Raw genomic sequence first — 55943 nt, forward strand, 5'->3', positions numbered from 1 at the left:
CGCGGTGGGGGTGCCAGGGGGTGCCCTTCGGCTCGCCCGGCGCGTACTCCACCTCGCCCATCTGGTCCATCATGATGAACGGGTCGAGGTGCTTGTAGTTGATCCCGGCGAACGCGCGGCGGACCGGGAAACCCTCGCCCTCGAAGCCACTGGGCGCGGTCGTCACGGTCAGCACGGGACGGTCCACGGCGTCGGCCGGCGCAGCCACTCGGGGCAGGGCCAGCGGGTTCTCGACGGTCACTGCAGGCATGTCGGTACCTCCTTGTGCTTCGAGTTTAGTTGAGCGTTGAACTTTCTGCCACCCGTAACGACGAACGCCCGGAGGGCATTCCCTCCGGGCGTCCCTGTTCGCACGTCAGCCGTGTCAGCCGTACATACGGCGCATCGCGAAGTCCACCATCTGCTCCACGGCCTTCGCGTCGAAGACCATCCGGTGCTCGCCCTCCATGTCGATCACGAAGCCGTAGCCGGTGGGCAGCAGGTCGATGACCTCGGCGCCGGTGATCACGAAGTACTTGGACTCCTTGCCGGCGTAGCGGCGCAGCTCCTTGAGCGAGGTGAACATGGGGATGACCGGCTGCTGCGTGTTGTGCAGCGCCAGGAAGCCCGGGTTGTCGCCGCGCGGGCAGTACACCTTGGAGGTCGCGAAGACCTGCTGGAAGTCCTCGGCGGCCATCGAGCCCGTGGTGAACGCGCGGACCGCGTCCGCGAGGGAGGGCGGGGACGGCTCGGGATACAGCGGCGGCTGCTGTCCGTACCCGCCGGGCATCTGCCCGCCCGGCATCTGCCCGGGCATCTGCTGCTGCGGCGGGACGTACCCCTGCTGGGCGCCTGCGCTCTGCTCGTAGCCGTACATGCGTCAAAGAGTAGTGGGCCACATATGGCCCATCCGGGGTTGCTTCTTATTACTGACGGGTAGCATCATCGTAGCTACTTGCTGGTACGTGAATCTAGGCGCGAGGAGTCAGTGCCTCGCCGATCCCTTAACGGAGCCGTCGCCATGGGGCACTACAAGTCGAATCTCCGCGACATCGAGTTCAACCTCTTCGAGGTACTCGGGCGCGACAAGCTGTACGGCACCGGCCCGTTCGCGGAGATGGACACGGACACCGCCAAGAGCATCCTGGAGGAGCTGACGCGCCTCTCGGAGAACGAGCTGGCCGAGTCCTTCACGGACGCCGACCGCAACCCTCCCGTCTTCGACCCCGAGACCAACACCGCGCCGGTCCCGGCCTCCTTCAAGAAGTCGTACCAGGCGTTCATGGACTCCGAGTACTGGCGCCTGGGCCTGCCGGAGGAGATCGGCGGCTCCACCGCCCCCCGCTCCCTCATCTGGGCCTACGCGGAGCTGGTGCTCGGCGCCAACCCGGCCGTGTGGATGTACTCCTCGGGTCCGGCGTTCGCCGGCATCCTCTTCGAGGAGGGCAACGACGTCCAGAAGCACATCGCGAAGATCGCCGTCGACCGGCAGTGGGGCTCCACCATGGTCCTCACCGAGCCCGACGCGGGCTCGGACGTCGGCGCCGGCCGCACCAAGGCCGTCCAGCAGGACGACGGCTCCTGGCACATCGAGGGCGTGAAGCGCTTCATCACGTCCGGTGAGCACGACATGTCGGAGAACATCCTCCACTACGTGCTCGCCCGCCCCGAGGGCGCCGGACCGGGCACCAAGGGCCTGTCCCTCTTCCTCGTCCCGAAGTACGAGTTCGACTTCGAGACCGGCGAGCTGGGCGCGCGCAACGGCGCGTACGCCACGAACGTCGAGCACAAGATGGGTCTCAAGGCGTCCAACACGTGCGAGATGACCTTCGGTGACCGCCACCCCGCCAAGGGCTGGCTGATCGGCGACAAGCACGACGGCATCCGCCAGATGTTCCGCATCATCGAGTTCGCCCGCATGATGGTCGGCACGAAGGCGATCTCCACCCTGTCGACGGGCTACCTGAACGCCCTGGAGTACGCCAAGGAGCGCGTCCAGGGCCCCGACCTGGCGAACTTCATGGACAAGACCGCGCCCAAGGTCACCATCACGCACCACCCCGACGTGCGCCGCTCGCTGATGACGCAGAAGGCCTACGCCGAGGGCATGCGCGCCCTGGTCCTGCACACCGCCGCGATCCAGGACGAGATCCAGGTCAAGGAGACCACCGGCGAGGACACCGCCGCGCTGGAGGCCCTCAACGACCTGCTCCTGCCGATCGTGAAGGGCTACGGCTCCGAGAAGGGCTACGAGCAGCTCGCCCAGTCGCTCCAGACGTTCGGCGGCTCCGGCTTCCTGCAGGAGTACCCGATCGAGCAGTACATCCGCGACGCCAAGATCGACACCCTGTACGAGGGCACCACCGCGATCCAGGGCCAGGACTTCTTCTTCCGGAAGATCGTCCGCAACCAGGGCGCCGCGCTGAACTCCCTCGCCGAGGACATCAAGAAGTTCCTGGCGCTCGGCACCGGCGGCGAGGACCTCTCCGTCGCGCGTGAGCAGCTCGCCAAGGCCGCCGTCGAGCTGGAGGCCATCGTCGGCCTGATGCTCACCGACCTCGCGGCCACCGAGCAGGACGTCAAGAACATCTACAAGGTGGGCCTCAACACGACCCGCCTGCTGCTGGCCTCCGGCGACGTCGTCGTCGGGTACCTGCTGCTGCGCGGTGCCGCCGTCGCCGCCGAGAAGCTGGAGACGGCCGCCGCCAAGGACAAGGCCTTCTACACCGGCAAGATCGCGGCCGCGAAGTTCTTCGCCGCCAACGTCCTGCCGGGCGTCACCGGCGCCCGCAAGCTCGCCGAGGGCGTCGACCTGGACCTGATGCAGCTGGACGAGGCCGCCTTCTAGAAGCGCCGGCCCCTCGGGCGCCGGGCGGCCCACCGAACCGGAACCTGTCCATCCAGTCAGGTGTCCCAAGGTGTCCGCCCTTCACATCCCCCTTACGAGGGCCCGCTCCCATCCCCGGGAGCGGGCCCTCGTGCGTCGTTAAGGTGAACCCATGAGTGCACCCACCCGCTTCGACCGCGGCCACACCGACGACCTCATGTCCTTCCTCGCGGCCGGCCCGACGCCGTACCACGCCGTGGCGACCGCCGCCGAGCGGCTCGAGAAGGCCGGATTCCGTCAGGTCGCCGAGACCGACGCGTGGGACGCCACCAGCGGCGGCAAGTACGTGCTGCGCGGCGGCGCGATCGTCGCCTGGTACGTGCCGGAGGGCGCCGAGCCCCACACGCCGTTCCGGATCGTGGGTGCGCACACCGACTCCCCCAACCTGCGCGTCAAGCCGCTGCCGGACACCGGCGCCCACGGCTGGCGCCAGGTCGCCGTCGAGATCTACGGCGGCCCCCTGCTGAACTCCTGGCTCGACCGCGACCTGGGCCTCGCCGGACGCCTCTCCCTGCGCGACGGCTCCACCCGCCTGGTCAACATCGACCGGCCCCTGCTGCGCGTACCGCAGCTCGCCATCCACCTCGACCGGTCGGTCAGCACCGACGGCCTCAAGCTCGACAAGCAGCGCCACCTCCAGCCCGTCTGGGGCCTCGGCGACCCCCGCGAGGGCGACCTGATCGCCTTCCTGGAGGACGAGGCGGGGCTGCCCGCCGGCGAGGTCACCGGCTGGGACCTGATGACCCACTCCGTCGAAAGACCGGCCTACCTCGGCCGCGACAAGGAACTGCTCGCGGGCCCGCGGATGGACAACCTGATGTCCGTGCACGCCGGCACCGCCGCCCTGGCCGCCGTCGCCGCCGCCGACACCGGACTGTCGTACATCCCCGTCCTCGCCGCCTTCGACCACGAGGAGAACGGCTCGCAGAGCGACACCGGCGCCGACGGACCGCTGCTCGGCGGCGTGCTGGAACGTTCGGTCTTCGCCCGCGGCGGTTCCTACGAGGACCGGGCACGCGCCTTCGCCGGCACCGTCTGCCTGTCCTCCGACACCGGTCACGCCGTGCACCCCAACTACGCCGAACGGCACGACCCGACGCACCACCCGCGCGTCAACGGCGGGCCCATCCTCAAGGTGAACGTCAACAACCGTTACGCCACCGACGGTTCGGGCCGCGCCCTGTTCGCCGCCGCCTGCGAGAAGGCCGGCGTGCCCTTCCAGTCCTTCGTGTCCAACAACTCCATGCCCTGCGGCACCACGATCGGTCCCATCACGGCCGCCCGGCACGGCATCACGACGGTCGACATCGGCGTGGCCATCCTCTCCATGCACAGCGCCCGCGAACTCTGCGGCGCCGACGACCCGTTCCTCCTGACGAACGCGCTGGTGGCGTTCCTGGAGGGATAGCCCCCGCCCCCGTGTCACAGGCCGCCGCCCCGCGTTCGGGACCGGCGGCCTGTGACGTGAGCGCTCGCCTCCGCATGTCTCGCGGGGTCCCGGGTACCCGGAACACGCCCCGAATGACTCCGAGTTGCTACTTCAAGGAGGCGGACACCCATGGGCCTGGGCGGATGCATCATTCTGATCGCCGTAGGCGCGATCCTCACGTTCGCGACCGACTGGCACATGGCGGGGGTCAACCTCCACGTGGTCGGCGTGATCCTCATGATCGTCGGTCTGATCGGCGTGGCCACCATGAGCAGCGTCGCCCGCCGGCGCCGCGTGGTCATGGAGCCCACCACCACCGTGGTGGAGGAGCGTCACCACCGCGGCGACGGCTACCACGACGGCTACGGCGTCTGACCGCGACCGGACGCCCGCGGGCGTCCGCACCGGTCAGACTCCCACGGGCGGCTGCCGGTCCCGACCGGCCACGCCATCCGCTCCGGTCCGGTCGACCCGGCCCGGACGGCCACGGCGATCCGGCTGGGACGGCCACCGCGCCGATCCCGACCGGACGCCTGTGGCGAACTCTGCGGCGGGCTCACCGAACCGGACGGCTCCGACGGACCGACACCGCACCGCGCGGTTCCGTCGAGCCGATCCGAAACCGTCCGAGGACGACGGCCGGGGCGGACACTCCGAACCCGCCGAACCCGCCCCGGACGGACGACCGCACCTGACCCGGACCGCTCCCGGTCCGGGTCAGCCCCGGCCGGACACCGTCCGCCGTCCCCCTCCGTCAGCTGTCCCCCGGCCGCCCTCAGCCGTCCATACCGGCGAGCACCAGAGGCAGCCGGTCCGCACCGCCTTCGACGAGCCGGACCGGAACACCCCAGTCCTGCTGGTGCACATGGCAGGCGGGGTACTCGTTCGCCGGGTCGTCGTCGCAGGACGCGGCCATCGCCGAGACATGCAGCACCCCCTCCTCGACGGCCGGGTTCAACTCGACCGACCGCGCGAGATCCGTCCCCGCGCCCTCACCCGCGAGCAGCAGCTCCGGCGGCGTCGCGGACACCAGCAGCCGCGTGGACGGCCCGTACCGGGTGTCCAGCTTCTGCCCGGCCGGAGCCTGGAAGATGACGTCCAGCCGGACCGCACCCGGAGTGACCTCGGTCGCCGCGCGCTGGGTGCGGTGGGCGACCGACTCCACCCGCACCGCCTCCTCGGGGAGCCGCAGCCGGGTCAGCCGGTGCCGGGCCGACTCCACCACCACGATGTCGTCCCCGACCAGCACGGCGTCGCTCGGCTCCCGCAGATCCGTGGCCAGCGTCGTCACCTCACCCGTCGCCGGGTCGTACCGGCGCAGCGCGTGGTTGTACGTGTCGCTGACCGCCACCGAGCCGTCCGGCAGCGCGGTCACACCCAGCGGATGCTGGAGCAGGGCCTGCTCCGCGGCACCGTCACGGTGCCCGAAGTCGAAGAGCCCCGTGCCGACGGCCGTGTGCACCGCGCCGTCCCGGTCGACCCAGCGCAGGGCCGAGGTCTCGGAGTCCGCCAGCCACAACCGCTCCTCGGTGGCGGCGAGGCCGGACGGCTGCGCGAACCACGCCTCGGGGCCCGGCCCGTCCACCAGACCCTCGTTCGTCGTGCCCGCGACGACCCCCACCGTCTCCGTCGCCGGGTCGTACGCCCACAGCTGGTGGACGCCGGCCATGGCGATCCAGACCCTGCCGCCGAAGAGGGCGACGTCCCACGGCGAGGACAGGTCGACCTCGCGCGCGGGTCCGGAGGTCGGCGACCCCTGCCACCACTGGCGGCCCGTGCCCGCGAGCGTGCCGACCTCGCCGGAGGCCAGATCGACCCGGCGCAGGGCGTGGTTCACCGTGTCCGCGACGACGACCGTGCCCTCGTCGAGCAGCGCCAGCCCCTGCGGCTCACTGAATCCGGCCGTGTCCGCCGCTCCGTCCACGAAGCCCCGGACGCCGGATCCGATGCGCCGCACGACCGTCTCGCCGTCCTCCGCCAACTCCACCAGCTGGTGCCGGGTGGTGTCGCTGACCAGCAGGTTCCCGCTCGGCAGGGCCAGCGCCTTACCGGGGAAGCGCAGCACGGTCGGCTCGGGCTCCGGCGCCACGTACGGCCCGTCACCGCGCCGCAGCGTGCCCTTCGCCCCGTGCTCGGCCTCCAGCTCCTCCACCAGGCGCGCGATCGCGTGGGCGTGCCCCTCACCGGCGTGCTGCGCGACGACGTACCCCTCGGGGTCGATCACGACGAGCGTCGGCCAGGCCCGCACGGCGTACTGCTTCCACGTCGCGAGCTCCGGGTCGTCGAGCACCGGGTGCTCCACCCCGTACCGCTCCACGGCGTCGACGACCGCCTGGTGCTCCGCCTCGTGCACGAACTTCGGCGAGTGCACCCCGATGATCACCACCGTGTCCCGGTGCTTCTCCTCCAGCTCCCGCAGCTCGTCCAGGACGTGCAGACAGTTGATACAGCAGAAGGTCCAAAAATCCAGTACGACAATCCGACCACGCAGGTCGGCGAGGGTGTACTGCTGACCGCCCGTGTTCAGCCAGCCACCCTTGCCGATCAGTTCGGGGGCACGGACACGGGCACGGCGGGGGGTGGGCGTCGAGGCGGACGCCGGGGCGGAGTCGTTCATGGATCAAGGGTGCCACCTGCCGCGGACATCCCGTCGAGCGCCCGGCTCCGGCCCGCCCCGACCTCGCCCTCCGGCCCCGTGAGGGCCCCGCCCGCACCCGCCCCCTCAGCCCGTCGGCCTACCGACGGCGTTGCGCGGGGGTCGTCGGGGAACCGGTGAGGGCATGAGATATCTCGTGCGCGACCGGCTGCTCGGCTTCGGTGACGACTACTGGATCGAGGACGACCACGGCAACAAGGTCTTCCTCGTCGACGGCAAGGCGATGCGGGTGCGGGACACCTTCGAGCTGAAGGACACCCGCGGACGCGTCCTGATCGACATCCACCAGAAGATGCTCGCGCTGCGCGACACGATGATCATCGAGCGGGACGGCGAACCGCTGGCGACCATCAAGCGCAAGCGTCTGTCCCTGCTCCGCAACCACTACCGGGTCTCCCTGGTCGACGACACCGAACTCGACGTCAGCGGCAAGATCCTCGACCGCGAGTTCGCCATCGACTACGACAACGAGCTGCTGGCGCAGATCTCGCGGCGCTGGCTGCACCTCCGCGACACGTACGGCGTGGACGTCGTCCGGGAGGACGCCGACCAGGCGCTGCTCATCGCGGTGGCGGTGTGCGTGATCCACCTGGCGGAGAAGGAGCGCGGGGACGACTGACGGCGGCGGACGGCGGCGGACGACGGAACGGCCCCGGGCGCCCGGGTCAGCGGCGGGGAGGTTCCAGACCCAGCATCCGGTCCTTGAGCGCCGGGAACTGTTCCCGGGTCGTCGCGACCTTCGCGGGGTCGAACTCCACCGTGAGGATCTCCTCGCCGGAGCCCGCCTCGGCGAGGACCTCTCCCCACGGGTCGACGACGATCGAGTGTCCGGCCTGGGGAACTCCCGCGTGCGTACCGGCCGTTCCACAGGCGAGGACGTACGACTGGTTCTCGACGGCGCGCGCCCGGGCGAGCAGGGTCCAGTGGGCGCGGCGCCGTTCGGGCCAGCCGGCCGGGACGACGAGGATCTCCGCCCCCGCGTCGACCAGGCCGCGGAACAGCTCGGGGAAGCGGAGGTCGTAGCAGGTGGCGACGCCGATGACGGTCTGCGCAAGGGCGACCGTCACCAGTTCGTCGCCGGCCGCCATGAGGACGGCTTCGCCCTTGTCGAAGCCGAAGCGATGGATCTTCCGGTAGGACGCGACACGTTCTCCGGAGGGGGAGTAGACGAGGGAGGTGTTGTAGAGGGAGACCTCGGAGGGGGAGCCGTCGGAGGGCGCCCGCTCGGGGATCGAGCCCGCGTGCAGCCAGACGCCCGCGTCGCTCGCCGCCTTGGCCATCGCCTCGTGGGTCGGACCGTCGAGCGGTTCGGCCTCGGCCGCGAACTCCTCGTAGGCGAAGGCCCCGGTGGTCCACAGCTCGGGCAGCACCACGAGATCGACTCCGGCCTGATCTCGTACCAGATCCGCCACACGGCGCCGGCGCGCGGCGACCGATTCGTCGTCGTTTACGTCGATCTGGAGGAGAGAGGCGCGCACACTACCACCGTCCTGGCATTCGAGCCGTCGATACGGGCCTACGATCGTCACACGAAAGCACTGCCGGGGTGCCTCACAGCAGCGTAACTTAGCGTCCCAAGACACCCGCTGCCTGTGCACTGCCCGCGCCCAACCGCCCGAGGGGTCCCGTTCCGTGAGTCTGCATCCCAGCCTTCAGTCCTACGCCGACGCCTGGACCCACTCGATCGAAGCGATATCCGAGCTGGTGCAGCCGCTGGTGGAGGGTGAGTGGAACCGGCGGACCCCCTGCCCGGGATGGTCGGTCCGTGACATCGTCTCGCATGTCATCGGCCTGGACTGCGAGATGCTCGGCGACCCGCGGCCGATCCACACGCTCCCCCGCGACCTCTACCACGTGTCGAACGAGCACCAGCGGTACATGGAGATGCAGGTCGACGTGCGCCGTCACCACACGGCGCCGGAGATGACCTCCGAGCTGGAGTACACGGTCATCCGCCGCAACCGCCAGCTGCGGAACGAGACGCGGCAGCCCGACGCCAAGGTGCGCGGCCCTCTCGGCACCGAGGTCACCCTCGAACAGGCCATGCGCAACCGCGCGTTCGACGTGTGGGTGCACGAGCAGGATCTGCGCGTCACCTTGGGACAGCCGGGGAATCTCGACTCCCCCGGTTCACTCATCGTGCGGGACGACCTGCTGTCCGCCCTGCCGAAGGTGGTCGCGAAGGACGCGGGGGCGCCGGCGAACTCCGCGGTCGTCTTCGACGTGCACGGTCCCGTGGAGTTCCTCCGCACGGTCCGGATCGACGCGGACGGGCGCGGTTCGATAGACGGTGCGCCCTCGCTCGGTCCCGCCGCGAGCCTGTCGCTGGACTGGGAGACCTACGTCCGTCTCGCCTGCGGCCGGGTGACCGCGGATTCCGTGGCCGACCGGATCAAGACCGAGGGCGACCCGGAGCTGACGGCGGCGATCCTGCGCAACTTCACCGTCACGCCGTAGCCCTTCGGTCCACGAGGCCGTCCGTCCGGGTGGGCGGGCAGGACGGCACAGGCGGGCCCCGCGCCGGGAGCAGCACAGGGCCCGGAGGCGTCCGGCGGTCACGCGGGGACGTGCACCGTCTCCACCCTGCTCGCCACCAGCCGTTCCCGCTCGCGGCGGTCCGCCTGACCGCGCAGCCGGAAGATCTGGCTGAGGCCGAGCGCCTGGAGGACGAACACCGCGGCGAAGGCGATGCGGTAGTTGTCGCCGGTGGCGTCGAGCAGGACGCCGATGGCCAGCAGCGTGGTCATCGAGGCGACGAAACCGCCCATGTTGGTGATCCCGGAGGCGGTTCCCTGACGTTCCGGCGGGTTCGCGGGGCGGGCGAAGTCGAAGCCGAGCATCGAGGCGGGTCCGCAGGCACCGAGGACGGCGCAGAGCACGATCAGGGCCCACATGGGCGCGTGTTCGCCGGGGTACACCAGCATCGTCGCCCACACGACCGCCGTCGCCGCGACGGTGCCGAGGGCCAGCGGGAGCCGCGCCTGGTGGTGCCGGGCGACGATCTGGCCGTAGACGAGTCCGACGACCATGTTGGACAGGACGACGAGGGTGAGCAGTTCACCGGCCGTGGCCCGGGAGAGGCCCTGTGCCTGGACGAGGAACGGCAGCCCCCACAGCAGCAGGAACACCATCGCGGGGAACTGCGTGGTGAAGTGCACCCACATACCGAGCCGGGTGCCGGGTTCCCGCCAGGACGCGGCGATCTGCCGGCGGACGTAGGCGGCGCCGCGGTGCGGGAAGGGCTCGGGCTCGTGCCCCTCGGGGTGGTCCTTCAGGAAGAGCAGCAGCAGGACGAGGACGACGACACCGGCGGCCGCGCTGCCGGCGAACGCGGCGGTCCAGCCCACTCCGTGCAGCAGGCGGGCGATGACGAGCGTCGACACGAGGTTGCCGGCCATGCCGACCAGGCCCGCGAGCTGTGCGACGAGGGGCCCGCGGCGGGCGGGGAACCAGCGGGTGCCGAGGCGCAGCACGCTGATGAAGGTCATCGCGTCACCGCAGCCGAGCAGCGCGCGCGAGGCGAGCGCCATGCCGTACGAGGAGGAGAACGCGAAGCCCAGCTGTCCGGCCGTGAACAGCACGACGCCGATGGTCAGCACCTTCTTGGTGCCGAGCCGGTCGACGAGGAGCCCGACCGGTATCTGCATGCCCGCGTAGACGAGCAGTTGGAGGATGGAGAAGGTGGACAGGGCGGAGGCGCCCACGTGGAAGCGGTCCGCCGCGTCGAGCCCGGCCACGCCGAGGGACGTACGGAAGATGACGGCGACGAAGTAGACCGCGACGCCGATGCCCCACACGGCGATGGCGCGCCGGCCGCCGGGCGGGTCGCCGGGCAGCGTGGCCGAGGAGCTCATCGGACCTCGCCCCGGGCCAGGTTGGAGAACCAGCTGACGTGTCCGTGGATGAGGCCGACGACCGCGTCGGCGTCGCCGGAGCGCAGTGCCTGAAGGATCTGCTCGTGCTCGGTGAGGGTCTTGGTGATCCGGTCGGGGTGCGCGTGCATCACGGCGACTCCCATCCTCAACTGGCGGTCGCGGAGCTGGTCGTAGAGCCGGGAGAGGATCTCGTTGCCGCCGCTGCGGACGATCTCGGCGTGGAAGCAGCGGTCGGTGACCGCGGCGGCGGCCAGGTCCCCGGCGGCGGCCTGCTCCTTCTGCTGGTCGAGCAGTTCCTCGAGGCGGGCGATGAGCCGCGGCGACGCCGGTACGGCCTTGCGGGCGGCGTGCTCCTCGACGAGCTGTCGGGTCTCGACCACGTCCGCGATCTCCTGGGCGGAGACGGGCAGGACGAGCGCGCCCTTCTTCGGGTAGAGCCTGATGAGGCCTTCGACCTCGAGGCGCAGCAGTGCCTCGCGGACCGGGGTGCGTGAGACGCCCACCGCGTCGGCGAGTTCGCCCTCGGTGAGCAGCGTCCCGCCCTCGTAACGGCGTTCCAGGACACCCTGCTTGACGTGTGCGTAGACGCGGTCGGCGGCGGGCGGCTGCTTCACGGGCTGTCGCGCCGGGGCAGGTGGGGCTGAAGGCATGCGCACATCATAGATACAACACGTACGCATCCTGGGCGGAGTTCCAGCATGCGGACCCCGGCCGACCGGGATGTAACGCAGGTCACATAAACTTCACCGTTTCGCCGTACATCCCTTTGCCGTTCTGGGGAGTCGGTACACCAGACGGCATTGTCATGTGCCGTTCTCCCAGGGGCATTTCGCGCATACGGAGCGTTCATTTTGATTACCGGCATTAAGGGCACGCGTTTCCGCAGGGCCGCCGCTGTGACCGTCACCACCGGCGCCGTTCTGGCCGCCGGAGCCTTCGGCGCCGCACCCGCCGGCGCCGTCGCCACCCCCACGATCGCCGCCAAGGGCGGCTACGTGATGAACAACGGCACCGGCTCGACCCTCTACACCAAGGCCGCGGACACCCGGCGTTCCACGGGCTCCACGACCAAGATCATGACGGCCAAGGTGGTACTGGCCCAGCCGAACCTGAACCTGGACGCCAAGGTCACCATCCAGAAGGCCTACAGCGACTACGTCGTCGCCAACAACGCCTCGCAGGCGCACCTGATCGTCGGCGACAAGGTCACCGTCCGCCAGCTCCTTTACGGGCTGATGCTGCCGTCGGGCTGCGACGCGGCCTACGCGCTGGCCGACAAGTTCGGATCGGGTTCGACCCGTGCCGCCCGCGTGAAGTCGTTCATCGGCAAGATGAACTCCGCCGCGACGAGCCTGCACCTGACGAACACGCACTTCGATTCGTTCGACGGCATCGGCAACGGCTCCAACTACTCGACGCCGCGCGACCTGACGAAGATCGCCAGCAGCGCGATGAAGAGCTCCACGTTCAAGTCGATCGTGAAGACGAAGTCGTACTCCGCGAAGACCGTCACGAAGACCGGCACCACCCGCAACATGGCCGCGTGGACCAACACCAACGGTCTGCTCAGCAGCTACAGCGGCACCATCGGCGTGAAGACCGGCTCCGGCCCCGAGGCGAAGTACTGCCTCGTCTTCGCCGCCACCCGGAACGGCAAGACCGTCATCGGTACGGTCCTCGCCTCGACGTCCATCCCGGCTCGTGAGTCGGACGCGAAGAAGCTCATGAGCTACGCCTTCGCCAAGTAGTCACGCGTGCGGGGGCCGATGAGCCCCGCGCACGGGAAGGGGCCTGCCACGCGATCGCGCGGCAGGCCCCTTCCGTTCGTCCCTGCGGGCCTACGCCCAGGTGATCAGCCGCTTGGGCTGCTCCAGGATCGCGGCCGTGTCGGCCAGCACCCGGGAGCCCAGCTCGCCGTCGACCAGGCGGTGGTCGAACGACAGCGCCAGCGTGGTGACCTGACGGGGCTTCACCTTGCCCTTGTGCACCCAGGGCTGCGGCTTGATCGCGCCGACCGCGAGGATCGCGGACTCGCCGGGGTTCAGGATCGGCGTGCCCGTGTCGACGCCGAAGACGCCGACGTTGGTGATCGTCACGGTGCCGCCCTGCATCGCGGCGGGAGACGTCTTGCCCTCGCGGGCGGTCGCCACCAGCGCGCCCAGCTCCTCCGCCAGCTGCGGCAGCGTCTTGTCGTGCGCGTCCTTGATGTTCGGCACGATCAGGCCGCGGGGTGTGGCGGCGGCGATGCCCAGGTTCACGTAGTGCTTCTGGACGATCTCGGCCTTTCCGTCGTGCCCCTCGTCCCAGGACGCGTTGATCCCGGGGTTGCGCTTGATCGCGACCAGCAGGGCCTTGGCGATGAGCAGCAGCGGGTTCACCCGCAGCCCCTGCATCTCCTTGTCCTGCTTGAGCTCCTCGACCAGACGCATCGTGCGCGTCACGTCGAGCGTCACGAACTCGGTGACGTGCGGCGCGGTGAACGCCGAGCCGACCATCGCGGTGGCCGTCGCCTTGCGGACGCCCTTGACCGGGACACGGGTCTCCCGCGCGCCGTCGTACGACGCGGCCGGAGCGGGGGCCTGGACGCGGGCCGGGGCCTCCTGCGGAGCCTGCGGAGCCGGCACGGCGGCCGGCGCCGGTGCCTGCGCCGGGGCCACCGCCGCGTGCACGTCCTCCCGCGTGATGATGCCGTCCGGGCCGGACGGGGTGATCGTCGCCAGGTCGACACCGAGGTCCTTGGCGAGCTTGCGGACCGGGGGCTTGGCCAGGGGACGCTGCGCGGGGGCGACGCCGTGGCCGTTCAGCTCGGCCTGGAGGGCGGTGGCCGCGTAGAGCGTCTCGCCCTGCTGGGCCGGAACCTCTACGCCCTTGCGGGCACGGCGCTTGGTGGAGGCCTCCGCCACGCCGTACCCGACGAGGACGGGCTTGCGCCCCTCGGGCTTGGCCTCCTCGATGGGAGCGGGCTCGGCGGCCGGCACGGCCACGGCTTCCGCGACGGGGGCCGCGGGTGCGGCGGCTCCGCCGGACACGGCCACCGCGATGATCACCTGGCCGACGTCCACCGTGGTGCCCTCGGGGAAGTGCAGTGCGTGCACCACACCGTCGAACGGGATCGGCAGTTCGACCGCGGCCTTCGCCGTCTCGACCTCGCAGACGACCTGGCCGTCGGTGACGGTGTCACCCGGCTGGACGTACCACTTGAGGATCTCCGCCTCGGTGAGTCCCTCGCCCACATCGGGCATCTTGAACTCGCGGAGTCCCGACGCGTTCTCAGTCATCGTCGTCACGACCCTCTCCTCAGTACGCCAGCGAGCGGTCGACGGCGTCGAGCACCCGGTCCAGGCCCGGAAGGTACTCCTCTTCCAGGCGTGCCGGCGGGTACGGGACGTGATAGCCGCCGACGCGCAGGACGGGCGCCTCCAAGTGGTAGAAGCACCGCTCGGTGATGCGGGCCGCGATCTCCGCGCCCGTACCGAGGAACACCGGGGCCTCGTGCACCACGACCAGGTGACGGGTCTTCTCGACCGAGGCCTGGACGGAGTCGAAGTCGATGGGGGACATCGAGCGCAGGTCCAGGACCTCGATCGACTTGCCCTCCTCCTGGGCGGCCGCGGCGGCCTCCAGGCAGACCTTCACCATCGGGCCGTACGCCACGAGGGTCAGGTCGCTGCCCTCACGCACCACGGTTGCCTTGTGGAGCGGGCCGGGGATGGCGTCGTCCGCGTCGGAACCGCTGGTGGACCAGGTGACCTCGCCCTTGTCCCAGTAGCGCCGCTTCGGCTCGAAGAAGATCACCGGGTCGTCGCTCTGGATGGCCTGCTGCATCATCCAGAAGGAGTCCGAGGCGTTCGACGGCGAGACGACCTTGAGGCCGGCCACGTGCGCGAACAGCGCCTCGGGGGACTCCGAGTGGTGCTCGACGGCGCCGATGCCGCCGCCGTACGGGATGCGGACGACGACGGGGAGCTTGATCTTGCCGAGCGCCCGCGCGTGCATCTTGGCGAGCTGCGTGACGATCTGGTCGTAGGCCGGGAAGACGAAGCCGTCGAACTGGATCTCCACGACCGGGCGGTACCCGCGCAGGGCCAGGCCGATCGCGGTGCCGACGATGCCCGACTCGGCGAGCGGCGTGTCGATGACCCGCTCCTCGCCGAAGTCCTTCTGGAGCCCGTCGGTGACACGGAAGACGCCACCGAGCTTGCCGACGTCCTCGCCCATGATCAGGACCTTGGGGTCGGACTCCATGGCCCTGCGCAACGACTCGTTGATCGCCTTGGCGAGCGCAACCTTTTCCGCGGCCATGTCACTTACCCCCTTCGTCCACGAACGACGCCTGGTAGGCGGCGAACTGGGCTCGCTCCTCGTCGACGAGCGCGTGCCCGTCCGCGTACGCGTGCTCGAAGATGGCGAGACTGTCCGGGTCGGGCATGGCCCGCACGGCTTCGCGTACTCGTTTGCCCAACGTCTCGCTCTCGGCCTCGAGTTCCGCGAAGAATCCCTCGTCCGCGTGGTTTGCGGCCTCCAGGTACGTGCGCAGGCGCAGGATCGGGTCCTTCGCCTCCCATGCCTCGCGCTCCTCGTCGGCCCGGTACTTGGTCGGGTCGTCGGAGGTGGTGTGCGCGCCCATGCGGTAGGTGAAGGCCTCGACGAGGGTGGGGCCCTCGCCGGTACGGGCCCGCTCCAGCGCCCAGCGGGTCACGGCGAGGCTGGCGAGCACGTCGTTGCCGTCCACGCGCACGCCGGGGAAACCGAAGCCCTGCGCGCGCTGGTAGAGCGGCACGCGCATCTGGCGCTCGGTCGGCTCGGAGATCGCCCACTGGTTGTTCTGGCAGAAGAACACGACGGGCGCGTTGTAGACCGCCCCGAAGTTGAAGGCCTCCAGGACGTCGCCCTGGCTGGAGGCGCCGTCACCGAAGTACGCGATCACGGCCGAGTCCGCGCCGTCCTTGGCGACGCCCATGGCGTAGCCGGTGGCGTGCAACGTCTGCGAGCCGATGACGATCGTGTACAGGTGGAAGTTGTTGCTGTTGGGGTCCCAGCCGCCGTTGTTCACGCCGCGGAACATGCCGAGCAGGTTCGTCGGGTCGACCCCGCGGCACCAGGCGACGCCGTGCTCGCGGTAGGTCGGGAAGACGTAGTCGTCGTCGCGCGTGGCGCGTCCCGAACCGATCTGGGCGGCCTCCTGGCCGAGCATCGAGGCCCACAGGCCCAGCTCGCCCTGACGCTGCAGGGACGTCGCCTCCGCGTCGAAGCGGCGGCTCAGGACCATGTCCCGGTACAGGCCGCGCAGCTCCTCGGAGGTGATGTCGGCGACGTACGGGTCGTACGTGGCGTCGGGGACGCGCTCGCCCTCCGGGGTCAGCAGCTGAACGAGCTCCGGCTCGCCGCCCGTCTCCGGGGCCTTCTTGGCGGCCGCGCCGGCCCGCTTGCTCGCGGCGCTCTTGGTGCCGGTCGTACTGGCGCTCGCGGCGCTCTTCGTACCGGCGCTGCGTCGCGGCTTGCGCGCGGCAGTGCTCTCCACGGTCACGTGTGCTCCTCCGTCGGTCCGGCCCCCGGGATTGCCGGAAGGCTGGGGTCCCCCTCGCCCGCTTTTTGGGCTCGGGGAATCGGCTCACCTGTTCCGGCACCCGTGCACGGGGTGGGTGCCACTCGGCCGGGAACAGGCGTGACAGGTGCCCCGGCGAGCGCCCTGCACAAGTCACGTTACCCAGTGCTTCACAATTCTGTGAAACCTATCCTGACCTGCGATTTTGATTGGAAATCCAAGTACTTCGAAACGTGGATTTCCTAGTAAACCGAGCCGGTCGGGAACAGTCGCTGGTCACAGCACTGGTTACAGCCTTGCAGGGGGCCGGAACACCGGCACGTTATCCCGGCCACCCCGGGCACGGGAAGAGTTCACCCGAGGGCAATGGCCATGATCGTGTGTGACACTGACACCGTGCCGGAAAACGGGAAAATCAGGGTATTTCTCCTCGATGACCATGAGGTCGTCCGCCGCGGGGTCCACGAACTGCTCTCCGTCGAGGACGACATCGAGGTGGTCGGCGAGGCGGGAACGGCGGCCGACGCACTGGCCCGTATCCCGGCGACCCGCCCGGACGTCGCCGTCCTGGACGTCCGTCTTCCCGACGGCAGCGGCGTGGAGGTCTGCCGCGAGATCCGCTCCGCGCACGAGGACATCAAGTGCCTGATGCTGACCTCGTTCTCCGACGACGAGGCCCTGTTCGACGCGATCATGGCGGGTGCCTCGGGCTATGTCCTCAAGGACATCCGCGGCAACGAGCTGCTCACCGCGGTCCGGGACGTGGCGGCCGGAAAGTCCCTGCTCGACCCGGTGGCCACGGCCCGCGTCCTGGAGCGGCTGCGGGACGGAGGCGCTCCCAAGGGCGACGGGAAACTCGAGCGGCTCACGGACCAGGAACGCAGGATCCTCGACCTGATCGGCGAGGGGCTCACCAATCGCGCGATCGGCGAGCGACTGCACCTCGCCGAGAAAACGATCAAGAATTACGTGTCCAGCCTGCTGTCCAAGCTGGGAATGGAACGCCGGTCCCAGGCGGCCGCCTATGTGGCGCGCCTACAGGCGGAACAACAGCACCGCTGATCGATGGGGATTCCCGGCCTGCCAGGGACTTAAGGCCCCTCTTCGGAGGGCGGGTGCCCCTTTTCCCCGCCGCGCCGGTCCCGGACATTGGGGGCATGCCCACCGACGAACGTCCGGCCGCCCGGCGGCCCGCCGACGAGCAGCTCGCCCTGGGGCTGATCGCCCGCACGGACTACGGCCGGGTGGCCACCAGCCTGCGCGCGATGCCTTTCCTCGCGCTCGCCCGCCACATCGTCGTGGACGGCCGCGTCCTGCTGCGCATGCCCCTGAGCTGCGGCTATCACCTCGCGTGCGCCGGCAGTGTCGTCGCGTACGGCACCGACAACCTGAGCCGCGCGCGGCGCGGCGAGAACCTGTGGTCCGTACAGATCGTGGGCCGGTGCGAGCCGGTCGAGCCGACGGCCGCCGAACTGGAGCTGTTCGGCCCCGCGCCGCCGCTCGTGGACGGCGTCCCCTACGAGCCCGTCTACCTCGGCATCGAGCCCCAGTTCGCCGACGTGAACTCGACGGACGGCGACGGCCCGGAGGGGCGCCTCGACCGGGTCCCGTGACGGGTCGGCCGGTTCCCGTGACGGGCGGCTGCCCGGTCCTGTGACGCGGTGCCCCTGTAGTGCTCCACAACCGCGGTGAAACAGACACGCGCGCGTGGAGCCCTTCTCGGGCTCACACGCGCGCGTGATGTCGTCTCAGGGCCGTCCGGAGACCGTCCGGCCGTCGCGGGCTCCGGTCAGAGCCCGCCCACTCCGTCCGTCGTCACTCCGCCGTCACCGCTGTCGCCGGGGTCCACCGACTCGGACGCGGGCGGGGTGGGCGTCACCGGGTCCTCCGACGGCTTCTCGGTCGGCTTGGTCGGCTTCTCGGTCGGCTTCTCCGTCGGCTTCTCCGTCGGCTGGTCGGTCGGCTGGTCGCTCGAGGACGGCGTCTCCGAGGGCGTGTAGTCCGGGGTGTCGCCCGTGCCCGTCGAGTTGTCGCCCGAGGTGTCGTCCGTCGACTGGTCCGTCGTGTCGTCGCTGGGCGTCTGGTCGGACTCGTTGTCCTTGGTGGAGTGCGTGCTGGTCGGCTTCTCCGACGTGCCCGTCCCTCCGCCTCCGCCGCCGCCGGTGTTGTTGAGCGCCAGCGCGACACCCGCCACGATCGCGATCACGGCGAACACCGCGAGGATCCACAGCTTTCCGCGGCCGCCGCCCTTGTTGCCGCGTCCCTCGAAGCCGCCGTCGTCACCGCCGCCGTAGGGCGGGATCATCGGCGTCTGGATCTGCGCGGTCCCGGAGTCGCCGGGGTGCGGCATCGCGGCCGTCCCCGCGAAGCCGGCCGCGGGGGTGTTCAGCCCGTCGTGGACGGTGACCGGGCCGGTGTTCCAGGTGCCGGTGTGGCTGCCCTGGTCGTACAGCATCTGCAGCCCGTACTGGACGAGGCCGCGCATCTCCTCGGCGGTCTGGAACCGGTCGTCCGGGTCCTTCGCGAGGGCGCGCATGACGAGCCCGTCGAGCTCCGGCGGGGCCGCGTTCGACACCTGGGACGGGGGTACCGGGGTGTCCTGGACGTGCTGGTAGACCACCGAGAGCGGCGTCTCGCCGGTGAACGGGGGCCGCAGCGCGAGGAGTTCGTACAGCAGACAGCCGGTCGCGTACAGGTCGGAGCGGTGGTCGACGGCCTTGCCGAGCGCCTGCTCCGGGGAGAGGTACTGCGGCGTACCCATGACCATGCCGGTCTGGGTCATCGTCGACTGGGCGCCGTGCAGGGCACGCGCGATACCGAAGTCCATCACCTTGACCGCGCCGGTCTCCGTGATGATCACGTTCGCCGGCTTGATGTCGCGGTGCACGATGCCGTGCTGATGCGAGTAGGCGAGCGCCTCCAGGACACCGGACACGATGATCAGCGCCTGCTCGGGCCCGGGGGCCTCGGCGTTGATCAGCAGGTCGCGGATCGTGTGACCCTCGACGATCTCCATCACGATGTACGGGACGACGCCGTGGCCGACCACGTCCTCGCCGGAGTCGTACACGGCGACGACGGCGTGGTGGTTGAGCCCCGCGACCGACTGGGCCTCGCGCGTGAAGCGCGCCTTGGACACGGGATCCTCGGCCAGATCGGACCGGAGCAGCTTGACAGCGACAGTCCGCCCGAGGCGCACGTCCTCGGCGGCGAACACCTCGGCCATGCCGCCCCGGCCGAGTCTGCGTGTCAGCCGATATCGGCCGTCGCCGACCAGCCCGCCGTTACCCCACAACTCCGGCGCATCTGACATACCGCCGCCAGTCGCCTCGGGGTCGGACGGGCCCTGAGCGCGCTGCTGCTGTGCCATCAGTCCTCGCCGTCGTTTCTGCCCGCGGTCTGCGCGGTGGTTGTTACGGTCTCCGTCGGGCCACGCTACAGGCTCCGCGCAAGGCGACGGCCCGAGATGAAAGTGAGATGGACGGGCCATCCAACCCGCCCCAGGTCGGTGCGTGCAAATTCTGTGTACCGGCCGCGCGGCACCTGTAACGCTTCCGCGACGCTTCTTTCGCAGACGGTCACGGAACGGGCACCGCGCTTGACGTGTCAGTGCCCTCGGGCAGACTTGGCCCGGAATAAGCCAATCGATCACGGCCGCGGGGGACGCAGAAGATGAGCCAGGACGGTGCACAGGGCCGGTATGCGGGGCGTGCGGTCGCCGGCGGCCGCTACCAGCTGCGCGATCTGCTCGGCGAGGGCGGCATGGCCTCGGTGCACCTCGCGTACGACTCGGTGCTCGACCGGCAGGTCGCGATCAAGACGCTGCACACCGAACTCGGCCGTGAGCAGGCGTTCCGCGAGCGCTTCCGCCGCGAGGCCCAGTCGGTGGCCAAGCTCACGCACACGAACATCGTCTCGGTCTTCGACACCGGCGAGGACGACCTCGACGGCATGACGACGCCGTACATCGTCATGGAGTACATCGAGGGCCAGCCGCTCGGCTCGGTCCTCGAGGCGGACATCCGGCAGTACGGCGCGATGCCCGCCGACAAGGCCCTGAAGATCACCGCGGACGTGCTGGCCGCGCTGGAGATCAGCCACGAGATGGGCCTGGTCCACCGGGACATCAAGCCGGGCAACGTGATGATGACCAAGCGCAACGTCGTCAAGGTCATGGACTTCGGCATCGCCCGCGCCATGCAGTCCGGCGTCACCTCCATGACCCAGACCGGGATGGTCGTCGGCACCCCGCAGTACCTCTCCCCCGAGCAGGCGCTCGGCCGGGGCGTCGACGCCCGGTCCGACCTGTACTCGGTCGGCATCATGCTGTTCCAACTGGTCACCGGGCGGCTGCCGTTCGAGGCGGACTCCCCGCTGGCCATCGCGTACGCGCACGTCCAGGAGGCTCCGGTCGCGCCCTCCTCGGTGAACCGCTCGCTGCCCCCCGGGGTGGACGCGCTGGTCGCCCGCGCGCTGAAGAAGAACCCGAACGAGCGTTTCCCGAGCGCCGAGGCCATGCGGGACGAGTGCCTGCGGGTCGCCCAGTCCTTCCAGGCGGCCCCGCCGAGCATCGTGCCGGGCGCCCAGACGCCGAGCGGCGCGGGCGTCGCCTCCGCGGTCTTCCCGCCGGTCGAGCAGGGCACCCCGGCACCGGGCCCCGTCCAGACCCCGTACCAGCCGGGCCCGTACGGCACACCCGCCCCCGCCTACGGCTACCCGCAGCAGGGCGGCTACCAGACGCCGGCGCAGCAGACCTCCGGCTACGCCCCGCAGCACGGCACGTCGACGCCGCCGCCGTACAACCTCACTCCGCAGCACCCGGCGCCCGCGTCGGGCGGCTCGGGCGGCGGGAAGAGCAACAAGAGTGTGGTGATCGGCGCGATCGTCGTCGCGCTCCTCGCGATCGGCGGCCTGGTCGTCGCGCTCACCCTGAGCGGCGGCGGCAGCGGCGACGACACCAAGGGCGGTGACGACACGACCAGCTCGTCGCCCGCCGTGGTCGCCGGCCACAAGGGTCCCGACACGTCGAAGACCGTCGACACCGACGCGTGCACCGACGCGCAGGAGTCCTACGACGACCCCGACAAGATCCAGGTCCCGGACTTCCACTTCAAGAACCTCACCTCGGTGAAGTCCTGCTTCCAGGCCGCCGGCTGGCAGATGAAGGTCACCCGGGTCGACGAGAACACGTACGGCGAGGACACGATCATGGATCAGTTCCCGTCGGCCGGCACGGACGTCGACCCCAGGAAGATGCCGGAGATCGAGCTCAAGGTGTCCTCGGGCGACCCGTCCTGAACCACCCCGCACCCGCACCCACGTGAACGGGCCCGGCACCTCGGTGCCGGGCCCGTTCCGTTCGGGTGACTGGGCGAATCAGGTGTCCGGGAGTACCCGGTGATCCGTGTGGTTACAGGTACGGTCCGCCCGAGCGGCCCCCTGTGCGGGGGTCCTCGTCGCCCTCCGCGCCGCCGACTCCCGGCGGGAGCGCACGGCGCATCTGCTCCAGCTGAGCCCTCGCCGCCATCTGCTGGGCGAAGAGGGTCGTCTGGATCCCGTGGAAGAGTCCCTCGAGCCAGCCCACCAACTGGGCCTGCGCGATCCGCAGTTCCGCGTCACTGGGCGTCGTCTCGTCGGCGAAGGGCAGGGAGAGCCGCTCCAGTTCGTCGACGAGCTCGGGGGCCAGACCATCCTCCAGCTCCTTCACGGAACTGGCGTGGATCTCCTTGAGCCGGGCCCTGCTCGCCTCGTCCAGAGGTGCCGCGCGCACCTCCTCCAGCAGCTGCTTGATCATGCTGCCGATACGCATCACCTTGGCGGGCTGAGCCACCATCTCCGTGACCGGGACCTCGCGGGAGTCCTCGTCTCCGGTGCCACCCAGAGCCATACCGTCCTGGCCGACAACCAGGATCTGAGGGTTCTCCGGCGACCTTTCGTTCCTCGGCATCTCCATAGCGCCATTGTCTCGCACCCGTGCACTCCATCACGGTGGCGCCCCCTCCCTACGGTGATCCACCAGGTACGGGGGCGGCTGTGCGTCCCCGGGGGCCGCGCGGACGGTCCCCGGGCGCTCGCGGAGCGTCACTTTCCGCCGAGATGCCGGGACCGTCCGGTCATGTGAGGCTTGTCCCGTCGATCACGGCACTCGTCTTGGCGAACCGCACCGGGAGGGGGTCACCGGCGTGACTCCATGGCTCCGCGTCCTGCCCACGGCAGGGCTCCTGGCGGCCGCGCTGCTGTGCGGCACCGGCCCCTCGGCGAGCGCCGCCCCGCCGGCCGCCCGGACCCTCGCGTCCGCCGGGTCCCCGGGACAGCCCGGACCCGGCGCCCCCGAACCCGGACGCGCCATTCCGACGCCGGACTCCTCGCGCGCAGGCAGCATCGCCGGCGAGGGCCGCGTGCGTCCGGGGCGCGCCGACGAGGACTCCCCGGAACCCGAGGACTCGGACCCCGGCACGGACATCGGCAGCGACATCGGCGCCGGACTCAGCCAGGTGGGTGACGTCCCCGACGCGTCGCGGGAGGACACGGCTCCCGTGCAGCAGAGCGTCGTGGGCCCCCGGTCCAGCACCGAGCCGGTATGGCAGGTACTGCCGCTGGGCGGCGGCCTGATCCTCGTCGGCCTCGGTCTCGGTCTGGCCTTCGTGGGCCTGCGGGTCCGCCGCGGCTGAGGCGCGCCGCGAGGGACACGGCGCACCTCTGAGCCGGGCAGGTCAGCTCTGCGGCGCGACCAGCAGGACCTTGCCGATGTGGCCGCTCTCCTCCAGCACCCGGTGCGCCTCGGCCGCCTCGCTCATGGGCAGCTCCCGGTCGACGACCGGACGGACGTGGCCGCCGTCGATCAACGGCCACACGTGCTCCCGTACGGCCGCGACGATCGCCGTCTTCTCTTCGAGCGGCCGGGCGCGCAGCGAGGTGGCGGTGACGGCGGCGCGCTTGTTCAGGAGGGTGGCGATGTTCAGTTCGCCCTTGATCCCGCCCTGCATGCCGATGATGGCGAGCCGTCCGTTCACCGCGAGAGCACGCACGTTGCGGTCGAGGTACTTGGCGCCCATGTTGTCGAGGATGACGTCGGCGCCCGCGCCGTCGGTGGCCCGCTCGATCTCCTCGACGAAGTCCTGCTCGCGGTAGTTGATCAGGATGTCCGCGCCCAGCCCGGCGCAGAAGTCGAGCTTCTCCTTGGTGCCGGCCGTGACGGCGACCTTCGCGCCGACGGCCTTGGCCAGCTGGACCGCCATGGTGCCGATTCCGCTGGAGCCGCCGTGCACGAGCAGCGTCTCGCCGGGGAGGAGGTGGGCGACCATGAAGACGTTCGACCAGACGGTGCACGTCACCTCGGGCAGGGCCGCCGCCTGCAGCAGGGTCAGGCCCTTGGGCACCGGCAGCAGCTGTCCGGCCGGCACGGCGACCTTCTGGGCGTATCCGCCGCCCGCGAGCAGCGCGCACACCTCGTCGCCGACAGCCCAGCCCGAGACGCCGGTGCCGACCTCGACGACGCGTCCCGAGCATTCGAGTCCGGGGTAGGCGGAGGCTCCGGGCGGCGGGTTGTACATGCCCTGCCGCTGGAGCAGATCGGCACGGTTGACGGCGCTGGCCACCACCTCGACCAGCACTTCGCCCTCGCCCGGCACGGGATCGGGGACCTCGTCCCACACCAGCGCCTCGGGCCCACCAGGTTCAGGAATCGTGATCGCGTACATGAGGACGACGCTACTCCTGGGCGGTGGCTCCCTAGTCCGGCGGGCGGAGCCGGTTCCCCGGTGTCACCTGGGTGCCCGGGGTGGCCCGCGCGATCGTGATGAGCCGGTCCGTCAGCTGGAGCGTGCCGACGGCCGGATCGTCGTACCCGAGGACGCGATGCCCGCGGACGACGCTGACCACCAGGTCGGAGGTCTCCCGGACGCCCTTGCCCACCTCGGCCTTTATGACGGGCCGTTCGACCATGTCCAGCCCGCTGCCCTGATGGATCAGGTCCTCCATCACCATGCCGGCGGCGGGGCTGAGGACGGAGAGGCCGAGCAGCCGTCCGGCCGCGCTCGCACTGGTGATGACCGCGTCGGCGCCGGACTGCTTGAGCAGCGGCGCGTTCTCCTCCTCGCGCACGGCGGCGACGATCTTCGCCCCGCGGTTGAGCTGCCGGGCCGTCAGGGTCACGAGCACGGCCGTGTCGTCGCGCTGGGTGGCGATGATGATCTGGCGTGCCCGGTGGAGCTCGGCACGCATCAGGACATCGCTGCGCGTGGCGTCGCCGATCACTCCCGCGTATCCCTCGGCGGTCGCCGCGTCGACCACCCGGGGGCTCGGGTCGACGACCACGACCTGCTCCTTCTTCAGCCCGGTCGCGCAGACGGTCTCGACGGCCGAGCGGCCCTTGGTCCCGAAGCCGACAACCACGGTGTGATCCCTCAAAGCCGCCCTCCAGCGGTTCAGGCGCCATTCCTCACGGGTGCGCTCCGTGAGGACCTCCAGGGTGGTGCCGACCAGGATGATCAGGAACAGCACCCGCAGCGGCGTGATGAGCAGGATGTTGATGAGCCGGGCGCCGTCGCTGGTCGGGGTGACGTCGCCGTAGCCGGTGGTCGAGAGGGTCACCGTCGCGTAGTAGAAGGAGTCGAGCAGGTCGACGCTTCCGTCCGAGTTGTCGGTGTAGCCGTCCCGGTCGAACCAGACGATCAGCGCCGTGGCGACCAGCACCAGCAAGGCCATCGCCAGCCGCTTGCCGACCTGCCGGATCGGACGCTCGACGACCTTCCGCGGCAGTTTCACCTGGTGGGTCACGAGATGCTCGCCCGCCTGGCGGGCGATCGCATCATGGCCCGGAAGTTTCACGTGAAACACACCCCGTTCGGATTCATGCCGCTCCCACCCTGGACGTCACGCCGCCACCGCCCCGCCGTCACGCCGCTTCCACCGTCGTCCCGCTCCCGGCACCGCCCGGCTCCGCCCGTCTCCGTCTCAGACGAAGCACGCGTCGATCCCCGCGGTCGCCCACGGCAGGTCGATGAGTTCGAGCTCCTGGCCCGCCCGCGCGCCGGCCGGCGGTACGACGGCGAGTGCGTCGGACGCGGCGATGCCCCGGAGCATCGCCGGGCCGTTGTAGTGCAGCGGCACGGCACGCTCGCCGCGCAACGAGACGGGGACGAGCCGGGTGTCGTACGGATGTCCCTGCACGGCCTCCCTGCAGGGCAGCGTGTACGGCTCCGGGGCCGCGCGGCCGGCCAACGTGCGCAGCAGCGGCTCGGCGAGCGTCAGGAGGCCGGACACGGCCGCGAGCGGGTTGCCGGGCAGGCCGACGAGGTGCCGGCCTTCCTGGAGGCGGGCCAGCAGCATCGGATGCCCCGGCCGCACCTTGACGCCGTCCACCAGCAGCTCGGCGCCTAGCCGGAGCAGTATCGGGTGGACGTGGTCGACGGGTCCGGACGCGGTGCCGCCGGTGGTGACGATCAGGTCGGCCCGGGATCCGGTGATCGCCTTGTGCAGCGCGGCGGCGTCGTCGCCGAGGCGGCGCACCGCGACGACCTCGGCGCCGAGCGCCCGCAGCCACGGCGGCAGCATCGGGCCGAGCGCGTCCCGGATGAGGCCTTCGCGGGGCAGTCCCTCGGTGAGCAACTCGTCGCCGAGGACGAGTACTTCGACGCGCGGGCGGGGGATCACCGTGAGGGTGTCGTAGCCGGCCGCGGCGGCGAGGCCAAGGACGGCGGGGGTGACCAGGGCGCCGAGCGGCAGCAGTTGGTCCCCGCTGCGGCACTCCTGTCCGCGTGGACGGATGTCCTGTCCGTGCGCCACGTCCAGGGTTCCGGCCTGTCGGTCGGGGCCGTGGCCCTGTGCGTGACGGGCGTACAGACGTCCCTTGTCGTCGATGCGTCCGTGCTCGCTGCGCAGGACGGCGGTCGCGTCGCGCGGGACGCGGGCGCCGGTGGCGATGCGGACGGCTTCGCCGTCGGTGAGCCGCTCGGGCGCCGCGTTTCCGGCGAGCACACCGTCTCCCCGCACCTCCCAGGGCCCGGGGCCCGCGACGGCCCAGCCGTCCATCGCCGAGGTGTCGAAGGACGGGAGGTCGGTGAGCGCGGTCAGCGGGGCGGCGAGGACGAGGCCGAGGGCCGCGTCGAGGGGGACGGAGATCGGGGCCCTGCGGGGCACGGACCGGGCGGCCCGCTCGGCGACGACGCGGGCCTCGGGCCAGGGGGTGGCCTTGTGCTGGGCCTGCTTGCCCGGGTTCCCTTCGCGCGCCGCGGTGCCCGGGGCCGGGGGGCGGTCGCTCGCGTGGGGTTCCCCCGCGGGGGCGCTCTCCGCGCGGAGCCGCTCGGCCGACGGGCGCGGTCCGGGGTCCTTGACCAGGGCGAGCGCCTCCTCGACGTCGAACTCGTCGGCGTCCTGGCCGTCCCGGGTGGAGCGGGCGGCGGTCATCCGGCGTCCGGTTCGGTGGCAGCCGTGGGCGAGGTGCCCTCGACGGCCTCCGGAGCGGCGTCGGGGGCGGTGGCCTGGGCGTCCTCGTCGGCCCAGCGGAGCGCGAGCGCCGTGGCCCTGCGGGACGCCTCGGCGACCGCTTCGGGTCCGCCGCCCGCCCGGGCGGCCGCGTACCCGACGAGGAACGTGGTCAGCGGCGCGGCCGGCCTGGCGACTCCGTGCGCGGCGTCACGGGCCAGGTCGAGCAGTACGCCGGTGTCGACGTCCAGGTCGATGCCCAGCTCGTCCTTGACTGCGGTCATCCATTCATCCAACACGTGCCCATGCTCCCTGATGCGTGCCCGAGCGGCGGCGATGTCGTCCCAGGTGTCGCAGTCGAAGGACGCGACGGGGTCGGAGAGGCGAAGAAGATCGAGTGCGGCGACGAGCCGTCGCAGCGGCAGGCCGCCGAGTCCGCCGTGGGCGGCTCCCAGCACGGCCAGTTCACGGCGCAGTGCGTCGGTCCGGTAGGCGGCCACGAGGGGCTGGTCGCGCCCGTCGGGGTCGGTCAGCAGGACGCCGTCCGGACGGGCGTCGTCGGTGGCGCGCTTGTCCTCGGCGTACGGGGAGGTGGCGTCGGCGCTTCGAGGTCCCCGATCGGGCGGGGCGGCCAGGTCAGCGGGAACACCCGCGGCGCTCGGGGCAGGCGCCTCGGCGGGGGTGCCGGGGGAAGCCGGGGTGCCGGGGGAAGCCGGGGTGCCGGGGGAAGCCGGGGTGCCGGGGGAAGCCGGGGTGCCGGGGGAAGCCGGGGTGCCGGGGGAATCCGGGGTGGCCGTGGTGGCGCTCTCCCTCGCAGAGGCGGGCGGGGCGGCGGCGCCCGCGTCCCCGCGGTCGGCGGAGGAGGGCGCAGGCCGTGCGGGAGTCCCGTGGGCCGCAGGGGATCCTCGGGAGGCACTCGGCGCGGTCACGGGACCAGCTGAGCCGCCTCGGGAGGCTTCCGGAGCCGTGCGAAGACCTGCGGAGTCGGCGGGCCCGGCGAGAGCGTCCAGCAGGCGCCGTACGGTCTTCTCGTCCAGGAACGGCAGATCGGCCGAGAGTACGACGACGTACGGCGCCGTGGTGTGCCGCAGGCCGGCGTCGAGCGCGGCGAGGGGTCCGCCGCCCGGCGGGTCCTCGCGGGCCCATCGCACGGGGCGGGCGGTGGCCCGGGGTTCCGCCACGACCACGGTGTCGGCCGCGTCGGCGCACGCGGCGAGCACCCGGTCCAGCAGTGCCCGGCCGCCCACCCGTACCCCGGGCTTGTCCGCCCCGCCGAGGCGCCGCGCGGAGCCGCCCGCGAGCACGACGGCGTCGTACGCGACGGTGGCGCCGGAGGCACCGGGCAGGCCGGGCCCGCCCGGTCGCCCGGTCGCTTCCGACCGCCCAGGCGCATCCGGTCGCTCGTTCGCGGTCATCCCCCGAGTATGGGCGCCCGAAGGATCATTGCCACCCCCGCACACAGCATGTGGACGGGGAGGACCGGCCCGCCGGTGCTACAGCGTGCGCAGCAGCACCGCCGGCTGTTCCACACAGTCCGCCACATACCGCAGGAAGCCGCCCGCCGTGCCGCCGTCGCAGACCCGGTGGTCGAAGGTGAGCGAGAGCTGGACGACCTGACGTACCGCCAACTCACCCTGGTGCACCCAGGGCTTGGGGATGATGCGGCCGATGCCGAGCATGGCCGCCTCGGGGTGGTTGATGATCGGTGTGGAGCCGTCGACGCCGAACACCCCGTAGTTGTTCAGGGTGAAGGTGCCGCCGGTGAGGTCCGCGGGCGTCAGCGTGCCGGTGCGGGCCGCCTCCGTCAGCCGGGCGAACTCGGCGCTGAGTCCCTCGGCGTCCCGCCCGTTCGCCTCCCGCACGACCGGGACCACGAGACCCCGTTCGGTCTGGGCCGCGAACCCAAGGTGCACCCGGTCGAGCCGGACGATCTCACGGGCTTCCAGATCGACCGTCGAGTTGAGCTCGGGGAACCGGGCCAGCGCCGCGGTGCAGATCCGGGCCAGCAGGGCGAGCAGCGAGATCTTCGCGCCGCCCGCCGCGTTCATCGCCGTGCGGGCCCGCATCAGTTCCGTGGCGTCGGCGTCCACCCAGCAGGTCGCGTCGGGGATCTCGCGCCGGCTGCGGGAGAGCTTGTCGGCGACGGCTCCGCGCACGCCCCGCAGCGGGACACGGACTCCGCTCGGAGCGGCCCCGCGGGAGACGCCGGACGCGCCGGGCACGACCGCCGTGATGTCCGCGTACGAGGACGCTGCGCCCCGTGTCGGCTCCTGGGAGGACGCGTCGGCGAACGCGTCCGGGCCGATTGCGGTCGCCGGGACGCCGAGCGGTTCCATGAGGGAGGAGGAACGCATCCGGCCGCCCGCCGCCGCGCGCAGCGCGTACTCCACGTCGGCCCGAAGGATCAGGCCGTCGGGGCCGGAGCCCTCCAGCTCCCGCAGGTCCACGTCGTTTTCCCGGGCGAGCCGGCGTACGAGGGGCGAGATGACCGGCACGGGACCGTCTCCCCGCCCGGCTCCGTCCGGAGCGGTCCGCTTGTCCGCCTGTGTGGCGGACGGGGCCGCGCCTGCCTGCTCCTGCGGTTCCGGCTCACGCGAACCGGCCACCGCACCCGGAGCCGCCGGGACGGCCGCACCTGTCTGGTCCGGCGCACCCCCGCGCGCCGGCGCGCCGGCCGGGGATGCCGCGCCGGCCAGGCCATGGCCGCCGGCTGCCTGGCCGCCCCGGGCACGCTGCCCGCCGGCTGCCGGACCGGCCGCGGGCCGCACCCTCCGACGCCGTGCCGGGGGCGCTCCCGTGCCGTAACCCACCAGCACGTTCCCGGAGCCCTCGTCGTCCTGGGGCTCCTTCTCGTCCTCGCCGGAGGCCGACGTGCCCACGGCGACGGTCAGCAGGGGTGCGCCGACGGGCAGCTCCGTGCCCTCCTCGCCGAAGCGGGCGGTGACCACGCCTCCGTAGGGGCAGGGCACCTCGACCATCGCCTTGGCCGTCTCGACCTCGACGACGGGCTGGTCGACGGCGACGACGTCGCCGATCTCCACCAGCCAGCGGACGATCTCCGCCTCGGTGAGCCCCTCCCCGAGGTCGGGGAGCTTGAACTCCAGCACCTGCGCCATCAGTTCACCGCCTCCCACTGCAGACGCCCCACGGCGTCCAGGATCCGGTCGACACCGGGCAGGTGGTGCCGCTCCAGCATGGGCGGCGGGTACGGGATGTCGAATCCCGCGACGCGCAGCACCGGCGCCTCCAGGTGGTGGAAGCAGCGCTCCGTGACACGGGCCGCGATCTCGCCGCCCGGGCCGCCGAAGCCGCCCGACTCGTGCACGACGACCGCGCGTCCGGTCCGCCGGACCGACGCCGCGACCGTCTCGTCGTCGAACGGCACCAGGGAGCGCAGGTCGACGACTTCGAGGTCCCAGCCCTCGGCCCGCGCCGCCTCGGCGGCTTCGAGGCAGACGGGGACGGACGGCCCGTACGTGATGAGCGTGGCACTCCGGCCCGAGCGCCGCACCACCGCGCGGCCTATCGGTTCAACGGCCGGCGGCTCGTCGGGGTTCCAGGAATCCTTCGACCAGTACAGCCGCTTGGGTTCCAGGAAGACGACCGGGTCGTCGGAGGCGATGGCCTCGCGCAGCAGCCCGTAGGCGTCGGAGACGGTGGCCGGTGTGACGACATGGAGACCCGGGGTCGCCATGTAGTACGCCTCGGAGGAGTCGCTGTGGTGCTCGACGCCGCCGATGCCGCCGCCGTAGGGGACACGGATCGTGATGGGCAGCGGCATGGCGCCGCGGGTGCGGTTGCGCATCTTCGCCACGTGCGAGACGAGCTGCTCGAACGCCGGGTAGGCGAACGCGTCGAACTGCATCTCCACGACCGGGCGCAGGCCGTACATGGCCATGCCGACGGCCGCGCCGAGGATGCCCGCCTCGGCGAGCGGGGTGTCCGTGCAGCGGTCCTCGCCGAACTCAGCGGCGAGCCCGTCGGTGACCCGGAAGACACCGCCGAGGGTTCCGACGTCCTCGCCCATGACGTGGACGGTCGGGTCGGCCGCCATGGCGTCGCGCAGGGCTCGTCCGAGCGCCTGCGCCATGGTGGCCGGCTTGAGGGCAACCGTGGTCATCGCCCGGCTCCTTCCGGGCCGTGCGGGCCCGCTCCGTGCGAACCGTCCGCCTCCGCCTCCAGCTCCGCCCGCAACTGCGCCTGCTGTTCCAGCAGTTGCGGGGTGGGCCGGGCGTACACGTGGGCGAAGAGGTCCATGGGGTCGATCACCGGGTCCTGGTTCATGCGCTCGCGCAGGTCGGCGGCCATCACCTCGGCGTCGTCGCGCACCGCCTTGAGGGCGGCCTCGTCGAGCAGACCGCGCTCGGTCAGCTCGCGTTCGAGGAGGGTGACGGGGTCGTGCCCACGCCAGGTCTCGACCTCGGAGTCGCCGCGGTAGCGGGTGGCGTCGTCGGCGTTGGTGTGGGCGTCGATGCGGTAGGTCACGGCCTCGACGAGGGTGGGACCGCCGCCCGCGCGCGCGTGGGCGATGGCCTCGCCGAGGACCTGGTGCACGGCCAGCGCGTCGTTGCCGTCGACCAGGCGGCCCGGCATCCCGTAGCCGACGGCCTTGTGGGCCAGCGACGGGGCGGCGGTCTGCTTGGCGAGCGGCACCGAGATGGCGAAGCCGTTGTTCTGGACGAGGAAGACGACCGGGGCCTGCCACACGGCGGCGAAGTTCAGCGCCTCGTGGAAGTCGCCCTCGCTGGTGCCGCCGTCGCCGACCAGGGCGAGCGCGACCACGTCGTCGCCCTTGAGCCGGGCGGCGTGCGCGAGGCCCACGGCGTGCGGGAGCTGGGTCGCGAGAGGGGTGCTGAGGGGCGCGACACGGTGCTCGCGCGGGTCGTAGCCGGTGTGCCAGTCGCCGCGCAGCAGCGTGAGGGCCTGGACGGGGTCGAGGCCGCGGGCGACGGCGGCGAGGGTGTCGCGATAGCTCGGGAAGAGCCAGTCGCGGTCCTCCAGGACGAGCGCGGCGGCGACCTCGCAGGCCTCCTGTCCGGTGCTGGAGGGGTACACGGCGAGACGGCCCTGCTTGGTCAGGGCGGTGGCCTGCGTGTTGTAGCGGCGGCCTCGGACCAGCTCCTTGTGCAGCCGGCGCAACAGCTCCGGATCGGCCTGCGCGGCCGCCTCGGTGCCGAGCACGCGGTGGGGCAGCGCGTCGGGCAGCAGCGGCGCGGGGTCGGTGCGGGGCTGCCAGGCGGGCGGCGGCGTGGGCCGGTAGGCCCCTCGCTGCTCCATGACCGTCATGACGGCACCTCCTCGTGGGAGCGGCTTCAGGCGCGTCACGGGTGTGATGCGCCTCACCTACCGATTGTTCGGTCGTCGGCACATTTTGGCTACAGGCGGCGCCAGGCTGTGGACAAACGGTTCTGCACAGCCTGAGATGGACGCAGTACGTCCATGGTAGGGAGGCGGGGGGACATGGCACCTGAACAAATGGCCGAGCAGCCGGAGCCCGGCCCCGTCGAACCGCCCGCCCGGCCCCTCGACGCGATCGACCGGGACATCCTCCGCATGCTCCAGGCGGACGGCCGCGCCTCGATACGGTCCGTGGCCGAACGGGTCCATGTGTCCCGGGCCAACGCCTACGCCCGGATCAACCGCCTCATCGAGGACGGCGTGATCCGTGGCTTCGGGGCACGCGTCGACCACGAACGCGCCGGTCAGGGCACCTCGGCGTACATCACCCTCAAGATCGTGCAGAACTCCTGGCGCACGGTGCGCGAGCAGCTGAGGGTGCTCCCCGGGGCCTCCCACATCGCCCTGGTGGGCGGGGACTTCGATGTCCTGCTGCTGGTGCACACGCCGGACAACCGGGCACTGCGCGAGCTGGTGCTCACCCGCCTCCAGGCCATCCCGGAGGTGCTCAGCAGCAGGACCCTTCTGGTCTTCGAGGAGGAGGACCTGGAACCGGAGAGCTGACCCGGGGACTCCCGTGGTCTCACGTCGGTCCCAGGGCCTCACCCGTTCGGGTCGTCGCCGTCCCCGGCCCGGCGGCCACCGGGCCTCTCAGGCCTCCTTGCGGAGCCCTCCGAAGACCAGCAGCACCACGGCGTCGACGACCTCGGGCGCGCCCATGCCCCGCGCGTCCGGCCGGTACCACTCCACGAGCGAGTTGATCATTCCGAAGACCAGCCGGGTCGCGAGCCTGACCTCCACGTCGCCGCGTACGTCCCCGTCGGCCGCCGCGGCCTTCAGGAGCTCGGCGACCTGGTGGTCGAACTCGCGGCGCCGCTCCAGCGCCCACCGCTCGGTGTCGGTGTTGCCGCGCACGCGCAGCAGCAGCGTCACGTAGGGCAGCTCCGAGGTGAGGACCTCGACCATGCGCCGGACCACGTACTCCAGGCGCTGCACGGCACGCCCCACGCGCGCGTCCTCCTCGTCGAGGATCCCGAAGAGGCCGTCCAGCGCCCGGCTCACGGCGCGGCGCAGCAGCTCCTCCTTGCCCGCGACGTGGTGGTAGATCGAGGACTTCGAGATGCCGGCCGCCTTGGAGAGATGCTCCATGGAGGTGCCGTCGTAGCCGCGGTCGTTGAAGACCTGGACGGCGACGGACAGGAGCGTCTCGGGGGTGTACGTGTCGCGCTTGGCCGTGGTCATGGGGTGCCCTCGCGCTTCTCGGTGGCGTACGCGTGACGGTAGAGCGCCAGGGACGGCGCGTAGCGGCCGGAGGGGTCGCGTACGTGCAGCTCGTCCAGGAGGTCGTACGACCAGTTCGTGCCGAGCCTGCGGCTCCATTCGAAGGGGCCCAGGGGGTAGTTGACGCCGAGGCGCATCGCGGTGTCGATGTCCTCCTCGGTGGCGACGCCCTTGGCGACGGCGTCGTGCGCGAGGTCGACGATCCGGGCGACCGTGCGGGCCACGATCATGCCGGGGCAGTCCCCGATGACGCTGACGTCCTTGCCGAGCGCCTGGAAGAGCCCGACGGCCTCGGACAGCGTCCGGGCGGCGGTGTCCTGGGACGCCGACAGGGCGATGCGGGTCGCCTTGCGGTAGTCGAGCGCCAGGTCGAAGTAGACGACGTCGCGGAACTCGACCGAGGTCTGGCCGTCGGCGAGGACGAGCTGCCCGCCGCCGGGCAGCACCAGGCGGGTGCCGTGGTCCTCCTCCTCGCCGCGGACCGGGATACCCGCCTCGCGGATGACGTCGAGGAGGTCTGCGGCGGGTCCCAGGTCCCCCTCGGCGACGACGTACGCGGGCGGCTGGGCCTTCTCCGCGGTGTGCGGCTCGGCGGCCTCGGCCTCGTCCCCGTAGTCGTACCAGCCGTGGCCGGCCTTGCGGCCGAGCCGGCCCGATTCGACGAGCCGGCGCTGGGCGAGCGAGGGCGTGAACCGCACGTCCTGGAAGAACGACTGCCACACGGAGTGGGTGACCGACTCGTTGACGTCCTGGCCGATCAGGTCGGTGAGTTCGAAGGCGCCCATCCGGAAGCCGCCGGACTCGCGCAGGACGGCGTCGATGGTGGCGGGGTCGGCGGCCTGCGCCTCGTGGACCGCGAAGGCCTCGGCGTAGAAGGGGCGCGCGATGCGGTTGACGATGAAGCCGGGCGTGTCCGCGCAGGCGACGGGGGTCTTGCCCCAGGCACGCGCCAGCTCGTACGCACGCGTGGCCGACGTGACGTCGGTCGCGTACCCGGAGACGACCTCGACGAGGGGGAGCAGCGGCGCCGGGTTGAAGAAGTGCAGTCCGACCAGGCGGCCCGGGTTGCGCAGCGCGCCACCGATGGCCGTGACGGACAGCGACGAGGTGTTGGTGGCGAGCAGGCAGTCGTCCTCGACGATGTCCTCGAGGGCGCTGAAAAGCTGCTGCTTGGCGTCGAGTTGTTCGAGCACCGCCTCGATGACGAGCATGCAGTCCGCGAGGTCGGTGAGGGCGGTGGCCGGATGGAGCCGGGCGCGGGCGGCGTCCCGGTCGGCGCCGGAGAGCCGGTCCTTGGCGACGAGCCGGTCGAGCCGGGCGTTGATCGCCTCGGCCGCCGCCTCGGCACGCCCGGGAGCCGCGTCGTAGAGCCGCACGGGGTGGCCCGCCACCAGCGCGACCTGGGCGATGCCCTGGCCCATGGTGCCGGTTCCGACGACTGCCACGGGGCTGCTGAGGTCGAGTGCTGTCATGTGCGCGATCCTCCCGCACGGCGTTTTCCCCAGATGCGGCGGACCCCCTTGTCCCGACCGATCGTTCGGTTACTCTAACCCTGACTGTCCCTTCCTGCCCAGCTCGCGAGCTCGACGAAGAGTTCCTGAGACGAGGAGTTGGTCCCTGATGGCCGCCGAACTGACCGCGCACCAGCTGATCGCCCAGCACCGGCCCACCCTGGACCAGGCGCTGGAAGCGATCCGCACGCGCGCGTACTGGTCCCCGCACCCCGAGCACCCCAAGGCGTACGGCGAGCACGGCAGCCTGGGCATGGCCGAGGGCAAGGCCGCCTTCGACGCCCTGCTGGGCACCCGCCTCGACCTGGGGCAGCCCGGCACGGACGACTGGGTCGGAGGCGAGACCTCGCCGTACGGCATCGAGCTGGGCGTGACCTACCCGCACGCGGACGTCGACGCGCTGCTGCCCGCGATGCGCGCCGGGCAGCGCGCCTGGCGGGACGCGGGCGCGGAGATCCGTGCCGTGGTGTGCCTGGAGATCCTCAAGCGGATCAGCGACCGCACCCACGAGTTCGCGCACGCGGTCATGCACACCAGCGGCCAGGCCTTCATGATGGCGTTCCAGGCGGGCGGACCGCACGCGCAGGACCGCGGCCTGGAGGCGGTGGCGTACGCGTACGTGGAGCAGGTCCGCACCCCCGACACCGCGGAGTGGACCAAGCCCCAGGGCAAGCGTGACCCGCTCGCGCTGACCAAGGACTTCGTGCCCGTCCCGCGCGGCATCGCGCTGGTGATCGGCTGCAACACCTTCCCGACGTGGAACGGCTATCCGGGCCTGTTCGCCTCCCTGGCCACCGGCAACGCGGTCCTGGTGAAGCCCCACCCGCGCGCGGTGCTGCCGCTCGCACTCACCGTGCAGGTCGCGCGCGAGGTGCTCGCGGAGGCGGGCTTCGACCCGAACCTGGTGGCGCTGGCCGCCGAGCGACCCGGCGAGGGCATCGCGAAGACGCTGGCCACCCGCCCCGAGATCCGGATCATCGACTACACCGGCTCCACCGCGTTCGGCGACTGGCTGGAGACCAACGCCCGCCAGGCGCAGGTCTACACGGAGAAGGCCGGCGTCAACACGGTGGTCGTGGAGTCGACCGGCGACTACAAGGGGATGCTGTCCAACCTGGCGTTCTCCCTGTCGCTCTACAGCGGCCAGATGTGCACCACCCCGCAGAACCTGCTGATCCCCCGTGACGGCATCCGCACGGACGAAGGCCCCAAGTCGTACGACGAGGTGGTCACCGACCTCGCGAAGTCGGTCGGCGGTCTGCTCGGCGACGACGCCCGGGCGAACGCGCTGCTAGGCGCCATCGTGAACCCGGACGTGAAGGCCCGCCTGGAGGCGGCCGCCGGGCTGGGTGACGTCGCCCTGCCCTCGCGGCAGATCGAGAACCCCGAGTTCCCTGACGCCGTCGTGCGCACCCCCGTGATCGTGAAGCTCGACGGTGCGCGCAAGTACTGGGAAGGCGCCGAGAGCGCCGACGAGGCGGCCTTCATGAGCGAGTGCTTCGGCCCGGTCTCCTTCGCCGTCGCGGTGGACTCCGCGGCGGACGCCGTGGAGCTGCTGCGGCGCACGATCAGGGACAAGGGCGCGATGACCGTCGGCGCGTACACCACCGACGAGGAGGTCGAGCGCGAGATCCGGGAGGCCTGCCTCGAGGAGTGCGCCCAGCTCTCCCTGAACCTGACGGGCGGGGTCTACGTCAACCAGACGGCCGCGTTCTCGGACTTCCACGGATCGGGCGGGAACGGCGCGGCCAACGCGGCCCTGTGCGACGGCGCGTTCGTCGCGAACCGCTTCCGGGTGGTCGAGGTGCGCCGGGAGGCGTGAGCCGACCGGAGGCACGGTGATCGGCTGCCCCTAGGCGGGTGCGCCCCCGGTCGCGCTCCAGTGGAACAGCGTCATGGCCACACTGGTCGCGAGGTTGTAGCTGGAGACCTGGGGGCGCATCGGCAGGGCCACCAAGTGGTCGGCCCGGGTGCGCAGCGCGGCGGACAGCCCGCTGCGCTCCGAACCGAAGGCGAGCACCGCGTCGTCGGGGATCTTCGATCCGCGGATGTCCTCACCCTCCGGGTCGAGCGCGAAGACCGGGCCCGGCGGCAGTTCGTCCACCGTCACCCGTTCCACCGCGGTCGCGAAGTGCAGTCCGGCCCCGCCGCGGACGACCGTGGGATGCCAGGGGTCCAGCGTGCCCGTGGTGACCACGCCGGTCGCGCCGAATCCCGCCGCCAGCCGGATCACCGCGCCGGCGTTGCCCAGGTTGCGCGGGTCGTCGAGGACGACGACGGGTGCGGTGCGGGGAGTGCGGGCCAGCGTCTCCAGGTTGGCGGCCCGGGAGGGTCGTACGGCGAGAGCGGCCACCGAGGTGGGGTGCGGACGGGCCACGAGGTTCGTGAACGTCGCCTCCGGGACCTCCGCCAGCAGGCCGTCGAGGGTCGCGCGGACGTCGGGGGCGAGTTCCGTGGCCAATTCCAGCGTCGCCCGCCGGTCGGTGGTCACGGCGACCGGGATGTCGGCCCCGAAGCGCACCGCGTGCTTGAGGGCGTGGAAGCCGTCGAGCAGGACGGAATCGTCGGCGAGCCGGCGCCAGACACGTACGGGGTCGTTCATGCGGTGAAGCCTACGTGCGTCGGCTCGGCCTCCTCCGGAACGCCCGGCTCCGGCTTTCGAGGGCCCGGCACCGCACGCCCGCCGGCGGCCGACAGGCGTCCACGCGTGCGTGCCGTCCATCCGCCGAGGCGGTGCAGGAAGGACGTGGGCAGGAACACCGCGTCCGCGGCGATCATCGCGAGCGAGAAGAACGGCAGGCCGAGAACCACGGCGATCACCGCGTGCTCGGTCATCATCGCGACCAGCAGGACGTTCTTGACCCGCCGGTTGAACAGCGTGAAGGGGAAGGCGACCTGCATGATCACCGTGCCGTAGGTGACCAGCATAACGAGCGTGCCGTGCGCGGAGAGCACGCCGGACAGGGCCGACCAGGGCGAGAAGTAGTCGAGGTGCAGGGGGTAGTAGACGGCGGTGCCGTCCTGCCAGCGAGAACCCTGGACCTTGTACCAGCCGGCGGTCGCGTAGATCAGGCACGCCTCGGCCATGATGATCAGCAGGGCTGCGTTGTGCACGAGGTTGGCGACGACGTCCAGCAGGACCCGCGGCTCCGCGGTCCGCGCGAACCGGCAGACCGCCCACCACAGTCCCTGGACCGCCCACAGCCCCCAGAACACCGTGAGCCAGCCGCCCAGCCGGCCGCCCTCGATCCGGCCGGCGCCCGTCGCCGTCGCGAGCAGGACACCGAGCACCACCCACAGCGCGGGCCCCACACGGTCCGGCCCGGTCCACTCGCCCCGCGCGCGTGCCTGGTGCGCGAGGCGCTCGCGGCGCGCGTCCAGCGACCACACCCGGCCGCAGCGGGTGAACACCAGATAGATCGCCATCAGGTGGAGGACGTTGTCGCCGCCGTCCCCCATGAAGACGCTGCGGTTCTGCAGGGACAGCACGCCGATCATGAAAACGACGGACATGGCCCGGGTCCGCCAGCCCGCCAGCAGCAGGACGCCGGACAGGACGGCGAGGGCGTAGACGATCTCGAACCACGCCTGGCTGTCGGACCAGAGCAGGGCCGTGAAGGCGTGGTTGCTCGCGACGAGCCGCTGCGCGAGATCCCAGCTCCAGGGCCCGTCGGGCCCGTACATCTCCTGCCGGTTCGGGTACTCGCGCAGCAGGAACAGCAGCCAGGTGGCGGCGAAGCCGATGCGGATCGCGGCGCTCTGGTACGGCCCGAGGGCCGACTCCGTGACGCGGGCGATGCCGCGCGAGACCGTCGGAGCGAATCGGTTCACCGGGCGCTCGCCTCCGTCAGGCCGTCCGCGCGGTCGGTCGCGGAAACCGGCCACCAGGGCAGTTCCCGTACGACAGGCCGGCCGGACACCTTCTCGTCGCTCCATCGGGGCGGTTGCACGTCGGTCGTACGGGAGCGGAACTGGACGCGTTCGACGGCCGCCCCCGTGCCGCCCGCGTGCTCGCGGTCGAGGCGCAGTACGGCGATGCGGCGCAGGTACCGCTCGGAGAGGTCGCCGCGCAGGCCGGCGGGACGGTTCTCGGCGTCGTGCGTGCCGACGTAGAAGTCCCACGCCCGGCGCAGTTCGTTCTGCTGGGTGTGGCTCGGCAGCGGATTCCCGTCGATGGCGCGGCCGTCGAGCGCCGACAGGTCGTACCAGCCGGTCTCGCCGCTGGTGCCGTCCGCGGACCGGACCAGGGCGCGGACCTGGACCCCGATGTTCTGCTGGAGCGGGTTGGGCGCGAAGAGCTTCCAGTTCTGCTCGAACTCGGGGTAGATCCACTCGTCGATGGCGTCGCCGTGCTGCTTGGTGACCGTGTTCGAGGGCGCGACGTGCAGGAACACCATGCCGAGGTGCACACAGGCTGCGACGGCGACCACGGCGAGGGCGAAGGCGGCGGCGACCTGATAGCGGAGGGAGAGGGCCGCGAGGCCCGCGGGCCCCGGCTCGTCGTCACGGTCCGGGGGAGCGGGCTCGTCGGGCCCGGCGGCGTCTGCCGTCGTCAGCTCCGGGAAGGGCGTCCTGGCCTCGCGGCCGGCCGCTCCCTGCCCGGTCACGGCGCCACCGGGCCCGCCTGCGCCCGACGGGGGCCGGCGGGAACCGGGGATCTCAGGATCGGTCGCACCGCTGCCGGGCAGATCGTCGCCGGGCACGGCGGGGTCGGGGACCGGGTGATCGGGACCGGCGTGATCGGGCGACATGCGATCGGGCATCGCGTGATCGGGCGCGTCCGGGCAGGGGCCGGTCGTGGAGCCCTCGTCGTTCGCGTCCATTCCGCCCCGATTCACGATCCCGAATCCGACTGCCGGCCGCCGGGCCCAGGCGCCGTACCGCCACATCGCACCTCACCACGGCGTTTCGCAAGCGAACCGTACTCAGCACCGGCCGCCTCGCACAGTCCCGTGCGTCACAACGGTCACGCGGACGCCCACGAGGTCATCCACAGCGGTTGACACCTTACGGCGCGCGACCGACCATTGTTGCGAGCGGACCGAACGATCGGTCGGTCGGGAGCGAGAGGTCGAGGGGGACCGCATGGCGACGGCAGCAGCGCACCACACGGCCCGCACACAGGCGGGCGAAGCCGCCGAGGAGGCGGCCCGCACAGCGGCGTACGAGGCGGTCTTCGACGCCGCGGTGGCGGCGGACGACCGCATCGAGCCGCGCGACTGGATGCCCGACGCGTATCGGTCGACCCTGGTCCGCCAGATCGCCCAGCACGCGCACTCCGAGATCATCGGCATGCAGCCGGAGGCCAACTGGATCACGCGCGCGCCCTCGCTGCGCCGCAAGGCGATCCTGATGGCGAAGGTCCAGGACGAGGCGGGCCACGGCCTGTATCTCTACAGCGCGGCGGAGACCCTCGGCACAAGCCGCGACGAACTGCTGGACAAGCTCCACGCGGGCCGCCAGAAGTACTCGTCGATCTTCAACTACCCGACGCTGACCTGGGCCGACGTCGGCGCCGTCGGCTGGCTGGTGGACGGCGCAGCGATCACCAACCAGGTCCCTCTGTGCCGCTGCTCCTACGGCCCGTACGCGCGCGCCATGGTCCGCGTGTGCAAGGAGGAGTCCTTCCACCAGCGCCAGGGGTACGAGCTGCTGCTGGCCCTGAGCCGGGGCACCACCGAGCAGCACGCGATGGCGCAGGACGCGGTGGACCGCTGGTGGTGGCCCTCCCTGATGATGTTCGGCCCGCCCGACGACGAGTCCTCGCACTCCGCACAGTCGATGGCCTGGAAGATCAAGCGCCACTCGAACGACGAGCTGCGCCAGCGCTTCGTCGACATCTGCGTGCCGCAGGCCGCGTCCCTCGGCCTGACCCTGCCCGACCCGGACCTCGTCTGGAACGAGGAGCGCGGACAGCACGACTTCGGCGCCATCGACTGGACCGAGTTCCGCGAGGTCCTCAAGGGCAACGGCCCCTGCAACGAACAGCGGATCTCCCAGCGCCGGACCGCCCACGAGGAGGGCGCCTGGGTCCGGGAGGCGGCCGCGGTGTACGCGAAGAAGCACACGAGCGGAACCGGCGGCGCCACGAGCACGGCCGGTGAGACAGGAGCGACCCGAGCATGACGAACACCGACTGGCCCCTGTGGGAGGTCTTCGTGCGCTCGCGCCGCGGACTCTCGCACACGCACGCCGGCAGCCTGCACGCGCCGGACGCCGAGCTGGCGCTGCGCAACGCACGCGATCTGTACACGCGCCGCGGAGAAGGCATCTCGATCTGGGTCGTCCCGTCCGCGGCCGTCACGGCCTCCTCGCCCGATGAGAAGGACCCGTTCTTCGAGCCGTCCGCGGACAAGCCCTACCGCCACCCCACCTTCTACGAGATCCCGGAAGGGGTGAAGCACCTGTGACGACCACCGTGAACACCACCGCCGCCCTGGCCCTCGGCGACGACGCCCTGGTGCTCTCGCACCGCCTGGGGGAGTGGGCGGGCCACGCACCCGTCCTCGAGGAGGAAGTCGCCCTGGCCAACATCGCGCTGGACCTGCTCGGCCAGGCCCGGGTGCTGCTGTCCCTCGCCGGCGACGAGGACGAGCTGGCGTATCTCCGCGAGGAGCGCGCCTTCCGCAACCTCCAGCTGGTCGAGCAGCCGAACGGCGACTTCGCCCACACGATCGCCCGCCAGCTCTACTTCTCCACCTACCAGCGGCTCCTCTACGCCCAGCTCGCCTCCGGGGACGGTGAGTTCGCTCCTCTCGCCGCGAAGGCGGTCAAGGAGGTCGCCTACCACCAGGACCACGCCGAGCAGTGGACGCTGCGCCTCGGCGACGGCACGGACGTCAGCCATGAGCGGATGGACCGGGCCTGCCGGGCGCTGTGGCGGTTCACCGGCGAGATGTTCCAGCCCGTCGAGGGCCTCGACGTCGACTGGGATGCCTTGCGGGCCGCCTGGCTGGAGTCCGTGACGGACGTCCTGCGCCGCGCCACCCTCTCCGTCCCCGACGGACCGCGGTCCGGGGCCTGGACCGCGGGCGCCGGACGCCAGGGAGTCCACTCCGAGTCCTTCGGACGGATGCTCGCCGAGATGCAGCACCTGCACCGCAGCCACCCGGGGGCGTCATGGTGACGGCCACCGCTCTGGAGGAGGAGCTGCGCCGGCTGGCCGGCTCCGTGCCCGACCCCGAGCTTCCCGTCCTCACCCTGGACGAGCTGGGCGTGGTCCGCGCGGTGCACGTCCACGGCACGGACTCGGTCGAGGTCGAACTGACCCCGACATACACGGGCTGCCCGGCCGTCGAGGTCATGTCCACGGACATCGAGCGGGTGCTGCACGAGCGCGGGATACGGGACGTGTCCGTGCGCACCGTCCTCAGCCCCGCCTGGTCCACCGACGACATCTCCGACGAAGGGCGCCGCAAGCTGCGGGAGTTCGGGATCGCGCCGCCCCGCGGCGGCCGCCCCGCGGGACCCGTGACGCTCTCCCTGAGCGCCACCCGCACAGTCGCCGAAGCCGCTGCCGGAGCCGAAGCGCCGGAGCTGGAGCTGGAGCGCATCCTCTGCCCGATCTGCGGTTCGGCCGACACCGAGCTGCTCAGCCGTTTCTCGTCCACCGCGTGCAAGGCGCTGCGCCGCTGTCTGTCGTGCCGCGAACCGTTCGACCACTTCAAGGAGTTGTGATGGCCCGCTTCCACCCGCTCCCGGTGGCCGCGGTCGACCGGATCACCGACGACTCCGTGGCCCTGACCTTCGCGGTGCCGGCCGACCTGCGCGAGGACTTCCGGCACGCGGCCGGCCAGCATCTCGCCCTGCGCCGCACGATCGACGGCACGGAGATCCGGCGCACCTACTCGATCTGCTCAGCGGCGCCCACGCCCGGCGGCGAGGGACCACGCACCCTGCGCGTCGGTGTGCGCCTCGTCGACGGCGGGGTGTTCTCCACCCACGCGCTCAAGGAGATCGCCGTCGGGGACGAGATCGAGGTGATGACTCCGGCGGGACGCTTCACGCTGGAGCCGTCCGACGGTCTGTACGCGGCGGTCGTGGGCGGCAGCGGGATCACCCCGGTGCTGTCGATCGTCTCGACTCTCCTCGCCCACCGCCCGGACGCCAGGTTCTGCCTGATCCGCAGCGACCGCACCTCGGCGTCGACGATGTTCCTGGAGGAGGTCGCGGACCTCAAGGATCGCTATCCGCAGCGGTTCCAGCTCGTGACGGTCCTCTCCCGGGAGGAGCAGCAGGCCGGACTTCCGTCCGGACGGCTCGACCAGGAGCGGCTGACCCACTTGCTCCCCGCGATGCTCCCCGTGGACCACGTCGCGGGATGGTTCCTGTGCGGGCCCATGGGCCTCGTGGAAGGCGCCGACCGAGCGCTGCGCGGACTGGGGGTGTCCCGGGGACGGATCCACCAGGAGATCTTCCATGTGGACGCGGGGACGGCGACCGTCTCGGTCATACCGGCGCCCGCGCACAGCACGGTGACGGCGCGGCTCGACGGACGCGGCGGAACCTGGCCCGTCCAGGACGGCGAGTCCCTGCTGGAGACCGTGCTGCGCAACCGGCCGGACGCGCCCTACGCCTGCAAGGGCGGCGTGTGCGGCACCTGCCGCGCCTTCCTGGTCTCGGGCGAGGTGCGGATGGACCGCAACTTCGCCCTGGAACCGGAGGAGACGGAAGCGGGCTATGTGCTGGCCTGCCAGTCCCACCCGTCCACGGAACAAGTGGAGTTGGACTTCGACCGCTGAGCCCGACGGGGCCGTCCCTCGGGTCGGCCCCGCCGGTGACGGCGACTCTGCCCATGACGGTGACTCCCTGGGGGTGACCGCGACCGCAGGCGATCGGTGCCCGGCGATCGCCGGTCGCCGGTCGCCGGTCGTCGGTCGTCGGTCGTAGGTCGTCGGGAAGCCGCGTCCGCCCCCGCCCGTTCCCTTCTCGTAGAACCTGTTCTATCTTGACGCTCCGTCAGATCAGGCGTCCTGTCTGGTCGGTGGTCCGGCGCGTGCGGGAGGACGGGATCGTGGACTTCACCTTCACCGAGGAGCAGCAGGCGGCGGTCGAGGCGGCGAAAGCGGTGTTCGCCGGGGTCGTTCCGGACGGGGTCCCCAGTCCGGCTCTCACCGCGGGCGCCGTCGCCGCGGACTTCGACCGGCAGCTGTGGGCGAAGCTCGCCGCCGCGGACCTGCTGAGCCTGCTGCTCGACGAGGAGTACGGCGGGGCCGGCCTCGACGCGGTCGCCCTGTGCCTGGTGCTGCGGGAGTCCGCGAAGGTGCTGGCGCGGGTTCCGTTGCTGGAGAGCAGCGCGGCGGCCCTGGCCGTGCAGCGGTACGGCGGGCCGGAGTCGAAGGCCGATCTGCTCCCCCGCGCGGGCCGGGGCGAACTCGTCCTGACGGTGGCCACCAGTGGCAGGACCGGGCACGAACCGGCCGAACGGGCCGTGACCGCGCGGCGGGACGGTGACGCCTGGCTGCTGGACGGCACGCAGACGGCCGTCCCCTGGGCCTACGGCGCCGACTACATCGTCGTCCCCGCGCACACCGACACCGACCGGACCGTCCTCGCCCTGGTCAACCGAGACCTCGAAGGGGCCGTACTCGCCGAGCAGATCTCGACGACCGGCGAGCGGCTCGGCCAACTGCGCCTGGACTCCGCGCGGGTGGCCTCACGGGATGTCATCGACGCGGAGGGTGCCTGGGAGTGGCTGCGCGAGCTGCTGGCCACCGGAACCTGCGCCCAGGCGCTGGGCCTCGGCGAGGCGGTGCTCCGGATGACGAGTGAATACACCGGCAAGCGGGAGCAGTTCGGGTTCCCGGTGGCCACGTTCCAGGCGGTCGCCGTGCAGGCCGCCGACCGCTACATCGACCTGCGGGCGATGGAGGCCACCCTCTGGCAGGCCGCGTGGCGGATCAGCACGGGGGCCGGCGGCGCACTCCCCGCCTCCGGTGACGTGGCCGTCGCCAAGATCTGGGCGTCCGAGGGCGTCCGCAGAGTCGTACAGACCGCCCAGCACCTGCACGGCGGATTCGGCGCCGACACCGACTACTCCCTCCACCGCTATCACGCCTGGGCCAAGCACCTGGAACTGTCCCTGGGCCCGGCGGCAGCTCACGAGGAAGCCCTGGGCGATCTGCTGGCGGCGCATCCGCTGGGCTGACGGCCGCACACCCACCAAGCGGACACGCGCATCCGTCAGGCGACAGGCGACAGGCGACAGGCGACAGGCGACAGGCGACAGCACAGGACATCGCGGCTGTGGGCGGTCGGTTCCGGGCCGCAGCACGGAACCGACCGCCCACGGCCACAACAAAAAACCGGGAACCGCAGACCTACAGCTACAGCTACAGCTACAGCTACAGCTACAGAACGAAGCCGGACTCGCCCTTGTCGTTCACCACGGGGCGGCCCGTGGCCTCCCAGGTGTGCATGCCGCCTTCGACGTTCACCGCGTCGATGCCCTGCTGGACGAGGTACTGCGTGACCTGGGCCGACCGTCCACCGGAGCGGCAGATCACGTTGACCCGGCCGTCCTGCGGCGCCGCCTCGGTCAGCTCGCCGTACCGGGCCACGAATTCGCTCATGGGGATGTGCAGTGCCCCCTCGGCATGACCTGCCTCCCACTCGTCGTCCTCCCGGACGTCCAGCAGAAAGTCGTCGACGGTGAGATTGTCGACCCCGACGGTGGGCACACCAGCTCCGAAACTCATGCCTCCGACGCTACCCGACCGGGCCGACGGTACGGCCCCGGGAGCCTCGCCGGGCCGGAGACTCAGGGAGCCTGGGCGATCAGCTCCGCCAGCTCGGTCTCACGCTCGCCGACCTGCGTCAGCAGTTGTTCGGCGATCTCCTCGAGCAGCCGGTCCGGGTCCTCGGGGGCCAGCTTGAGCATGGCGCCGATGGCGCTCTCCTCCAGTTCGCGCGCGACGAAGGTGAGCATCTCCTTGCGCTGGGCGAGCCATTCGAGGCGGGCGTAGAGCTCCTCGCTGCGGGTCGGCTTCCACTCCTGTGGCGCGGGTCCGGCGGCCCACTCCTCGGCCAGCTCCCGCAGCAGCTTCTCGTCCCCCCGCGCGTACGCGGCGTTCACGCGGGAGATGAACTCGTCCCGGCGCTTGCGCTCGTCCTCGTCCTGCGCGAGGTCGGGGTGCGCCTTGCGGACCAGTTCGCGGAAGAACTTGCGGGCCTCCTCGCTGGGGCGCACCCGCTGCGGGGGCCGCACGGGCTGCTCCGTCAGCATCGCGACGGCCTCGGGGAACAGGCCGTCCGAGTCCATCCAGCCGTGCAACAGTTCCTCGACGCCAGGCATGGGCATGACCCGCGCCCGCGCCTCCTGCGCCTTGCGCAGGTCCTCCGCGTCACCGGTGCGGGCAGCGCGCGCCTCGGCGATGTCGGCGTCCAGCTCGTCGAGCCGGGAGTACATCGGGCCGAGCTTCTGGTGGTGCAGCCGGGAGAAGTTGTCGACCTCGACGCGGAAGGTCTCCACGGCGATCTCGAACTCGATCAACGCCTGCTCGGCGGCCCGCACGGCCCGTTCGAGCCGCGCCTCGGGCCGAGCGTCCTCGCTCGGGACCTCGGCCGTCGCGTCGCCCCCGGCCCCGGCCTCACCATCGGCCTCGCTCGCGGCGGCGTTCCCGTCGTCCGGGGAGGCCTCCGCACTCTGCGTGGCCTCGGCGTCCGAGAGACCACCGCCGTCGCCGGGGGATGCCTGGGGCGCCTCGCCCGCCGGAGCACCGGACTGTTCCCGGCCCCTCTCGATGGTGGGCTCGGACTGGCTCTGATCGGCTTCCGGGGTCGTCACCCGACCAGCGTAGGCCACGCTCCCCCGCGGCTCACGGTCTTCCCCACCTCTCCACCCACCTGACCGGCCACAACGGCCCCAAAGACCCCAACCGCCCCGATCATCCCGACGGCGCCATCACCACCGGGAGCACTGACGCCTCCGCCGGGTCAGACTCCCGGTTCGGAGGCGATCCGGCCGGTTCTGATCGCCTCCACCAGGGCCGTGTGGTCCGCCTCCGTGCGGTCCGCGTAGGCGACAGCGAAGGAGGCGACGGCCTCGTCGAGCTCCTCCTTCTTTCCGCAGTAGCCGGAGATGAGCCGGGGATCGACGCTGTGACTGTGGGCGCGGGCCAGCAGGGCACCGGTCATGCGGCCGTAGTCGTCCATCTGGTCCGCGGCGAGGGCGGCGGGGTCGACGCTGCCCTTGCGGTTGCGGAACTGGCGTACCTGGAAGGGGAGACCGTCGACCGAGGTCCAGCCGAGCAGGATGTCGCTGACCACCTGCATCCGCTTCTGACCGAGGACGACCCGGCGGCCCTCGTGCGCCACCTCGGGCATCCGGTGCCCAGCCGTCGCCAGGTGCGGCAGCAGCGCCGAGGCACGGGCCTCCTTCACCTGGAGGACGAGCGCCTCGCCGCGGTGGTCGAGCAGCAGCACGACGTACGAACGGGTGCCGACGCTGCCCGTGCCGACGACGCGGAAGGCGACGTCGTGCACGGCGTAACGCGCGAGCAGGGGAAGGCGGTCCTCCGAGAGCGTCGTCAGGTAGTGCTCCAGCGACGCGGCGACGGCGGCGGCCTCCGCGTCGGGCACCCGGCGCAGCACGGGCGGCGCGTCCACGAACCTGCGTCCACCGCCCTCCACCGCCTGGGTCGACCGGGCGGCGAACCGCCCGCTGGTGTTGCCCCGCGCCTTCTCGGAGACCCGCTCCAGGGTGCCGAGCAGATCGTGGGCGTCGGCGTGGGAGACCAGTTCCTCGTCGGCGATGGCGTTCCAGGCGTTCAGCACCGGCAGCCTGGCCAGCAGGCGCATGGTGCGGCGGTACGCGCCCACGGTGTCGTACGCGGCGGCACGGCAGGTGTCCTCGTCCGCCCCCGCCTCCCGGCCGGCCAGCACGAGCGAGGTGGCGAGCCGCTTGAGGTCCCATTCCCAGGGGCCGTACACCGTCTCGTCGAAGTCGTTCAGGTCGATGACGAGGCCGCCGCGCGCGTCGCCGTACAGACCGAAGTTCGCCGCGTGGGCGTCACCGCAGATCTGGGCGCTGATGCCGGTCATGGGGGTGCGGGCGAGGTCGTAGGCCATGAGGCCGGCCGAACCACGCAGGAAGGCGAAGGGAGTGGCGGCCATTCTGCCGACCCGTATCGGGGTGAGATCGGAGAGCCGGCCGCGGTTGGACTCCTCGACCGCGGAGACGGCGTCGGGCCGGTCGGCGTCCGACGTCAGCTCGGCGTGTGCGGTGCGGGGCACCCGTACGCGCAAGGCCTTCCCCTCGGCCTTGGGCGACGCCTGCGTCGGCCAGGCGGCGAAGCCCGGGACGCCGAATCCCCGGCTCCGGGCGCCCTCCGCGGCCGGTCGGCGCTCGGACAGGGACACCACCTTGGGCAGAGGCGCACTCGCGGTCGAGGACAGTCCGTCCGCACGCTCCGCGGGCTCCCGCGGCTCCGTGCCGGAGGCGGGACGCTCCGCCCGAGCACCGTCGTCCTGCCCGTCGAATCCCGCGGCGCGGACGACCTCGGACCGCTCGTCCGGCACGGCCGCGACCGCCTGCTGCTCCGACCCCGCTGAACCGACCTCGGCCATGACGACCGCCTCCCCCGCACACGAACATCAACTCGTGCCGACGGTACAGCCGGTCGTGGACACGCGTCAGACCCTGTGGACAACTCGGCCGGCACCCGGCACGGACCGCACGCGACCCGGGCCGGGCAGATCACCTGCACCGGGCTCGCGAGACGTCGGTCACGCCCCGCTCCGGCCTACTTCCGCGGCTCGCCCCGACAGGGACCGCTCCCCGGCAGATACGTCTCCGCCCAGGCACCCAGTTCCTTGAGCGCGGGTTCCAGTGCCGCCCCCGCCTCCGTCAGGCGGTACGCAACCCGCAGCGGAGGCCCCTCGTTGACCTCGCGCACGACCAGGCCGGCCACGGCGAGTTCGGTGAGCCGGTCGGAGAGCATCCGCTCGCTGATTCCAGGGATCGCCCGACGCAACTCGGCGAAGTGGACGGGATGTTGCATCAGAACCGCGACGACCAGGCCCGTCCAGCGCTTTCCGAGCAGCGTGAAGACACGGGTCATGCCGTCGTCGACCTTCTGGCACGGCCCCGCGTCGTGGCTTCCCGGTTCTGCCATGCCTCCAGCGTACTGCGTCCACACAAGGGGATGAAAAAAAGTAAGTAGCTGTGTTATCTCTAGTTAGGTACGAATGAGAAGCCCTCCAGGACTTCGCGTCGCCGTCCATGCACCGCCCTGCCCTGGATCCGTTTCCGCAGCCCTGACCGGGCCCGTCCCCACCAGGTCGACCGGTCTCGGCACCAAGAGCCCGCCCGGGCTCCGCCCCACGGCCCTCCCCGGGCCGGCGGGCGCCACCGGTTCACATCGCTCTCCTTGGAGATCCCCATGGCCACCCTCCTCCACATCGACTCGTCCGTTTTCCCGGGCAGCGCCTCCACCTCGCGGGCCGTGACGGACGCCTTCCGCACCGCCTGGCTGGAGCAGCACCCCGACGGCACGGTGATCTACCGCGACCTCGCCGCCGAGCCCGTGCCGCACATCACGGCCGAGGCCCACACCGCCGGATTCGCCGCCCCCGACACCCACAGCCCCGAGCAGGCCGAGGCCTTCACCGCGCGCGTGAAGCTCATCGAGGAGATGGAGAACGCGGACGCGATCCTGATCGGCGCCCCGATGTACAACTTCTCCATCCCCTCGACCCTCAAGGCGTGGCTCGACAACGTCGTGCTGATCGGCCGCACGGCCATGACCGAGGAGTCGAAGATCAAGGGCACCCCGGTGACCGTGGTCGCCAGCCGCGGCGGCTCGTACGCGCCGGGCACTCCGCGCGCGGGCTTCGAGTACGTGCAGAACTACCTGGAGGCCGTCCTGCGCGACATGCTCGAGATGGACCTCGGTTTCATCGTCCCGGAGCTCACCATGGCGCCGAGCAACCCGGCGATGTCCGAGCTGGTCCCCCTCTTCGAGGCGTCCCGCGACAAGGCCCTCCAGGACGCGGCCGCCAAGGCGAAGGACGTCGCGCACCGCGTCGCCGCGTAACCCCGCGGCCGGGACAACCGGCCATCCGCATCCCGCCGCCCACCCGTAGGCGACGCCACAGAGCCCCGCAGGGCCACTCCCATTGCCCTGCGGGGCTCGGCGCGCTTTCCGTGGTGGGTCCGCCCGCTTTTCACGGGACTTCGCCGGAAACCGCTCATCGGCCGACGAGAGGGAAGCCCGCCGCCGGGCATCTGAGACCATCGTCACACTTACCGCGCCGACATCAGGGCTCCCGGCGGGGCGACGATCCGGACCGGCCGTGACGAACCATCACGCGCCCCCGGCGGCGAGCGGCCGGTTCCAGGCCGGATCCGCGCCGGTTCCGGCCGGCGCACCACCCAGGACCATCGCGAGCACCGATGCGGACAACGCAAAAGCCCCGCAAGTCCGAAGACTTGCGGGGCTTTCAGCTGTGCGCGAGGGGGGAGTTGAACCCCCACGCCCTTGCGGGCACTGGAACCTGAATCCAGCGCGTCTGCCATTCCGCCACTCGCGCAGTGAGTGTGTCGTCCGTCTCCCACCGAGTGGTGCGAGCGCCTGCCGACATCCAGAAGATTAGCACGCTGTCAGGGGTGGATTCACATCCCTTTTCCCAGCCCCCGGCACCCGCCGTCCACCTCCCGGCGTGCGGCGTCCCCGGCCCCGGTGCCCGTGTGCCGCCCGGCCTGTACCCCTCGCGGCCTCCCCTCCGGAACCGGCCGGCTCCGTCACTACGACACCGTTCCGCCCCACACGTCTCAGACCGAACCGGTTCACGTATCAACCTCGTACCGGTCCTGCCCATCTCCCCAGGAGCCGGACGGGCCGCACAGTCAGGTGCGGGACACTGGTCGCGAGGCGCCTCTACGATCCATGGCAGGAGTAGTGCCGGGAAGAGTTCGAAGAGGGCCCTCTCAGGGAACGTGCGGAGGGGACTTCCGAAGGCGTCGACAACCTGTCGACCGGGCCGACAGGGGGAACCAGCCGATTTCCCGACGCGTGGATACGATCAGTAAGCAGTACCAGCAAGGCCAGCAGGATCAGGTAGACGACGACAGCAAGCTGTACCAGGACGGCTACGCAGGAGGAGGTGCCCCATGGGAGTCCTGAAGAAGTTCGAGCAGCGTCTCGAAGGTCTGGTCAACGGCACCTTCGCCAAGGTGTTCAAGTCCGAGGTCCAGCCCGTGGAGATCGCCGGAGCGCTGCAGCGCGAGTGCGACAACAACGCCACGATCTGGAACCGCGACAGGACCGTCGTCCCCAACGACTTCATCGTCGAGCTGAGCACGCCGGACTTCGAGCGCCTCAGCCCGTACTCCGGCCAGCTGGGCGACGAGCTCGCCGGCATGGTCCGCGACTACGCCAAGCAGCAGCGCTACACCTTCATGGGACCCATCAAGGTCCACCTGGAGAAGGCGGACGACCTCGACACCGGTCTGTACCGGGTGCGCAGCCGTACGCTCGCCTCCTCCGCCAACCAGCAGTCCCCGGAGCGTGCCCCCGCGGGCCCCGCCCCGGCGGCACCACGCGCAGCCCAGGGTGGCTACGGCTACCCGCCCGCGGCCGCTCCCCCCATGCCGTCCGCGCCGCCGCCCGGCGGCCGTGCGGGCGCGGCACCCGCGGGTGCCCGGCCCCCGGCCGCTGCCGCGGCGGGTGCCCGTATGCGGCACTGGGTGGAGATCAACGGCGCACGCCATCAGATCTCCCGCTCGACGCTCGTGCTGGGCCGCAGCACCGAAGCCGACGTGCGGATCGACGACCCCGGCGTATCGCGCCGGCACTGTGAGATCCGGACCGGAACGCCCCCGACGATCCAGGATCTCGGGTCCACCAACGGCATCGTGGTGGACGGGCAGCACACCACCCGCGCTACGCTCCGCGACGGCTCGCGGATCGTCGTGGGCAGCACCACCATCATTTACCGGCAAGCCGAAGGGTGAAGCGGGGGCAATGTCAGAGCTGACCCTCACGGTCATGCGGCTGGGTTTCCTGGCCGTACTGTGGCTGTTCGTGATCGTGGCCGTGCAGGTCATCCGCAGCGACCTGTTCGGAACGCGCGTCACACAGCGCGGCTCGCGCCGGGAGGCCCAACGGCCTCAGCAGGCCGCGCGACAGGCCGCGCCTCCGCAGCAGCGCCAGCAGCAGCCGCCCAGCGGCGGCGGCCGGCAGCGCCGTGGCGCCCCGTCCAAGCTGGTCGTCTCGGAGGGCACCCTCACGGGCACGACAGTCGCCCTCCAGGGGCAGACCATCACCCTGGGCCGTGCCCACGACAGCACCATCGTGCTGGACGACGACTACGCGTCGAGCCGGCATGCCAGGATCTACCCGGACCGGGACGGCCAGTGGATCGTCGAGGACCTCGGCTCCACCAACGGCACGTATCTCGACCGGAGCCGACTGACGACCCCCACGCCCGTTCCGCTGGGCGCGCCGATCCGCATCGGCAAGACAGTCATCGAGCTGCGGAAGTAGTGCCACGTCATGAATGAGCGCGAGCGGAGCGAGCACGCGGCGGCGGTCCACGTGGTGGATGCCGGCGCGCTCCCGACCGGAGGGTGGGCACCGTGCGGATGTACCCGGAGCCGACGGGCGAGGTGCGCATGAGTCTGTCACTGCGCTTCGCCGCCGGATCGCACAAAGGCATGATCCGCGAGGGCAACGAGGACTCCGGCTACGCCGGTCCCCGGCTGCTCGCGATCGCCGACGGGATGGGCGGCCAGGCCGCCGGTGAGGTCGCCAGCTCCGAGGTGATCTCCACCATCGTCGCGCTCGACGACGACGTGCCCGGCTCCGACATCCTCACCTCGCTCGGCACCGCCGTGCAGCGCGCCAACGACCAGCTCCGGCTGATGGTCGAGGAGGACCCGCAGCTGGAGGGCATGGGCACCACGCTCACCGCCCTGCTGTGGACGGGCCAGCGCCTCGGCCTCGTCCACGTCGGCGACTCCCGCGCGTACCTGCTGCGCGACGGCGTGCTCACGCAGATCACGCAGGACCACACCTGGGTGCAGCGCCTCGTCGACGAGGGACGCATCACCGAGGAAGAGGCCACCACCCACCCGCAGCGCTCCCTGCTGATGCGCGCGCTGGGCAGCGGCGACCACGTCGAGCCGGACCTCTCCATCCGCGAAGTCCGCGCCGGCGACCGCTATTTGATCTGCTCCGACGGCCTCAGCGGCGTCGTCTCCCACCAGACCATGGAGGAGACCCTCGCCAGCTACCAGGGCCCGCAGGAGACCGTCCAGGAGCTCATCCAGCTCGCGCTGCGCGGCGGCGGCCCGGACAACATCACCGTCATCGTGGCCGACGTCCTCGACATCGACTCCGGCGACACCCTCGCCGCCCAGCTCTCCGACACCCCGGTCGTGGTCGGCGCCGTCGCCGAGAACCAGCTCCAACTGCAGGACAACGGCGCGATGCAGACGCCCGCCGGACGTGCCTCCAGCCTCGGCCGGCAGGTCCCCGGACAGGGCGGTGGCGGCGAGTTCGGCCCGCCCGGCAGCGGCGACACCACCGGTTACGTGTCCACGGGCGGCTTCGGCGACTACTCGGACGAGGACTTCGTCAAGCCGCGCAAGGGCCGCAGGTGGCTGAAGAGATCCTTCTTCACCGTCCTGGCGCTCGCCGTCATCGGCGGTGGCCTGTACGGCGGTTACCGCTGGACGCAGACGCAGTACTACGTCGGCACCAAGGGCGAGCACGTGGCCCTGTACCGCGGCATCAGCCAGGACCTCGCCTGGGTCTCGCTCTCGAAGGTGGAGAAGGATCACCCCGAGATCGAACTCAAGTACCTGCCGCCGTACCAGCAGAAGCAGGTCAAGGAGACCATCGCCGAAGGCGGGCTCGGCGACGCCAGGTCCAAGGTCGACGAGCTCTCCGTCCAGGCCTCCGCATGCCAGAAGGACGCGCAGCGCCGCGCCGCCGAGAGCGAGAACAACGCGAAGACCGGTGCGGGCGAGGCCGGTGGGACCGCGGGAACCACAAAGACCTCCCTGACGTCCAAGGCCACGTCCACGCCGAGTCCGACTCCTTCGTCCTCCCCGTCCAAGACCGCACCCACTCCCACACCCGGCCCCAGCCTCTCCGACGAGGAGCAGAAGCTGGTCTCGCTGTGCGGTAAGCAGTAAGAAGCCGTGAGGGGCCCTGTCACACGATGAGCAGCAGTACGAACACGCCGACGCACCACACGTCCACGATCGGATCGATCGGCGCACCGAGCCGACGCAACACCGAGCTGGCCTTGCTGGTGTTCGCCGTTGTCATCCCGGTGTTCGCCTACGCCAACGTGGGCCTCGCCATCGACGACCAGGTGCCCGCGGGGCTGCTGAGTTACGGCCTGGGTCTCGGCCTGCTGGCCGCCGTCGCCCACATCGTCGTGCGGAAGTTCGCTCCGTACGCGGATCCGCTGCTGCTCCCGGTGGCCACGCTGCTGAACGGGCTGGGTCTGGTCGTCATCTGGCGCCTCGACCAGTCCAAGCTGCTCCAGCAGATCAAGCAGGCAGGCACCGCGGCGCCCCGCCAGCTGATGTACACCGCGCTCGGCATCGCACTCTTCGTGGTCGTACTGGTGTTCCTGAAGGACCACCGCGTCCTGCAGCGCTACACCTACATCTCCATGGTCGGCGCCCTGGTGCTGCTGCTCCTGCCGCTCGTCCCCGGCCTCGGCGCCAACATCTACGGCGCCAAGATCTGGATCCACGTCGGCAGCTTCTCCATCCAGCCCGGTGAGTTCGCAAAGATCGTCCTGGCGATCTTCTTCGCCGGCTATCTGATGGTGAAGCGCGACGCGCTCGCCCTGGCCAGCCGCCGCTTCATGGGTCTCTACCTGCCGCGCGGCCGCGACCTCGGCCCGATCCTGGTCGTCTGGTTCATCTCGATCCTCATCCTGGTCTTCGAGACAGACCTCGGTACGTCGCTGCTGTTCTTCGGAATGTTCATCATCATGCTGTACGTCGCCACCGAGCGGACCAGCTGGATCGTCTTCGGTCTGCTGATGTCGGCGGCGGGCGCGGTCGGCGTGGCCAGCTTCGAGCCCCACGTCCAGCAGCGTGTCCAGGCCTGGCTCAACCCGATGGGGGAGTACAAGCTCAGCCAGTCGGGCGCTCCCGGAGTCCACTCCGAGCAGGCCATGCAGGCCCTGTGGGCGTTCGGCTCCGGCGGGACCCTCGGCACCGGCCTCGGCCAGGGCCACTCCGAACTGATCCGGTTCGCCGCCAACTCCGACTTCATCCTCGCCACGTTCGGCGAGGAGATGGGCCTCGCCGGGATCATGGCGATCCTGGTGCTCTACGGCCTGATCGTCGAGCGCGGCGTCCGCACGGCCCTCGCCGCCCGTGACCCGTTCGGCAAGCTCCTCGCCGTCGGCCTCTCCGGCGCCTTCGCGCTCCAGGTCTTCGTGGTCGCCGGCGGTGTGATGGGCCTCATCCCGCTGACCGGTATGACGATGCCCTTCCTCGCGTACGGCGGTTCGTCCGTCATCGCCAACTGGGCGCTCATCGGCATCCTGATCCGCATCAGCGACACCGCGCGCAGGCCGGCCCCCGCGCCCGCCCCGAACCCCGACGCCGAGATGACCCAGGTGGTCCGCCCGTGAACAAGCCCCTGCGCCGGATCGCGATCTTCTGCGGGCTGCTCGTCCTGGCCCTGCTCATCCGCGACAACTGGCTCCAGTACGTCCAGGCGGACGAGCTGCGTACGGACACCGCCAACCGCCGCGTGAACATCGAGCGGTACGCCACCCCGCGCGGCGACATCATCGTGGACGGCAACCCGATCACCGGATCCGTGAAGTCCAAGACGGGCGACTACGAGTACAAGCGCACGTACAAGGACGGCGCGATGTGGGCCCCCATCACGGGCTACGCCTCGCAGGCCTTCGGCGCCAACCAGCTCGAGAAGATCGACGACGGCATCCTCACCGGCAACGACGACCGGCTCTTCTTCC

At 71.3% G+C, this 55943-nt stretch carries 51 protein-coding genes and 1 tRNA gene (2 of these 52 cut by a window edge); 24 read left to right on the top strand and 28 right to left on the bottom strand.

Annotated features, from left to right (window positions below; genetic code table 11):
- Together ABZT74_RS00980 and ABZT74_RS00985 are read right to left on the bottom strand one after the other, a co-directional pair.
- Positions 1 to 250, bottom strand: the 5' end (the start) of a protein-coding gene (locus ABZT74_RS00980) for a pirin family protein (RefSeq protein ID WP_355873178.1). It extends 722 nt beyond the left edge of the window; 250 of the gene's 972 nt are visible here — the first part of the coding sequence; it begins with the start codon at positions 248 to 250; the stop codon falls past the left edge of the window.
- A 114-nt stretch (positions 251 to 364) separates the two neighbouring features.
- Complete coding sequence (locus ABZT74_RS00985) at positions 365 to 856, bottom strand: SseB family protein (protein WP_081218408.1); 492 nt, start codon at positions 854 to 856, stop codon at positions 365 to 367.
- A 144-nt stretch (positions 857 to 1000) separates the two neighbouring features.
- Between ABZT74_RS00985 and ABZT74_RS00990 the strand changes: the two genes are divergently transcribed.
- From ABZT74_RS00990 to ABZT74_RS01000, 3 genes are all read left to right on the top strand, one after another.
- A complete protein-coding gene (locus ABZT74_RS00990) occupies positions 1001 to 2827 on the top strand; it encodes an acyl-CoA dehydrogenase (protein WP_355873181.1) in 1827 nt (608 codons plus the stop codon).
- Between the two features lie 151 nt (positions 2828 to 2978).
- Positions 2979 to 4274 carry a M18 family aminopeptidase gene (locus ABZT74_RS00995; RefSeq protein ID WP_356169009.1) on the top strand — a complete coding sequence of 432 codons (1296 nt, stop codon included), beginning with the start codon at positions 2979 to 2981 and terminating at the stop codon, positions 4272 to 4274.
- Between the two features lie 150 nt (positions 4275 to 4424).
- Positions 4425 to 4670 (top strand): DUF6458 family protein, encoded by a 246-nt coding sequence (locus ABZT74_RS01000; RefSeq protein ID WP_355873186.1) that lies wholly within the window; start codon positions 4425 to 4427, stop codon positions 4668 to 4670.
- Between the two features lie 400 nt (positions 4671 to 5070).
- Here ABZT74_RS01000 and ABZT74_RS01005 read toward each other — a convergent pair whose 3' ends face one another.
- Complete coding sequence (locus ABZT74_RS01005) at positions 5071 to 6912, bottom strand: NHL domain-containing thioredoxin family protein (protein WP_356432761.1); 1842 nt, start codon at positions 6910 to 6912, stop codon at positions 5071 to 5073.
- 163 nt (positions 6913 to 7075) lie between these two features.
- Here ABZT74_RS01005 and ABZT74_RS01010 point away from each other — a divergent pair, with 163 nt between their 5' ends.
- The gene (locus ABZT74_RS01010) at positions 7076 to 7570 is read left to right on the top strand and encodes an LURP-one-related family protein (protein WP_356432763.1); all 495 of its coding nucleotides are present in this window, start codon (positions 7076 to 7078) and stop codon (positions 7568 to 7570) included.
- Positions 7571 to 7616: 46 nt separating this feature from the next.
- Here ABZT74_RS01010 and ABZT74_RS01015 read toward each other — a convergent pair whose 3' ends face one another.
- Positions 7617 to 8429 (bottom strand): carbon-nitrogen family hydrolase, encoded by an 813-nt coding sequence (locus tag ABZT74_RS01015; protein ID WP_356432765.1) that lies wholly within the window; start codon positions 8427 to 8429, stop codon positions 7617 to 7619.
- Positions 8430 to 8583: 154 nt separating this feature from the next.
- On the opposite strand from ABZT74_RS01015, the gene ABZT74_RS01020 reads away from it, so the two are divergent.
- Positions 8584 to 9408, top strand: a complete 825-nt coding sequence (locus ABZT74_RS01020) for a maleylpyruvate isomerase family mycothiol-dependent enzyme (protein ID WP_355873201.1) — start codon at positions 8584 to 8586, stop codon at positions 9406 to 9408.
- A 98-nt stretch (positions 9409 to 9506) separates the two neighbouring features.
- Here the strand turns inward: ABZT74_RS01020 and ABZT74_RS01025 are convergent, their stop codons facing one another.
- Both ABZT74_RS01025 and ABZT74_RS01030 read right to left on the bottom strand, forming a co-directional pair.
- Positions 9507 to 10805: an MFS transporter gene (locus tag ABZT74_RS01025; protein ID WP_356432767.1), complete on the bottom strand. Its 1299-nt coding sequence runs from the start codon at positions 10803 to 10805 to the stop codon at positions 9507 to 9509.
- Entirely contained in the window at positions 10802 to 11476 is a 675-nt protein-coding gene (locus tag ABZT74_RS01030; protein WP_355873207.1) for a GntR family transcriptional regulator, read from the bottom strand. The genes ABZT74_RS01025 and ABZT74_RS01030 overlap by 4 nt, the downstream gene beginning before the upstream one ends.
- Before the next feature lie 201 nt (positions 11477 to 11677).
- Here ABZT74_RS01030 and ABZT74_RS01035 point away from each other — a divergent pair, with 201 nt between their 5' ends.
- Complete coding sequence (locus ABZT74_RS01035; protein ID WP_355873209.1) at positions 11678 to 12574, top strand: D-alanyl-D-alanine carboxypeptidase; 897 nt, start codon at positions 11678 to 11680, stop codon at positions 12572 to 12574.
- 90 nt (positions 12575 to 12664) lie between these two features.
- Here ABZT74_RS01035 and ABZT74_RS01040 read toward each other — a convergent pair whose 3' ends face one another.
- The 3 genes from ABZT74_RS01040 to pdhA (ABZT74_RS01050) are packed head-to-tail and all read right to left on the bottom strand — an operon-like array spanning position 12665 to position 16353.
- Entirely contained in the window at positions 12665 to 14113 is a 1449-nt protein-coding gene (locus tag ABZT74_RS01040; protein ID WP_356432769.1) for a dihydrolipoamide acetyltransferase family protein, read from the bottom strand.
- A 10-nt stretch (positions 14114 to 14123) separates the two neighbouring features.
- On the bottom strand, positions 14124 to 15128 hold the full coding sequence (locus tag ABZT74_RS01045; protein WP_356432771.1) for an alpha-ketoacid dehydrogenase subunit beta: 1005 nt from the start codon (positions 15126 to 15128) through the stop codon (positions 14124 to 14126).
- 1 nt (position 15129) lies between these two features.
- Positions 15130 to 16353, bottom strand: a complete 1224-nt coding sequence (gene pdhA, locus ABZT74_RS01050) for a pyruvate dehydrogenase (acetyl-transferring) E1 component subunit alpha (protein ID WP_355873218.1) — start codon at positions 16351 to 16353, stop codon at positions 15130 to 15132.
- Between the two features lie 414 nt (positions 16354 to 16767).
- Between pdhA (ABZT74_RS01050) and ABZT74_RS01055 the strand changes: the two genes are divergently transcribed.
- Positions 16768 to 17433 (top strand): response regulator transcription factor, encoded by a 666-nt coding sequence (locus ABZT74_RS01055; protein WP_356432773.1) that lies wholly within the window; start codon positions 16768 to 16770, stop codon positions 17431 to 17433.
- Between the two features lie 95 nt (positions 17434 to 17528).
- A complete protein-coding gene (locus ABZT74_RS01060) occupies positions 17529 to 17984 on the top strand; it encodes a pyridoxamine 5'-phosphate oxidase family protein (RefSeq protein ID WP_355873223.1) in 456 nt (151 codons plus the stop codon).
- A 176-nt stretch (positions 17985 to 18160) separates the two neighbouring features.
- Here the strand turns inward: ABZT74_RS01060 and ABZT74_RS01065 are convergent, their stop codons facing one another.
- Positions 18161 to 19741, bottom strand: a complete 1581-nt coding sequence (locus ABZT74_RS01065) for a protein kinase (RefSeq protein ID WP_356169035.1) — start codon at positions 19739 to 19741, stop codon at positions 18161 to 18163.
- A gap of 302 nt (positions 19742 to 20043) precedes the next feature.
- Between ABZT74_RS01065 and ABZT74_RS01070 the strand changes: the two genes are divergently transcribed.
- Positions 20044 to 21669: a protein kinase gene (locus tag ABZT74_RS01070; protein WP_355873229.1), complete on the top strand. Its 1626-nt coding sequence runs from the start codon at positions 20044 to 20046 to the stop codon at positions 21667 to 21669.
- Positions 21670 to 21781: 112 nt separating this feature from the next.
- Here ABZT74_RS01070 and ABZT74_RS01075 read toward each other — a convergent pair whose 3' ends face one another.
- A complete protein-coding gene (locus ABZT74_RS01075) occupies positions 21782 to 22324 on the bottom strand; it encodes a bacterial proteasome activator family protein (RefSeq protein WP_355873232.1) in 543 nt (180 codons plus the stop codon).
- A gap of 229 nt (positions 22325 to 22553) precedes the next feature.
- Here ABZT74_RS01075 and ABZT74_RS01080 point away from each other — a divergent pair, with 229 nt between their 5' ends.
- Positions 22554 to 23042: a hypothetical protein gene (locus ABZT74_RS01080; protein WP_356432776.1), complete on the top strand. Its 489-nt coding sequence runs from the start codon at positions 22554 to 22556 to the stop codon at positions 23040 to 23042.
- A 42-nt stretch (positions 23043 to 23084) separates the two neighbouring features.
- Here the strand turns inward: ABZT74_RS01080 and ABZT74_RS01085 are convergent, their stop codons facing one another.
- From ABZT74_RS01085 to pdhA (ABZT74_RS01115), 7 genes are all read right to left on the bottom strand, one after another.
- Positions 23085 to 24071 (bottom strand): NAD(P)H-quinone oxidoreductase, encoded by a 987-nt coding sequence (locus tag ABZT74_RS01085; RefSeq protein ID WP_356432778.1) that lies wholly within the window; start codon positions 24069 to 24071, stop codon positions 23085 to 23087.
- Between the two features lie 31 nt (positions 24072 to 24102).
- The gene (locus tag ABZT74_RS01090; protein WP_356432780.1) at positions 24103 to 25200 is read right to left on the bottom strand and encodes a potassium channel family protein; all 1098 of its coding nucleotides are present in this window, start codon (positions 25198 to 25200) and stop codon (positions 24103 to 24105) included.
- Positions 25201 to 25326: 126 nt separating this feature from the next.
- Positions 25327 to 26778 (bottom strand): molybdopterin molybdotransferase MoeA, encoded by a 1452-nt coding sequence (locus tag ABZT74_RS01095; RefSeq protein WP_356432782.1) that lies wholly within the window; start codon positions 26776 to 26778, stop codon positions 25327 to 25329.
- Positions 26775 to 28211: a DUF6457 domain-containing protein gene (locus ABZT74_RS01100; protein ID WP_356432784.1), complete on the bottom strand. Its 1437-nt coding sequence runs from the start codon at positions 28209 to 28211 to the stop codon at positions 26775 to 26777. Before ABZT74_RS01100 ends, ABZT74_RS01095 begins: the two co-directional genes overlap by 4 nt.
- Before the next feature lie 78 nt (positions 28212 to 28289).
- Positions 28290 to 29912, bottom strand: coding sequence for a dihydrolipoamide acetyltransferase family protein (locus tag ABZT74_RS01105; protein ID WP_356432786.1), 1623 nt, complete (start codon positions 29910 to 29912; stop codon positions 28290 to 28292).
- Positions 29912 to 30916 (bottom strand): alpha-ketoacid dehydrogenase subunit beta, encoded by a 1005-nt coding sequence (locus ABZT74_RS01110; RefSeq protein WP_356432788.1) that lies wholly within the window; start codon positions 30914 to 30916, stop codon positions 29912 to 29914. Before ABZT74_RS01110 ends, ABZT74_RS01105 begins: the two co-directional genes overlap by 1 nt.
- A complete protein-coding gene (pdhA, locus tag ABZT74_RS01115; protein ID WP_356432790.1) occupies positions 30913 to 32082 on the bottom strand; it encodes a pyruvate dehydrogenase (acetyl-transferring) E1 component subunit alpha in 1170 nt (389 codons plus the stop codon). The genes ABZT74_RS01110 and pdhA (ABZT74_RS01115) overlap by 4 nt, the downstream gene beginning before the upstream one ends.
- A gap of 174 nt (positions 32083 to 32256) precedes the next feature.
- Between pdhA (ABZT74_RS01115) and ABZT74_RS01120 the strand changes: the two genes are divergently transcribed.
- Positions 32257 to 32757, top strand: a complete 501-nt coding sequence (locus tag ABZT74_RS01120) for an Lrp/AsnC family transcriptional regulator (protein WP_355873252.1) — start codon at positions 32257 to 32259, stop codon at positions 32755 to 32757.
- Positions 32758 to 32844: 87 nt separating this feature from the next.
- Here ABZT74_RS01120 and ABZT74_RS01125 read toward each other — a convergent pair whose 3' ends face one another.
- Both ABZT74_RS01125 and ABZT74_RS01130 read right to left on the bottom strand, forming a co-directional pair.
- Positions 32845 to 33435 (bottom strand): TetR/AcrR family transcriptional regulator, encoded by a 591-nt coding sequence (locus ABZT74_RS01125; RefSeq protein ID WP_356169065.1) that lies wholly within the window; start codon positions 33433 to 33435, stop codon positions 32845 to 32847.
- On the bottom strand, positions 33432 to 34946 hold the full coding sequence (locus ABZT74_RS01130) for a 3-hydroxyacyl-CoA dehydrogenase (protein ID WP_356432791.1): 1515 nt from the start codon (positions 34944 to 34946) through the stop codon (positions 33432 to 33434). Before ABZT74_RS01130 ends, ABZT74_RS01125 begins: the two co-directional genes overlap by 4 nt.
- 148 nt (positions 34947 to 35094) lie before the next feature.
- Here ABZT74_RS01130 and paaN point away from each other — a divergent pair, with 148 nt between their 5' ends.
- Positions 35095 to 36807 (top strand): phenylacetic acid degradation protein PaaN, encoded by a 1713-nt coding sequence (paaN, locus tag ABZT74_RS01135; protein ID WP_356432793.1) that lies wholly within the window; start codon positions 35095 to 35097, stop codon positions 36805 to 36807.
- Between the two features lie 30 nt (positions 36808 to 36837).
- On the opposite strand, the gene ABZT74_RS01140 is transcribed toward paaN, so the two are convergent.
- From ABZT74_RS01140 to ABZT74_RS01150, 3 genes are read right to left on the bottom strand one after another with little or no spacing between them, the layout of a single operon-like run.
- The gene (locus tag ABZT74_RS01140; RefSeq protein WP_356432795.1) at positions 36838 to 37587 is read right to left on the bottom strand and encodes a TrmH family RNA methyltransferase; all 750 of its coding nucleotides are present in this window, start codon (positions 37585 to 37587) and stop codon (positions 36838 to 36840) included.
- Positions 37584 to 38816 carry an HTTM domain-containing protein gene (locus ABZT74_RS01145; protein ID WP_356432797.1) on the bottom strand — a complete coding sequence of 411 codons (1233 nt, stop codon included), beginning with the start codon at positions 38814 to 38816 and terminating at the stop codon, positions 37584 to 37586. Before ABZT74_RS01145 ends, ABZT74_RS01140 begins: the two co-directional genes overlap by 4 nt.
- The gene (locus ABZT74_RS01150) at positions 38813 to 39808 is read right to left on the bottom strand and encodes a DUF5819 family protein (RefSeq protein ID WP_356169080.1); all 996 of its coding nucleotides are present in this window, start codon (positions 39806 to 39808) and stop codon (positions 38813 to 38815) included. The genes ABZT74_RS01145 and ABZT74_RS01150 overlap by 4 nt, the downstream gene beginning before the upstream one ends.
- Before the next feature lie 262 nt (positions 39809 to 40070).
- Between ABZT74_RS01150 and paaA the strand changes: the two genes are divergently transcribed.
- The 6 genes from paaA (at position 40071) to ABZT74_RS01180 (ending at position 45132) form a co-directional block, all read left to right on the top strand.
- On the top strand, positions 40071 to 41111 hold the full coding sequence (gene paaA / locus ABZT74_RS01155) for a 1,2-phenylacetyl-CoA epoxidase subunit PaaA (RefSeq protein ID WP_356169083.1): 1041 nt from the start codon (positions 40071 to 40073) through the stop codon (positions 41109 to 41111).
- A complete protein-coding gene (gene paaB, locus ABZT74_RS01160; protein WP_355873274.1) occupies positions 41108 to 41395 on the top strand; it encodes a 1,2-phenylacetyl-CoA epoxidase subunit PaaB in 288 nt (95 codons plus the stop codon). The genes paaA and paaB overlap by 4 nt, the downstream gene beginning before the upstream one ends.
- Complete coding sequence (paaC, locus tag ABZT74_RS01165) at positions 41392 to 42111, top strand: 1,2-phenylacetyl-CoA epoxidase subunit PaaC (protein ID WP_356432800.1); 720 nt, start codon at positions 41392 to 41394, stop codon at positions 42109 to 42111. The genes paaB and paaC overlap by 4 nt, the downstream gene beginning before the upstream one ends.
- A complete protein-coding gene (gene paaD / locus ABZT74_RS01170; RefSeq protein WP_356432802.1) occupies positions 42105 to 42662 on the top strand; it encodes a 1,2-phenylacetyl-CoA epoxidase subunit PaaD in 558 nt (185 codons plus the stop codon). The genes paaC and paaD overlap by 7 nt, the downstream gene beginning before the upstream one ends.
- Positions 42662 to 43726 (top strand): 2Fe-2S iron-sulfur cluster-binding protein, encoded by a 1065-nt coding sequence (locus tag ABZT74_RS01175; protein ID WP_355873281.1) that lies wholly within the window; start codon positions 42662 to 42664, stop codon positions 43724 to 43726. The genes paaD and ABZT74_RS01175 overlap by 1 nt, the downstream gene beginning before the upstream one ends.
- A gap of 272 nt (positions 43727 to 43998) precedes the next feature.
- Entirely contained in the window at positions 43999 to 45132 is a 1134-nt protein-coding gene (locus ABZT74_RS01180; protein WP_356433027.1) for an acyl-CoA dehydrogenase family protein, read from the top strand.
- 202 nt (positions 45133 to 45334) lie between these two features.
- Here ABZT74_RS01180 and ABZT74_RS01185 read toward each other — a convergent pair whose 3' ends face one another.
- From ABZT74_RS01185 to ABZT74_RS01200, 4 genes are all read right to left on the bottom strand, one after another.
- The gene (locus ABZT74_RS01185) at positions 45335 to 45682 is read right to left on the bottom strand and encodes a rhodanese-like domain-containing protein (RefSeq protein WP_355873286.1); all 348 of its coding nucleotides are present in this window, start codon (positions 45680 to 45682) and stop codon (positions 45335 to 45337) included.
- Positions 45683 to 45744: 62 nt separating this feature from the next.
- Complete coding sequence (locus tag ABZT74_RS01190; RefSeq protein WP_356432804.1) at positions 45745 to 46770, bottom strand: hypothetical protein; 1026 nt, start codon at positions 46768 to 46770, stop codon at positions 45745 to 45747.
- Positions 46771 to 46919: 149 nt separating this feature from the next.
- The gene (locus ABZT74_RS01195) at positions 46920 to 48551 is read right to left on the bottom strand and encodes a DUF2252 domain-containing protein (RefSeq protein ID WP_356432806.1); all 1632 of its coding nucleotides are present in this window, start codon (positions 48549 to 48551) and stop codon (positions 46920 to 46922) included.
- Positions 48552 to 48727: 176 nt separating this feature from the next.
- Positions 48728 to 49099 carry a helix-turn-helix domain-containing protein gene (locus ABZT74_RS01200; RefSeq protein ID WP_356432808.1) on the bottom strand — a complete coding sequence of 124 codons (372 nt, stop codon included), beginning with the start codon at positions 49097 to 49099 and terminating at the stop codon, positions 48728 to 48730.
- A gap of 267 nt (positions 49100 to 49366) precedes the next feature.
- Here ABZT74_RS01200 and ABZT74_RS01205 point away from each other — a divergent pair, with 267 nt between their 5' ends.
- A complete protein-coding gene (locus tag ABZT74_RS01205; protein ID WP_356432811.1) occupies positions 49367 to 50020 on the top strand; it encodes an NAD(P)H-dependent oxidoreductase in 654 nt (217 codons plus the stop codon).
- Positions 50021 to 50433: 413 nt separating this feature from the next.
- On the opposite strand, the gene ABZT74_RS01210 is transcribed toward ABZT74_RS01205, so the two are convergent.
- A tRNA-Leu gene (locus ABZT74_RS01210) sits at positions 50434 to 50516 on the bottom strand.
- A gap of 580 nt (positions 50517 to 51096) precedes the next feature.
- Here ABZT74_RS01210 and ABZT74_RS01215 point away from each other — a divergent pair.
- From ABZT74_RS01215 to ABZT74_RS01235, 5 genes are all read left to right on the top strand, one after another.
- Positions 51097 to 51939 (top strand): DUF3662 and FHA domain-containing protein, encoded by an 843-nt coding sequence (locus ABZT74_RS01215; RefSeq protein WP_355873300.1) that lies wholly within the window; start codon positions 51097 to 51099, stop codon positions 51937 to 51939.
- A gap of 10 nt (positions 51940 to 51949) precedes the next feature.
- The gene (locus tag ABZT74_RS01220) at positions 51950 to 52471 is read left to right on the top strand and encodes an FHA domain-containing protein (protein ID WP_356169106.1); all 522 of its coding nucleotides are present in this window, start codon (positions 51950 to 51952) and stop codon (positions 52469 to 52471) included.
- A 128-nt stretch (positions 52472 to 52599) separates the two neighbouring features.
- Positions 52600 to 54126: a Stp1/IreP family PP2C-type Ser/Thr phosphatase gene (locus ABZT74_RS01225; RefSeq protein WP_356169109.1), complete on the top strand. Its 1527-nt coding sequence runs from the start codon at positions 52600 to 52602 to the stop codon at positions 54124 to 54126.
- A gap of 26 nt (positions 54127 to 54152) precedes the next feature.
- Entirely contained in the window at positions 54153 to 55592 is a 1440-nt protein-coding gene (locus tag ABZT74_RS01230; RefSeq protein ID WP_355873308.1) for an FtsW/RodA/SpoVE family cell cycle protein, read from the top strand.
- A protein-coding gene (locus ABZT74_RS01235) for a penicillin-binding transpeptidase domain-containing protein (protein ID WP_355873311.1) crosses the window boundary here: on the top strand, positions 55589 to 55943 show its 5' portion. The gene runs 1121 nt beyond the window's last position; the window shows 355 of its 1476 coding nt (coding positions 1–355); the start codon lies at positions 55589 to 55591; its stop codon lies off the right edge, out of view. Before ABZT74_RS01230 ends, ABZT74_RS01235 begins: the two co-directional genes overlap by 4 nt.

It is taken from the genome of Streptomyces sp. NPDC005302 (genome assembly GCF_040607345.1).
Taxonomy (GTDB): Bacteria; Actinomycetota; Actinomycetes; order Streptomycetales; family Streptomycetaceae; genus Streptomyces.

Excerpts from the sequence above, each read along its gene's own strand:
- ABZT74_RS00985 (WP_081218408.1), bottom strand. The coding sequence starts at position 856 with ATGTACGGCTACGAGCAGAGCGCAGGCGCCCAGCAGGGGTACGTCCCG.
- ABZT74_RS00990 (WP_355873181.1), top strand. The coding sequence starts at position 1,001 with ATGGGGCACTACAAGTCGAATCTCCGCGACATCGAGTTCAACCTCTTC.
- ABZT74_RS00995 (WP_356169009.1), top strand. The coding sequence starts at position 2,979 with ATGAGTGCACCCACCCGCTTCGACCGCGGCCACACCGACGACCTCATG.
- ABZT74_RS01000 (WP_355873186.1), top strand. The coding sequence starts at position 4,425 with ATGGGCCTGGGCGGATGCATCATTCTGATCGCCGTAGGCGCGATCCTC.
- ABZT74_RS01005 (WP_356432761.1), bottom strand. The coding sequence starts at position 6,912 with ATGAACGACTCCGCCCCGGCGTCCGCCTCGACGCCCACCCCCCGCCGT.
- ABZT74_RS01010 (WP_356432763.1), top strand. The coding sequence starts at position 7,076 with ATGAGATATCTCGTGCGCGACCGGCTGCTCGGCTTCGGTGACGACTAC.
- ABZT74_RS01025 (WP_356432767.1), bottom strand. The coding sequence starts at position 10,805 with ATGAGCTCCTCGGCCACGCTGCCCGGCGACCCGCCCGGCGGCCGGCGC.
- ABZT74_RS01030 (WP_355873207.1), bottom strand. The coding sequence starts at position 11,476 with ATGCCTTCAGCCCCACCTGCCCCGGCGCGACAGCCCGTGAAGCAGCCG.
- ABZT74_RS01045 (WP_356432771.1), bottom strand. The coding sequence starts at position 15,128 with ATGGCCGCGGAAAAGGTTGCGCTCGCCAAGGCGATCAACGAGTCGTTG.
- ABZT74_RS01060 (WP_355873223.1), top strand. The coding sequence starts at position 17,529 with ATGCCCACCGACGAACGTCCGGCCGCCCGGCGGCCCGCCGACGAGCAG.
- ABZT74_RS01065 (WP_356169035.1), bottom strand. The coding sequence starts at position 19,741 with ATGGCACAGCAGCAGCGCGCTCAGGGCCCGTCCGACCCCGAGGCGACT.
- ABZT74_RS01070 (WP_355873229.1), top strand. The coding sequence starts at position 20,044 with ATGAGCCAGGACGGTGCACAGGGCCGGTATGCGGGGCGTGCGGTCGCC.
- ABZT74_RS01075 (WP_355873232.1), bottom strand. The coding sequence starts at position 22,324 with ATGGAGATGCCGAGGAACGAAAGGTCGCCGGAGAACCCTCAGATCCTG.
- ABZT74_RS01085 (WP_356432778.1), bottom strand. The coding sequence starts at position 24,071 with ATGTACGCGATCACGATTCCTGAACCTGGTGGGCCCGAGGCGCTGGTG.
- ABZT74_RS01095 (WP_356432782.1), bottom strand. The coding sequence starts at position 26,778 with ATGACCGCCGCCCGCTCCACCCGGGACGGCCAGGACGCCGACGAGTTC.
- ABZT74_RS01100 (WP_356432784.1), bottom strand. The coding sequence starts at position 28,211 with ATGACCGCGAACGAGCGACCGGATGCGCCTGGGCGGTCGGAAGCGACC.
- ABZT74_RS01105 (WP_356432786.1), bottom strand. The coding sequence starts at position 29,912 with ATGGCGCAGGTGCTGGAGTTCAAGCTCCCCGACCTCGGGGAGGGGCTC.
- ABZT74_RS01110 (WP_356432788.1), bottom strand. The coding sequence starts at position 30,916 with ATGACCACGGTTGCCCTCAAGCCGGCCACCATGGCGCAGGCGCTCGGA.
- pdhA (WP_356432790.1), bottom strand. The coding sequence starts at position 32,082 with ATGACGGTCATGGAGCAGCGAGGGGCCTACCGGCCCACGCCGCCGCCC.
- ABZT74_RS01120 (WP_355873252.1), top strand. The coding sequence starts at position 32,257 with ATGGCACCTGAACAAATGGCCGAGCAGCCGGAGCCCGGCCCCGTCGAA.
- ABZT74_RS01125 (WP_356169065.1), bottom strand. The coding sequence starts at position 33,435 with ATGACCACGGCCAAGCGCGACACGTACACCCCCGAGACGCTCCTGTCC.
- ABZT74_RS01130 (WP_356432791.1), bottom strand. The coding sequence starts at position 34,946 with ATGACAGCACTCGACCTCAGCAGCCCCGTGGCAGTCGTCGGAACCGGC.
- paaN (WP_356432793.1), top strand. The coding sequence starts at position 35,095 with ATGGCCGCCGAACTGACCGCGCACCAGCTGATCGCCCAGCACCGGCCC.
- ABZT74_RS01140 (WP_356432795.1), bottom strand. The coding sequence starts at position 37,587 with ATGAACGACCCCGTACGTGTCTGGCGCCGGCTCGCCGACGATTCCGTC.
- ABZT74_RS01150 (WP_356169080.1), bottom strand. The coding sequence starts at position 39,808 with ATGGACGCGAACGACGAGGGCTCCACGACCGGCCCCTGCCCGGACGCG.
- paaA (WP_356169083.1), top strand. The coding sequence starts at position 40,071 with ATGGCGACGGCAGCAGCGCACCACACGGCCCGCACACAGGCGGGCGAA.
- paaB (WP_355873274.1), top strand. The coding sequence starts at position 41,108 with ATGACGAACACCGACTGGCCCCTGTGGGAGGTCTTCGTGCGCTCGCGC.
- paaD (WP_356432802.1), top strand. The coding sequence starts at position 42,105 with ATGGTGACGGCCACCGCTCTGGAGGAGGAGCTGCGCCGGCTGGCCGGC.
- ABZT74_RS01175 (WP_355873281.1), top strand. The coding sequence starts at position 42,662 with ATGGCCCGCTTCCACCCGCTCCCGGTGGCCGCGGTCGACCGGATCACC.
- ABZT74_RS01185 (WP_355873286.1), bottom strand. The coding sequence starts at position 45,682 with ATGAGTTTCGGAGCTGGTGTGCCCACCGTCGGGGTCGACAATCTCACC.
- ABZT74_RS01195 (WP_356432806.1), bottom strand. The coding sequence starts at position 48,551 with ATGGCCGAGGTCGGTTCAGCGGGGTCGGAGCAGCAGGCGGTCGCGGCC.
- ABZT74_RS01200 (WP_356432808.1), bottom strand. The coding sequence starts at position 49,099 with ATGGCAGAACCGGGAAGCCACGACGCGGGGCCGTGCCAGAAGGTCGAC.
- ABZT74_RS01205 (WP_356432811.1), top strand. The coding sequence starts at position 49,367 with ATGGCCACCCTCCTCCACATCGACTCGTCCGTTTTCCCGGGCAGCGCC.
- ABZT74_RS01215 (WP_355873300.1), top strand. The coding sequence starts at position 51,097 with ATGGGAGTCCTGAAGAAGTTCGAGCAGCGTCTCGAAGGTCTGGTCAAC.
- ABZT74_RS01220 (WP_356169106.1), top strand. The coding sequence starts at position 51,950 with ATGTCAGAGCTGACCCTCACGGTCATGCGGCTGGGTTTCCTGGCCGTA.
- ABZT74_RS01225 (WP_356169109.1), top strand. The coding sequence starts at position 52,600 with ATGAGTCTGTCACTGCGCTTCGCCGCCGGATCGCACAAAGGCATGATC.
- ABZT74_RS01230 (WP_355873308.1), top strand. The coding sequence starts at position 54,153 with ATGAGCAGCAGTACGAACACGCCGACGCACCACACGTCCACGATCGGA.